Source organism: Bacillus cereus group sp. MYBK101-2 (assembly GCF_051918845.1).
Lineage (GTDB): Bacteria > Bacillota > Bacilli > Bacillales > Bacillaceae_G > Bacillus_A > Bacillus_A paranthracis.
On record NZ_JBQAIE010000002.1, the window covers coordinates 288,358 to 345,556 of the forward strand.

Sequence of the window (57,199 nt, forward strand, 5' to 3'; positions counted from 1 at the left end):
TTTCTTTATTTTGTATCTTTATATTCGTATGAAAAACTATACGTTGATAATTTAAAAGATTCATTAGTAATGGAAGGGAAGCGTCTTTCTGCGCAATATGATAAGCGCGAAGGAATATCAATTTTTGAAGAGAAAGTAAGAGCATTTGATCAAATATCTAGTTCAGACGTTCTTTTCGTATCGAACCCACGTGATTTAAGTGCATGTTTACCATTTGATGTGCACCATCATTCTCTTATAAGTGAAGGGGACAGGCAAGCATTATTAGATGGAAAAACTGTGACAAAGATAGGATACGAGGAACATTTTGACCGTAATATTATGGGGGTTGTCATCCCTGTTTTAGAAAATAAAAAATTAGTTGGTATTGTATATTCTTATATTCCTTTAAAAAGTATAAAAGACTTAATATATGATATGGGTCTTATTTTAGCACCGTTAGCACTTGCTATAACTTTACTGACAATATGGATTGGTAGAAAAATTATTATTGCTATTACGAAACCACTTTCGCAAATGGAACGAGTTGCCAATCATTTGGCTACGGGGGATTTTTCGGAACGAATTACAATTTCTTCTGAAGATGAAATTGGGCGATTAGGAAAAGCATTTAATAAAATGGCAAATTCTTTGGAGACAGAAGACGTAAAGCGTAAGGAGTTTTTAGCCAACGTTTCGCATGAACTAAGAACACCGCTTAGTTATATAAAAGGATATAGCGAGGCTATTTTAGACGGTGTAGCGAAGGGACCACAACAGGAAAAAGTAACACAGCTTATTCATAAAGAAGCAGATCGTATGCAGCGTCTCGTTCATGATTTATTAGATTTAGCACAATTAGAAGGTGAACATTTTCCGTTAAAGAAACAACCTATCGTTTTTTCACAACTCATTGAAGATGTGTTAGATACGTATGAGATTAAGTTTATAGAAAAGAAAATTCGTATTTCAACAAATTTAAATCCAGAAATCATTGTAATGATTGATGAGGATCGTATGCAACAAGTGCTTCATAACGTGTTAGATAATGCGATACGGTATACAAATCAAAACGGGGATATTATGGTAACGCTCAGACAGATAGATGATTACTGTGAATTGAACATAAAAGATACGGGGATCGGTATTGATACAGAGCATTTGGAAAACCTTGGCGAGCGTTTTTACCGAGTTGATAAAGCGAGAAGTCGTCAACATGGTGGAACAGGTTTAGGCCTGGCAATTGTAAGACAAATTGTTCATATACATGACGGACAGTGGCGAATTGAAAGTGAAAAAGGGAACGGTACGACGGTTAGTATTAAATTGAAAGTACAGGATGAGGAGAGCATGTTCTAATTTTTAGAGCATGCTCTTTATATGGAAGACAATAATTATACGTAAGATATAAATTAATATGTAATAAATATCGGAATTTTGACGATTTTATGAACAAAACATTTGTACTTCTTACCAATTCGTTCTAAAATAGTTATGATGCAAAGTTCTTATAAATCGTTTCAATTGTTGTTTGGAAGATACTGAGGTGATTTAACTGGAGTACAAATCTATTAAACCGAAAAAGATTTACGAAGAAGTATCTGAAGCTATTTTAACAATGATTAAAAATGGTACGTTAAAACCTGGTGACAAACTACTTCCTGTACATCAATTAGCTGAGCAGTTTCAAGTTGGTAGATCTGCTGTTCGTGAAGCGCTAAGTGCGCTAAGAGCAATGGGCTTAATTGAGATGAAACAAGGAGAAGGTACATATGTGAAGAACTTCGATTCTTCTTCATTAACAAAATCATTAAACAATAGATTATTGATGAAGAAAGAAGATATTTTGAATTTATTAGAAGTACGAAAGGTGCTTGAAGTGGGGGCAGTTCGAGCAGCTGCGGCAAAACGTACGGAAGATAATTTACAAAATATGAAGCATTGGTTAGATGAAATGGCAAAGAGCGTTGGAGATGAAAAAGCTGGTGAAAAAGCAGATTTTCAGTTCCATATGGGAATTGCAGAGTCTTCGCATAACAACATTTTGCTTGAACTTATGAATCATGTTTCAGAGATGATTGCTGAAACAATTGGTGAATCAAGACGCATTATTTTATATGGTGAACAAACAACATCAGAACGACTTATAGAAGAGCATCAAGTTATATATGATGCAGTGTTAAAGCAAGATGTAGAATTAGCGCAGCAAGCAATGCTAGATCATTTAACAAATGTAGAACATATTGTCACAGGTAGAAACGATATAAATTCTTAATTTAATCTTTTAAAAATCTAATTTTCTGATAAAATAGAGAGAGATTAAGTAAGCGTTTTCTTTAGAAGAGGGAGAGGATAGGCCATGGTTGAGCCTATTTCTTCTCTCCTTAGTCATCTGATGACCATATGTTTGTTGGTGGAGTTGTAAAAAGGGGGAGTAATAATTATGAAAGTTACTTTATTTGTTACTTGTTTAGTCGATATGTTTGAAACAAATGTCGGCAAAGCAACAGTTGAGGTGTTGGAGCGTTTAGGTTGTGAAATTGAATTTCCAGAAGCACAAGTTTGTTGCGGTCAGCCTGCTTATAATAGCGGCCATGTAGAAGCTGCAAAAGAAGCGATGAAACATATGATTGAAACTTTTGAAGATGCAGAATATATCGTTACGCCATCTGGTTCTTGTGCGACAATGTTTCATGAGTATCCGCATGTTTTTAAAGATGATCCGAAGTGGGCTAAACGTGCACAAAAAGTTGCTGATAAAACATATGAATTTACACAATTTATTGTAGACGTTTTAAAGGTTACTGATGTTGGTGCAAGTTTACCAGGGATTGCTACTATTCATAAATCATGTCATATGACACGTATGCTTGGAGTAACAGAGGCACCAGGAATTTTATTATCAAATGTAAAAGGGTTAACTGTGAGAGAGTTACCAAATGTGCAAAATTGTTGCGGGTTTGGGGGAACGTTTTCAGTGAAGATGACTCCAATTTCTGAGCAAATGGTAGATGAAAAGGTAGATAGTGCAATGGAAACAGGCGCTGATTATTTAATCGGTGCAGATTGTGGGTGTTTGTTAAACATTGGCGGACGTATTGAGCGTTTAGGAAAAGAAATAAAAGTAATGCATATTGCTGAGGTACTGAATAGTCGCTCATGAAGGGGGAACATAAGCTATGTCTATGAAAATCAGTGAGAAAAAATTTAATGATCGCGTTGGCGATGGAATTCAAGATTCGTTTATGCGCGGAGCAGTATCTTCTGCACAAACACGCTTATATACGAATCGTTTAAAAGCAGCAGATGAATTAGGAAACTGGGAAGAATGGCGTGAACTCGGTGAAGAAATTCGTCAACATACGTTAGAAAATCTTGATTATTACTTAATGCAGTTAAGTGAAAATGTATCCAAAAGAGGCGGACATGTGTACTTTGCGAAAACGAAAGAGGAAGCAGCAAAGTATATTCAAGACGTTGCAAAAAAGAAGCAGGCAAAAAAGGTAGTAAAATCAAAGTCAATGGTAACAGAAGAAATTAGTATGAACCATGCGCTTGAAGAAATCGGTTGTGAAGTGTTAGAAAGTGATCTAGGAGAGTATATTCTGCAAGTAGATAACGATCCACCTTCACATATTATTGCGCCTGCTCTTCATAAAAATAGAACGCAAATTCGTGACGTATTTAAAGAAAAGCTTGGCTATGAAAATTCTGATGATCCATACGAAATGACAAAGTTTGTTCGTAAACAACTTCGTGAAAAATTTATGGGTGCTGAAATTGGTGTGACAGGTTGTAACTTCGCTGTTGCAAATACTGGCTCTCTTTGTTTAGTAACAAATGAAGGTAATGCCGACCTTGTTATGTCGATTCCAAAAACACAAATTGCGGTTATGGGTATGGAACGTATGGTTCCGACAATGGAAGAATTAGATGTTTTAGTTGGTTTACTATGTCGTAGTGCAGTAGGTCAAAAGTTAACAAGTTATGTAACGGTAGCGGGACCAATTCAAGAAGAGGAAGTAGATGGCCCAGAAGAATTCCACTTAGTTGTGGTTGATAATGGTCGTTCTCAAATTCTCGGATCTGAATTCCGTCAAGTGTTGCAATGTATTCGTTGTGCTGCTTGTGTGAACGTATGCCCTGTATATCGACATGTTGGTGGACATTCATACGGCTCTATATACTCAGGACCAATTGGGGCGGTATTAACACCACTTTTAGGTGGATATGATGATTACAAAGAGCTTCCTTATGCTTCTAGTTTATGCGGAGCGTGTACAGAAGCTTGTCCAGTAAAAATTCCATTGCATGATTTATTATTAAAACATCGTCAAGTTATCGTTGAGCAAGAAGGGCGTGCTCCACTTGCAGAAAAATTAGCAATGAAAATGTTTAGTATGGGTGCATCTTCAGCAGCTTTATATAAAATGGGATCAAAGATGGCGCCAGCAGCAATGAGTCCATTTACATCTGGTAACCGTGTATCAAAAGGTGTTGGGCCACTTAAAAACTGGACAGATATTCGTGAATTCCCGGCTCCAAGTAAAGAACGATTCCGTGATTGGTATAAAGATCATAAGAAAGGCGGGGACAAATAATGACAGGATTAATTCAAAACCGTGAGTCCTTTCTAGAAAATATTGCAAAAGAACTTGGACGCGCGCGTAAAACGGATGGTGTAAAACGTCCAGTATGGAAAAACAATGTGAATAAAGAAACGTTAAAAAATTATTCACAAGAAGAATTGTTAGAAGTATTTAAAAATCAATGTACAAACATTCATACAACTGTTGTGGAAACGACAAATGACCGTTTACGTGAGGATATTCAAAAAGTAATCGTTGAAAACGGCGGGGGACCTATTATGTTATCGGCAGATGAACGTTTTGATTCTTATGGGTTGACTTCTTTATTTAAAGAAGAACTTCCAAAGCAAAATGTTGAAGTGAACGTATGGGATCCTGAGAAAAAAGAAGAGAATATGCGTATCGCGGAAAGAGCAAATATTGGAATTGCATTTAGTGATTATACTTTAGCCGAATCTGGTACGATCGTTGTACAAAGTCATAAAGGCCAAGGCCGTTCTTTACACTTTTTACCGACTGTATACTTTGCTATTATTCCACGTGAAACTCTTGTACCTCGTATTACACAAGCAGTTGAGGATATGAACAAGCGTGTAGAAAATGGCGAGACAGTGGCATCTTGTATTAACTTTATTACAGGACCTAGTAACTCGGCAGATATAGAAATGAATCTTGTTGTCGGAGTACATGGACCATTAAAAGCAGTATATTTCATCGTATAAAATAGGGGAAAGCAGGCCAGAAAATGGCCTGCTTTTTTTATAGAATAGAGATAATATGAAGTAGAAGTTCTCTCCTTTTTTTGCTATGTTCTTTTGGAAAGGAGAGGAAGGGATGTTCACTTATGTATATGCATTGTTAGCGGGGATGGTGTTTGGTTCTTTTTTTATGTTAATTGCGATGAGAGTTCCGCTAGGGGAGTCTATCATAACCCCGCGTTCATATTGTTATTATTGTAAGTATGTGCTAAAGCCAAAAGAATTGATTCCAATCATTTCTTTTTGTATGCAAAGAGGGCGTTGTACGAATTGTAAGAGGAAAATTTCAATTTTGTACGTAGTATTTGAACTTGTAACTGGAATGATATGTCTTCTTACTGTATATATGATTGGGGTGGAACGAGAGCTTATTATCGTTTTATCACTTTTTTCGTTACTTCTTATTATTTCAGTTACAGATTACATATATATGTTAATTCCAAATCGTATTTTAGCTTGGTTTGCTTGTTTACTCATTTTAGAATGTGCTTTTATACCGTTAGTCACTTGGATAGATAGTATAGTTGGTAGTTGCGTTATATTCATTTTGTTATACTGCATGCAAAAGATATATCCAGAAGGGCTTGGGGGAGGGGATATAAAATTACTTTCGTTACTTGGATTTATAGTGGGACTGAAAGGGATTTTTATCGTTTTATTTTTAGCATCTTGCTTTAGTCTTTGTTTCTTTGGAGCTGGTCTCGTATTAAAACGTATGAAAATGAGGACTCAAATACCGTTTGGTCCTTTTATTAGTCTTGGGGCAATATGTTATATGTTGGTCACGTATGCAAGATAGAGAGGGGATAGAAAATGAATGTATATATGGATGATCAAAGAAGTTGTCCGTACGGTTACGTGCTCGCAACTACAGTAGAATGTGCTTTGCAAATGGTACAAGATTATGAGGTGAATGTTCTTTCCCTTGATTTCAATATGGGATGGGGAGAAAAAAGTGGATTAGATTTTGTCGAAGCTTTTTGTAAAGAGGGTTTATATGTAAATGAAATACACTTTCATACGAATGATGTCATCGGTATGCATAAGATGAAACAGAGAATGAATAAGGGAAAGGAAGAAGGAGAGATTAATCCTAATCTTGTTGTTAAATATGTGGGGAGCTAAAAACTCCAAAGTAAAACTTTGGAGTTTTTAATGTTTCATATGCGCTTGCAACGGAATGATTTCTTCTTGTTGAGCTGCTCCTAATTCAGTTTCTTCTTGTTTCACGTCAGGTACTTTCTTTGTTAAGTAATGGTATACCATACCGACAAATACAGACCCACCAATAATGTTACCGATTGTAACTGGAATTAAGTTATGAATAGCACCTGCAAAAGAAATTGTCTCAGGATGCGGTGAAACTAAAGATAAAGCAAACAGTGATAAGTTTGCGATGCTATGCTCGTAACCAGATAAGAAGAATGTGAAAACGAGCATCATCATCATAATAATTTTTGCTGTATCACCTTTAACTTGAGAAGGTAAGAAACAAGCAAGACATACAAGCCAGTTACATAAAATTGCTTTAAAGAATAGTTGCATTGTAGGTGTATTCATTTTTCCTTCTACTACTTTATTCATGAAATGACCGTGATCAATTGCTTCAAAAATGCCAGTTGCGTAAAATAGTAAGGCAAAGAATAAAGCACCAGCTAAATTGCCTGCATAACAAGCAAACCAGTTACGAAGTGTATCAGCAATTGTTGTTTCTTTTCTTAAAGTTGCTACAGTGAAGTACATTGTGTTTCCAGTAAACAATTCAGCACCACCATATATAATAAGTATGAGGGCAATTCCGAAAAACATAGAAGCAGCTAAATAAGTTGCTGGTGAATCTGCAATGTGAAAAAAGTTACCTAATTTAAAACATAGTACAATAATAAAACCGATATAAATACCCGCAAGTGCGGCACGAATGAAATATTGCATCGGGTTTGTATCTAACATTTGTTTTTTGCTCTTAGCCAGTTTGACAACATAATCTAATCCTTGTTCTAGCATGAGTAATACGCTCCTTTAGTACATCATCTATAAAGTGAAACTTTAATCAGTGGGGTTTTCTTCATCCCCCATTGATTATCAGCCCTCACCAATCGGACTTTAATGGGCAGCCCGACCCCCACCGAACTTCTTTGCTTTGACTGAATTTCGAGGTGGAGGTCTTACTGCCCATTAAAGTGGGATAAATGCTCCTTATATGAATAAAGTACATCGATTCTGTCATAGTTTCAATGAGTTTGTGCAATATTTCACAAAAAGGACATACATAGACAGAGAAAGCGCTTACAAATAATAGTATAATATAATTTTTCTGGACATAGAGAGGGGACAAGGAAAAAAGAAAAAGCACTGTAATTACAGCGCTTTTTCGTCTAAATTCTTTTCTACTTTTGTTTCTACTTCTTTTGAGAAGAACCAACCACCAGCTGCGATTCCAACTAATACAATCCAGAATGTAAGCTTCCATGGTGTAGATTCTGGGAATGAGTGCGGAATTACATTTAATGCAGGGTGTGCTAACGTATAAACTGCTAGTTTCACACCAACCCAACCTACAATTAAGAATGCCGCAGTTTCAAGTCCTGGTTTACGTTTTAAAATTTGTACGAAAGCAGTTGCCGCAAATCGCATAATGATTAATCCGATAAGTCCACCTACAAAGATAACAACGAATTGTCCAGTATCAAGACTACCAATTGTACCTAATCCTGTTTTTGGTAAAGTCATTGCTAATGCAACAGCAGCTAAAATAGAATCAACTGCGAAGGCGATATCTGCAACTTCAACTTTAAATACAGTCCACCAAAAGTTCTCTTGTTTTTTCTTTGCTTCTTTTTCTTCTGTTTCTTCATCTGTATTCTTTTTAACATACGTTTTAAATAAGTGATTACCAGCGATAAACATAAGGTAAATGGCACCGATTGCTTGCACTTGCCATACGTCGACTAGGAACGAAATCATAAATAACGATCCGAAACGGAAAACAAATGCCCCTGCTAATCCATAAAATAGTGCTTTCTTTCTTTTTTCTTCTGGTAAATGTTTTACCATAATTGCAAGAACAAGAGCGTTGTCAGCCGCTAAAATCCCCTCTAGTGCAATTAGGATGAGTAATACCCAACCATACTCCAATAATAATGATACATCCATGTACATTCTCCTCTCATTTCTATAAGTACTAAATAAGTGAAGAATTTCCCCACTATTTAGTTTCCCCATACTCCTGCCTATTAACTTTGGAAGAATTTGGTAATGAATGCAAAAAAGACCTCTGCCGTTAATAGGCAAAGGTCTTGCTAGACATATGTAATGAAAATGCCAACAAAGCCGGAAGAACTAAGTTCTACGTAATGACGACTTTGTTTCCAAGAAATATTCTTGGACGCTACTCCCCTTTGGAGATATGCTATTGTACTCTCATTATATGGATAATTTATACGGTTGTCAACCTGTTAAAATGTCTTCATTCGGATATTTTATTTTCCGGTTCTTTTTACGTGCAAATGAAAAAGCAAGTGTTAAAGGCCCCATCTTTCCAAAAAACATCATAAAGATAATAATAGCTTTTCCAATCATCGTTAAGTGTGGTGTGAAATTCATACTGAGACCGACAGTCCCAAATGCTGAAAATACTTCGAAAGCACTCATCAATAGAGGAACTCGCTCAGTAATGCTTAAAATTAAAATAGCCAAAAAAATAAATGAAATAGAAATAATAGCGATGGTTAATGATTTGACAATGAGAGTATCTTTAATAGATTTTTTAAACACGACAATATCATCTTGTTCTTGTAAAAATTTAAATACCCCAAAAAACATGATTAAAAAGGTTGTTAATTTAATCCCACCGCCAGTTGAAGCACTACCGGCTCCGATAAACATTAGAAGCATCATTAATAAAAGGGAAGGCTTTGATAATGCGGAAATATCAACTGTATTAAACCCGGCAGTACGCGTTGAAATAGCTTGGAAATAAGCAGCCATGCCTTCTTCAAATGGGGTAAAGCCTCTCATAGAAAGAGAATTGTGAAACTCGAATATAAAAATAAAAACAGTCGCAATAATATTGATGATTAGAGTAGAAGAGAGCATAAGTTTTGAGTGTAATGTAAGGTTTTTAAAATTTTTCTTTCTTTTTATATCTACGATTACTGTAAAACCAATCCCACCTAAAATAATGAGGGAGGAAATGACGAGATTGACAAGAATGCTGTGAGAGTGGGACATTAAATTATCGCTCCAAACAGAAAAACCTGCATTGTTAAAAGCAGAGATGGAATGAAAAAAGCTATAATAGATCCCTTTAGCAATCCCATATTTCGGTACCCATTCAAAAGAAAGAATGAAAGCAGCGATACATTCGACTGTAAAAGAGAATAAAAATAATGCTTTGGCAAGACGAATGACACCGCCTATATTCGTTTGATTTAATGCTTGTTGCAGTAAAATTCGGTTTTGAAGGCCAATTTTTCTGCCAAGCATAATCGCAATTAAAACGGCAAAGCTCATAATGCCAAGTCCGCCCACTTGTATAAGTGTTAAAATGACACATTGGCCAAATAAGGTAAATACTTTCCCAGTGTCCACAACACCAAGCCCTGTAACCGTACAAGCAGAAACGGTTGTAAATAAAGCATCGAGCCATGAAATAGACGTCGTTGTAGCAATTGGCAATTTTAATAAGCATGTACCGATAATTGATAACATAATAAAAGACAAAGTAAGAACACGGGGAGGACTCATGTGAATGTTAATCCGTTTCATGTTACATATCGTTCCTTTCAGTTTGCTTTTACTAGTATGTGAAAAAGCACCATTATGTATGTTAGAAATAGAAAGAGGCAGAGAATATCTGCCTCTAAGCCATATGTTATATTGTGTTATCCACGTAATTGTTGTTGAGCTAAAGAAACAAGACGTTTTGTTACTTCACCGCCAACTGATCCGTTAGAACGTGATGCAGTATTAGACCCTAAGCTTACGCCGAATTCTTGTGCAATTTCATATTTAAATTGATCAAGTGCTTGTTCAGCACCTGGAACTAGTAATTTGTTTGTTTTTGCCATGATGATACACATCCTTATGAGTAATCCAGTTCAGCTAAGTATGTATCTGAACTGGTACCGTTATTTTATGTGGAACCGGCGTGCTCATACGCGGAAGTAATCGGTGTGATTAGAAGTTATTGGATAGAAAAAAGAGTAGCAATTTTTGCTACTCTTTTTTTAGTATTGTCGCTGTACCTTCCACGACAATATCATCCGATTGATTATATATATTTGTTTGCAACGTAATGATTTTTTTATCGTCACGTTTTTTGATGACCTCTGCCACAACGCGAAGTGTATCGCCGATTTTGACAGGAGCGCGGAATGAAACGTTTTGAGATAAATAAATCGTATTTTTACCCGGGAGTTTCGTTCCAAGGATGGTAGAAATAAAACTTGAAACGAGCATACCATGAGCAATACGTTCTTTAAACATTGTCGTTTTTGCAAAAGAATCTAAAATATGAATAGGATTCACATCTCCAGTCAATTTTGCAAAATTGATAACGTCCTCATCCGTAATCGTTTTTGTAAGTGATGCTTGATCACCGACTTGAATCTCATCATAACGAAGCTCCGGGACGGTTTGTGCTTCTTGAAATGGATTCATTTTGTCCTCCTTATTTTCCATATCGAAAAATGCTAGCCATCTTGATGTAGTAGGAGGAAGAAAGAGTTTTGTTTGTGCTGCAGTTAGCTCCCACATTTTTCTTACTTGATGGAAGTAAATAGATTTTTTGAGTTTTCCTCGAACTTTTTTGCGAGTTCCAACTGTTTTGTCTTGAAATCTTCCAAAAAACCTTCTAACTGTTTTTGAGCCTCTTCACGTTGTAATTGTTGTTGTTCAATAAATTGCTTCGTTGTTTCTTCAAATTGACCGCTTGTTTGAGTAAGGATAGACAAAGATGTTTTTGTAGGAGAAACAGTTAGCTGTTGCATATGAGCAGAAAACTCTTTCCATTTGTCTTGCCACTCATTAATTTGATCATTTAAGGAGTTTCCAGTTAATTGCTTCACGTAATCTGTATACTGATTATTGAATTGAGTAGTAAATTGTTGCAGTTCTTTTTCTAGTTCATCTACTCCTGATGTTAATTTATGCAAAGCATCTTGTTGTTGTTTTAATGTTTCTAAAGTAAGTTGCTCTAATTGTTTCCCAGCTGAAGAGAAAAGGGAAAGTGATTGAGACCAGTTTTTCCAAAATGCATCGACTAATTCGTATGGTTTAGTTTCCATTGTTTGACCCCCAAATGTTTTTTTACATATTGTGAACGCAGATTACTCTGCTGTATCACCAGGTGAAGATGAAGAATCTTTTTCATCCTTTTCTGGAGAAGTAGAAAATGGAAAGAATGCATTGGTGTATAGCGTGAAAAACGTCCGCAACATATTTTGATAATGCTCAAAAGAAGTCGCACATGTTGTTAAATATTGCTCTCCATATTCAGTTAAAGAATAAATTCTTTTTGCTGGCCCTCCGTCGCTTGTATCCCAAGTAGAAGAAATAAGGTTTTCTTTTTCTAATTTGCGTAGTGTTCTGTACACATTACCTTGGTCAACAGAAGAAAAGCCGATATCCATTAGCATTTGAATAAGTTTGTAACCATGAAGACTCCAGTCTTTAAGACAGAGAAGTAAGAAGGGAACTAAGAAGTTTTTTGGCATGGAGTTTGGTTGTTTTGCTTGGTTGTTCTCCAAACTTTCGCGTTGTTCTGGTTCATTATGTAGCATGATTGTGCATCACCTCATGAATCAGTTAGATGGAATTTTTTGCTTATAAGTGCAATTTACACCTATCTGTTTTTAAAGTCAATACATTTGTTAGAAAATAGAAAAAAATAAAATATAGACTTGAAGTTTTATTCAGAATATTAGAAAATAATGAATAGGTTGAATTGTTTCAAAAACGAAAAAGGGAGTGTAGGTAAAGTGATTGATCAAAAATTCGATCCACTACAAGCATGGAAAAATGCTTATGAACAAACCGAAACATTTTGGGGAAAAGCGCTCAATGAAACAATTAAAACAGAAGAATATTCTGCTTGGATGGGCAGCGTTCTAGATTTGAATTTGTTTTATCAAAAAGCATTAAATGATACGACAAAAAATTATTTAGAGCAGGTGAATGTGCCTACGAAAGAGGATATCGCTAGAGTGGCTACGCTTGTTATTAACTTAGAAAATAAAGTAGATAACATTGAGGAGTTTCTAGAAGATAAGGTAGAGTCAGTAGGACAAGCTCCTACATTAAAGCGCGATGTTACGAAAGTAAAACAAGATATTCGCACATTAGAAACGAAAGTTGATCAAATTTTAGAATTGCTAGAAAAGCAAAATGCAGTACTAGCAAAACTACAAGAACCTGTAAAAGAAGAAGTAAAACCTACGAATAAGCCAGAAAATAAAAAGTGATAATAGCGCTTGTTTATAACATATGAAAGAGAAAGGGAGAATCTCTTTTCTATGTATAAACAGCGAAACATAATTATATAGGGACTCCATAGTATGAGTACCAAAATGATTCATAATAGTCGTTCACAAATTCATTTAAGGGGGAAAAGAAATGGTTCAATTAAATGGAAAAGTAGCAATCGTAACAGGTGGGGCAAAAGGGATTGGAAAAGCGATCACAGTAGCGTTAGCACAAGAGGGCGCAAAAGTTGTTATTAACTATAACAGCAGTAAAGAAGCAGCTGAAAACTTAGTAAATGAACTAGGAAAAGAAGGACATGACGTTTATGCAGTTCAAGCAGATGTTTCTAAAGTAGAAGACGCAAACCGACTTGTAGAAGAAGCAGTGAATCATTTTGGTAAAGTTGATATTCTTGTTAATAATGCTGGTATTACAAGAGATCGTACATTCAAAAAGTTAAATCGTGAAGATTGGGAACGCGTAATTGACGTGAACTTAAGCAGTGTGTTTAATACGACAAGCGCGGTACTTCCATACATAACGGAAGCAGAAGAAGGTAGAATTATTAGCATTTCTTCTATTATTGGTCAAGCCGGTGGATTTGGACAAACAAACTACTCAGCAGCAAAAGCAGGTATGCTAGGATTTACAAAATCATTAGCATTAGAGCTTGCAAAAACAAATGTAACTGTAAACGCTATTTGCCCAGGATTTATTGATACTGAAATGGTAGCAGAAGTACCAGAAGAAGTACGCCAAAAAATCGTTGCGAAAATCCCGAAAAAACGTTTTGGTCAAGCTGATGAAATTGCAAAAGGTGTAGTATATCTATGCCGTGACGGTGCTTATATCACAGGTCAGCAATTAAACATTAACGGCGGATTATATATGTAATGAAGTAAGAAAAAAGTGCATATCCATAGCAGGAATGCACTTCTTTTTTTAGAAGGAAATTGACCAAAAAGGAGATAGAAAAATGACTACATTCGCAACAGAATGGGAAAAGCAATTAGAGCTATACCCAGAAGAATACCGAAAAGCGTACCGCCGTGTGAAAAGGGCGAGTGAAATTTTATTACGTGAACCAGAGCCACAAGTAGGATTAACGCCGAAAGAGGTTATTTGGACGAAGAATAAGACGAAGCTTTATCGCTACATTCCAAAACAAGAAAAAACACAAAGAGTTCCAATTCTATTAATATATGCTCTTATTAATAAACCATATATTATGGATTTAACTCCTGGAAATAGTTTAGTGGAATATTTAGTGGACCGTGGTTTTGATGTGTATATGCTTGATTGGGGCACATTTGGTTTAGAAGATAGTCATTTGAAATTTGATGATTTTGTGTTTGATTATATTGCAAAAGCAGTGAAAAAAGTAATGCGAACTGCAAAATCGGACGAGATTTCTTTACTTGGTTATTGCATGGGGGGAACGCTAACTTCTATTTATGCGGCACTTCATCCGCACATGCCAATTCGTAACCTAATCTTTATGACAAGTCCTTTTGATTTCTCTGAAACAGGATTATATGGTCCTTTATTAGATGAGAAATACTTCAATTTAGATAAAGCGGTTGATACATTTGGAAATATTCCGCCAGAAATGATTGATTTCGGAAACAAAATGTTAAAACCAATTACGAACTTTGTTGGTCCATATGTTGCTTTAGTAGATCGTTCAGAGAATGAGCGCTTCGTTGAAAGCTGGAGGTTAGTTCAAAAGTGGGTTGGCGATGGTATTCCGTTCCCAGGTGAATCATACAGACAGTGGATTCGTGATTTTTATCAAAACAATAAATTGGTTAAGGGTGAACTTGTGATTCGCGGACAAAAAGTAGACCTTGCAAATATTAAGGCGAATGTCTTAAATATTTCCGGGAAACGTGATCATATCGCTTTGCCATGTCAAGTAGAAGCATTACTAGACCATATTTCTAGCACAGATAAACAATATGTATGTTTACCGACAGGGCATATGTCTATCGTTTACGGTGGAACAGCTGTAAAACAAACATATCCGACGATTGGAGACTGGCTTGACGAGCGCTCTAAGTAAAAATAAAAAATCCAACTAGCATATGTTAGTTGGATTTTTTTATGTAAAATAACAAAACATAGAAAGGAGACATTTATATTTTAGGAGTATAATTATGAAACTTATGACTGGTAAGTTGTTTTGGGATACAGGAGCTTCTATGCCTTGTTATCCATCGTTAGAAAATGATATGATATGTGATGTGCTTGTAGTTGGAAGTGGCGAAGCGGGTGCTCAAATAGCGTATTCGTTAGCGAAAATGGGAATGCGCGTTACACTTATTGAAAAAAATATGATTTCATGTGGCAGTACAGCTGCTAATACAGGGTTATTACAATTTCTTCATGATAAATCGTTAACCTCACTTATCCATACATTTGGGGAAGAAAAAGGGGTGCGAGCATATAAACTTTGTTACGAAGCGTTACGAACAATGGAGAAAGTTGTACCGACTCTCGATATCAATCCCCAGTTTATTCCGCGAAACAGTTTATATTATGCAAGTAAAAGTGAAGATGTCTCATTTTTACAAGAGGAATACAAAACGTTACAGAATTATGGGTTTCCAGTTGAGTATTTTACAGCATCTGATATTAAGGAACGGTATCCTTTTACAAGACAAGCGGCATTATATACACACGGTGATGCTGAGGTAAATCCGTATTTATTAGCGCATAGCCTTTTGCATAAAGCAAATCAAATGGGTGCTACTATATATGAACATACAGAGGCCATACATATAAAAAAACGTCAAAATGATCTAATTTGTTATACGAAAACAGGAAATCAAATTGTAGCAAAGAATATTATTATGGCGACGGGTTATGAAGCACTTTTCGGAAAGAAAGAAAAAAATACAACAGTGGAAACATCATATGCAGTTGTGACAAATAAGGTGGATTCATTTGAAGAATGGCATGAGCAATCATTAATTTGGGAAACAGCAAGGCCTTACTTATATTTTAGGACGTATGAAAATCGTATTATTGTAGGTGGATTGGATGAAGCAATGAAAATTCAAACAATCGGTGATACGAAATTATTGCATAAGCGTGATGTCCTTATTAACTTTATAAAAGAGATGTTCCCGCAGTATAAAGATATACAGGCGGAGTATTATTGGGCGGCAGCATTTGGCGGTAGTCATGATGGTCTCCCTATTTTAAAAGAAGATAATAAGATACATAATTTATTTTATGCATTGCCATATGGAGGTAATGGAACTGTGTATGGAATGGTATTTGCTAAAATATTTGAGCAGTTATTTACAAATAAAGAAAGTGAAGATTTTTCTTTATTTAATCGATAGAAAAAAGGTAGCGAAGTGATGGAATGAGAGATATAAAAAAGTTTTTACAAAAATTGCGTCCTGTACAACTCATTGTTTTGTTTTATTTATTAGCAGTAGTTGTATCGGTAATATTACTTAGTTTACCGTTTGTTACAAAGGCTGATGTGAAATGGACATTTATCGATGCCCTCTTTACATCTGTTAGTGCGGTAAGTGTTACGGGACTGTCTGTTGTTACGATTTCAGATACATTTACTACGGCAGGAATTATTATTTTAGCCCTTATTTTACAATTGGGCGGCTTAGGAATTATGGCGTTAGGTACATTCGTTTGGATTATAACAGGAAAAAAGATTGGTTTGCAGAGAAGAAGACTCATTATGGCAGACCATAATCAAGGGAATTTATCAGGTCTTGTAGAATTGATGCGTTCTATTTTAATTGTAATTATTTCAATAGAGCTTATTGGAGCAATATTATTAGGTACAAGATTCTTACTTTACTTTCCAACTTGGCAAGAAGCTTATTTTCACGGTTTTTTTGCAGCTGTTAGTGCAACTACGAACGGCGGATTTGATTTAACAGGACAATCGCTAATTCCGTATAAAAAAGATTACATTGTTCAAATGATTCATATGTTACTTATTATTTTAGGAGCAATCGGCTTCCCTGTATTAATGGAAGTGAAACAATTCCTTAGTAAAAGGAGACAGCAACTATTTCGTTTTTCGCTATTTACAAAATTGACGACAACAACATTTTTTGCGCTCGTGGTCGTTGGAACGATTATGATTTTTTTACTAGAACGAAATCATTTTTTAGCAGGAAAGTCATGGCATGAAACAGTTTTCTATACACTATTCCAATCTGTGACGACGCGAAGCGGGGGACTTGCTACAATGGATATACTTGAATTGTCACAACCGACGCTTTTATTTATGAGTATATTAATGTTTATAGGAGCATCTCCAAGTTCGGTTGGGGGCGGGATACGTACAACAACATTTGCTGTTAGTATATTGTCACTATACACTTTTGCAAGAGGCGGGAGAACGGTCAGAGTCTTCAAACGTCAGCTACATGAAGAGGACGTGCTGAAAGCATCTGTCGTTATGACAATGGGGATTTTATTATGTGCCACAGCACTATTTATTTTATCTATTACGGAAAATGTACCGCTTATGAGTTTAATTGTTGAAGTCTGTTCTGCTTTCGGGACGACAGGACTATCGACAGGTATTACGCCAGATTTAACAACTGTTGGTAAACTTGTACTCATTGTACTTATGTTTATCGGGCGTGTCGGTATTTTAACATTTATACTAGCTAGTGGCGGAAGAGAACAGCCACCTCGCTATAAATATCCGAAAGAGAGAATTATTATTGGATAGTATGAAACCATTCTACCTATGTTAGGTAGAATGGTTTTTTAGTCATTAATGCCAAATTGCGGATGCATAAAAGTATCCTTCTTATTATCTCCTTCTTTTTTTAGTAACTCTTGATTTTCTTCTGAAATCCACCCAATATCATTTGTAGGATGGATCCATTCTTCTCCAGCCATAATGGCAGGATCTACATCATCACTCCAATTGTGAAGTGGACTGTTCTCGGAATCATATTTACTGTCTCCGATTACGACGTCATATTGATTGATGAAAGGTTGTTGCATTTTCTTTCCTGTTCCTTTAAAAGATGGGAAATTCATTTGATGCGGGAGCGTTTCATCTAAAATGGGTGACTGGATTTTATCTTTCTTCTTCAAAATAAGAGCTCCTTTTTATTATGATTTCTTCATATGTAGTATTTCCATCTAGCAGTTCTTATGTACTTGTTAACACTTGCCAGTAATAATTATTTTAGCTTGCTTCAAACTAGAGTAGAAAGTGAATTTTTGAGAGCAGGTGAATGTATTGGTAAAAAGAAAAGTGAAACAAAATGCGGCAATCAACAATAATAAAACTCCGAAAGAAAGCTTACCAGATGCAGAATTTGCATTAGAGTATGAAGGAGAAAATAGCGCGAAGTATGCAAATCGTAATTCAAAAAAAGGTAAACAAAAGTGAGGCGTTTTTTACAAACGCCTCATTTTTTTGTGGGATTATAAAGGTTTTTTTAATTATTTGTAAATTTAGTGTTCATTATTAGCAGAAAAATGCGAAAAAACATAGAAGTAGCAACGTATTACACAAAAACAAACAACAAACAAAAGATTAATGTTGGTTTAATACTGCTTTTACACTAGTTGTTTATATTTGAGTTGTACATAAGATTTGTAAAAGGAGAGAGAGACAGTGAAAAAAACAATCTTTAAAGCTGTAGCAACTGGAATGGTATTTTCGTTATTAATGGGGTGTGGTGCAAAGAAAGAAGAAAGTGCTGGGGCAAAAGTAAAAGATGATAAATTATCTGGATCATTAACTGTTTACACAGCAATTGAAGAAGAACTTGTACCAATTTATCTTGATTCTTTTAAAAAGAAATATCCAGATGTGAAGCTGAATATTGTTCGTGATTCAACTGGAGTTATTACAGCAAAATTGCTAGCTGAAGGGAAAAATACACAAGCAGATGTTGTATGGGGAACTGCAGCTTCAAGTCTATTAGCTTTAGATAAAAAAGATATGTTAAAAGGATACTCTCCAAAAGGAGCGGATCGCGTTTTACCGCAATTTAAAGATGATAAACAACCAGAAAAATGGGTAGGAAATACTGCATTTATGACGGGGATTGCTATAAATAAAGAAGAATTAAAGAAGAAAAATTTACTGATGCCAGAATCATACGAAGACTTAACGAAACCAGAGTATAAAGGAACGCTTGTTATGCCACATCCAGCATCTTCTGGAACAGGATTTTTAACAGTTTCTGCATGGTTACAAATTATGGGTGAAGATAAAGGCTGGGATTACATGAAGAAACTTCATGATAATATGGCAACTTATACTCATTCAGGTTCAAAACCAGCGAAATTAGCGGGTGCGGGTGAATATCCAGTTGGTGTATCGATGGTTTATAGTGCTTTGAAAGAGAAACAAAAAGGTGCACCAGTTGAAGTTGTATTGCCAAAAGAAGGATTAGGTTGGGAAGTAGAAGCGAACGCACTTATTAAAAAAGATAATGAGAAAAATGAAAAATTAGCGCAAGCATTTTTAGATTGGGCAATTACTGATGATGTAATGAAGTTATACTTCGAGAAAAATGGATTTGCGACAATTAAAAATGATTATAAACTTCCAGACGGATTCCCTAAAGATGTGACGGAAAAGTTATACAAAAAGAACGACTTTAAGTGGGCAGCAGAAAATCGAGACAAAATTTTAGAAAAATGGGAAAAAGAGTTTGGTCAAAAAGCAGAACCGAAAAAGTAAGTGAGTGGGAGAGAGAAAAAATGAGCGAATATTTATCAATTCAACACATTCAAAAACAGTTTGATGCATTTACAGCGTTAAAAGATATTTCTTTTACTGTGAAAAAAAATGAGTTTGTATGTTTATTAGGCCCAAGTGGTTGTGGGAAAACAACATTGCTTCGAATTTTAGCAGGGCTAGAAGAGGCGACAACAGGTAGTATAGCTGTGAATGGAAAAGATATTACAGCATTACCTCCTGGAAAGAGGAATTTCGGAATGGTGTTTCAATCCTATGCGTTATTTCCGAATTTAACAGCACTTGAAAACATTGAATACGGCTTAAAGACAAAAAAGTATGGAAAAGCAGAAGTAAAAGAGAAGGCGCTATCGGCGTTAGAACTAGTTGATTTACTGAATGTAAAAGATAAATATCCTGCTCAAATGTCTGGTGGACAACAGCAGCGAGTAGCACTTGCACGTGCACTCGCTCTGTCTCCGGATATTTTGTTACTCGATGAGCCGTTATCTGCTTTAGATGCAAAAGTACGTGAAAAGTTACGTAGAGAAATGCGTGATTTGCAAGAAAAAGTAGGAGTGACAACTATTATGGTCACGCATGATCAAGAAGAGGCATTAACGATGGCTGATAAAATTGTTGTAATGAATCATGCGGAAATTATGCAGATTGGCACACCAGAGGAGATTTACCAAAGACCAGCCAATCCGTTTGTGGCAGATTTTATTGGTTCTATTAATTTCTTTTCGAAAAATAACGAAGAACATGCAATTCGTCCGGAACATGTAACAGTCGTACAAAATAATGGTATGAAAACAATTGTAGAAAGCATGGAGTTTCGCGGATCTGTATACCGGACAGAAGTGCGCGTTATAGATGAGAAAACGCATCTATATAATGAGAAAATCGTTGTAGATATATTGGCATCAGAAGTAGAAAAAACAGCTATTAGGAAAGGAAAGCCGATTCAAATCTCTTTCTCAGAAAATCATATGTTGTCATATGGAAAGAAGGTTGTTGTATAGATGGAGATGTTAGAAAATTTAAAGGTAGAAAGTACGAAAAAAAAGATTAAGAGACGTATCGGTAAAGAAGAATGGATACAAAGACTATTAATTATTGGTATGATTCTTGCTTTTTTGATTATGCTTGTATTACCACTATTACAATTGTTTACACAAGCTTTTTATGATAAAGATGGAGCTTTCATTGGTGTTGCGAATTTCAGTAAATATTTCACAACCCCAACATTAGTTCAATCATTACAAAATACGATATGGATTTCGGGCGCGACAACAATTATTGCAGTGACACTTGCTTTCGCTTACGCCTATGCGATCGCTCGTACGAATGTATTTGGAAAGCGTGTATTTCAATATGTCGCGTTGTTACCATTATTCGCACCAACGATGATGCATGGTATCGCACTTACATATTTATTTGGTAATCAAGGATTAGTAACGAAAGGGATGTTTGGTTTATTTGAAGGTATACAAATCCCTTTATATGGACCAGTAGGAATTGTAATGGCTGAAGTCATGTATACATTTCCGCAAGCATTTCTTATATTATTAATTGCTTTCCAAGGTTCTGATTATCGTTTATACGAAGCTTCTAATATGTTGGGAGCGAGTAAAACAAAGCAATTTCTCACTGTTACTTTACCTAGTGTAAAGTATGGATTAATTAGTGCGATGTTTGTTGTGTTTACACTTAGTTTTACTGATTTTGGCGCACCAAAAATTGTTGGTGGGCAATATAATGTACTTGCTACTGATGTATACAAACAAGTAATTGGACAACAAAATATGCCGATGGGTGCAACTGTCGGAATGATTTTATTAATTCCAGCTATATTTGCATTTGCAGTTGATCGCATTACGCAAAGAAAGCAGGCGAATTTCTTATCTTCCAAAGCAGTGCCATATAGAATAACGGCTAATAAGAAAAGAGATGTAGTCTCATTCATATATTGTAGTGTGATTACATTTATGATTATTCTTTTATTTGTGGCGGTTGGTATTGCTGCAAGTGTGAAAGTATGGCCATATAATATGAGTTTTACATTTGAGCATTTTAATTTTTCGAGTTTAACAGGAGATGGACTTGAAGCATTTAAAAATAGTGTGATTGTCTCAGCAGTTACAGCAGTTATTGGGGCAATTTTAACATTTATGTTCGCATATGCGATTGAGAAAATAGATCAGCTAAAGTTTTTCCGAAAAACAGGCTACTTTTTCTCGATTGTCCCTTTAGCAATCCCAGGTTTAGTACTTGGATTGGGATACGTCTTTTTCTTTAGTCAACCAACGATTCAAATACTTGGACTTTCAGTAACGAATCCGTTTCATTCTTTATACGGAACAATTGCTGTGCTAGTACTAGTAAACATCATTCATTTTTATTCGGTAACATTCGTTACCGCAACGACTGCTTTAAAGAAATTAGACCGAGAGTTTGAGCTTGTTTCGCAGTCGATGGGAATTCCGTTTTATAAAACATTCTTTAGAGTAACAGTACCGATGTGTTTACCAGCAATTTTAGAAATGGTGATGTACTATTTCGTCAATTCGATGGTAACTGTGTCAGCGGTTGTATTCTTATACGCAGCTGATTTTAAACTAGCTGCCGTATCAATCGTAAATATGGATGATGCAGGAAATGTAGCGCCAGCAGCTGCAATGAGTGTACTTATTGTTGTTACAAATATTGTAGTGAGAGTTGTATATGAATGGGGAACGAAAGCACTTCGTAACCGAACTTCACAATGGCAAAAAAGATAAGTGAGAAGGGTGATGGATTGTATGAAAATAGAAGCAGTTATTTTTGATTGGGCAGGTACGACAGTTGATTACGGATGTTTTGCACCACTGGAAGTATTCATAAAAATTTTTCGTAAACGTGGTGTTAAAATTACAGATGAAGAAGCCCGTAAACCGATGGGATTATTAAAGATCGATCATGTAAGGGCACTAACAGAAATGCCTCGTATTGCGAATGAGTGGGAGCGTGTTTTCGGACATTTACCAACAGAAGCAGACATTCACGAGATGTATGAAGAGTTTGAAGAAATACTCTTTACTATTTTGCCACACTATGCCACGCCAATTGATGGGGTGAAAGAAGTGGTTGCTTCATTACGTAAAAGAGGCCTTAAAATTGGCTCAACAACTGGTTATACGAGAGAAATGATGGACATCGTTGCAAAAGAAGCAGAAATACAAGGATATAAACCTGATGTTCTTGTGACGCCAGATGATGTTTCAGCAGGCCGTCCATACCCTTGGATGTGTTATAAAAATGCGATGGAACTTGGTGTGTATCCGATGAATCATATGATAAAAGTCGGGGACACAGTGTCAGATATGAAAGAGGGCAGAAATGCTGGTATGTGGACTGTGGGTGTAATTCTCGGTAGTAGTGAGCTCGGCTTAAGTGAGTGGGCAGCTGAAACTATGGATCCGGTAGAACTTCGTGAAAAAATGGAAGTAGTTCGAAAGCGTTTCGTTGAAAACGGGGCTCATTTTACAATTGAAACGATGCAGGGACTCGAAAACGTAATTGAACAGATCGAGAAACAAGAATTTATTATTTCATAAAAGGGGAAGAGGATCATGACTGAAAATCACTACTTATTATTAACGCCAGGACCATTAACGACAACAAAAACAGTAAAAGAAGTTATGCTATACGATTGGTGTACGTGGGATGTTGAATATAACACGATGGTGCAACAGGTAAGAGCTAAACTTGTATCGTTAGCAACGAAGGAAGAAGAGAGATATACAACAGTATTAATGCAAGGAAGCGGTACGTTTTCAGTTGAAGCAGTAATCGGTTCTGTCATTCCAAAAAACGGAAAGCTGCTTGTTTGTACAAATGGTGCGTATGGTAAGCGAATTGTACAAATGGCAGAGATGTTACATATAGATGTGGTGGTCAGTCAAACAGAAGAGTGGGAGCCTACTAATATTGTAGAAGTAGAAAAGATATTACAACAAGATAAAGAGATTACACATATTGCAGTTGTTCATTGTGAAACAACAACAGGTATTATCAATCCAATTGTAGATGTATGTAAATTAGGGAAGCAATACGGAAAAGTAACACTAGTTGATGCAATGAGTAGTTTTGGTGGTATTGAAATAGATATCGCTGAGTTGCAAATTGACTTTCTAATTAGTAGTGCGAATAAATGTATTCAAGGGGTTCCAGGGTTCGGATTTGTTATTGCAAAGCGCGATGAATTGTTGAAATGTAAAGGGCAGGCACGTTCATTATCTTTAGATTTATACGATCAATGGGAAACGATGGAAAATCAAAATGGAAAATGGCGTTTTACATCACCTACACATGTTGTACACGCTTTTTATCAAGCACTACTTGAATTAGAAAAAGAGGGCGGAGTAAAAGCACGTTACAATCGATATGATAACAATCAAAAACTATTAGTGAATCGAATGAGAGAAATCGGATTTAAGCCACTAGTAGATGAAAAATATCAATCGCCTATTATTACATCTTTCATTTATCCAGAAGAATGGTTTGATTTTGAGCGATTATACAATGAATTAAAGCGTGATGGATTTGTTATATATCCAGGTAAAATTTCAAAAGTAGATACATTCCGCATTGGAAATATCGGTGATGTACATGAGGCAGATATTCATCGCTTAGTTGATAGTATCGCTAAAGGAGTTGTTATAGGTTGAAAGTATTTTGCTTAGGTGGAGCAGGTAAAATTTGTCGTGAAGCAATTTTAGATTTAGTGCGATTTTCATCTTTTGAGACGATTACAGTAGCAGATTTTAACGAAGAAGAGGGGCTTAAAGTAGTAGAATGGCTCAACGATCCTCGCGTTGATTTTGTGAAAGTAGATGTAACGAATCATGAGGATACGGTTGCAAAAATGAAGGGCTATGACATTGTAATGGATGGTACAACAATTAAGTTAAATGGGTTATCTACTCGATGTATTGCAGAAGCAGGTTGTCACGGTGTGAATTTAAATGGATTTGGTGAAGAAAATGATTCGCATTCTATATTTGTTCAAAACGGAAAAACATGTTTACCTGGGTTTGGTATGACGCCAGGTGTAACGCAAATGATGGCGATGCATGCAGCAAATCAGTTACATACTGTAGAGTCAGTTCGTGTAAGTCATGGTTCGTATCGTCCCATTGCTTTTTCTGCATCCATTACAGAAACAACGACATATGAATATGATCCACATTTGCCATCGCGTACAGTGTATGAAGATGGTGAGTTTAAGCAAGTGCCTCCGTTTGCGCGTCCAAGAGAAATTGAATTACCGGCGCCTTATGGTAAGACAACGCAGTATATCATACCGCATTCTGAAACGATTACGTTAGCAAAAGCATTAGAAAATAAAGGCGTTAAACTAATAGAGACGAGAGGAACTTGGCCAAAGCAAAATATGCAGCTCGTACGTGCATTGTATGATTACGGTATATTGCGTAATGATCCAGTTGAAATAAATGGAAAAGAAATCGGCATTATGGATTGTATTTCGAAGTATTTATTGCAATCGAAAGAAGGACAAGAAACAGAGATTTACGGTTATGCACTTCATGTAGAAGTAATAGGTATGAAAAATAATGAGAAACAAAGACGTGTATTATATCATACACACCCGTTATCTGATGGATCTGTTGTAGGATGGGAAAAATTAAGAGCTTATACGAGAAACGTCGGTATTCCATTTGGGATTGCTACAGAGCTAATCGCAAATGGGAATGTAAATAAAGTTGGTGTTGTGACACCCGAGGAAGCTTTTGTCAAACCACAAATTATTTTTGATGAACTAAAAAAGCGTGGTATTCATATTCACGAGGAAGTTTTCGTTGAAAAGGAAAGTTATAACTTTGTATAAGTAAGGCAGTGTATGAGGTAGAAATCAATGGGGTGAGGTTATGTCTGTAGTAGGTGAAGAAAGAAAGCGAACCATTCTTGAGAAGGTAGAGTTTAAAGGGAAGGTAAAAGTTTCAGAATTAGCGAGAGAGTTTGCTGTATCAACAGAGACGATTCGTCGTTATTTAGAAGAATTGGATCGTGAAAAGAAGTTGAAGAAAGTGTATGGTGGAGCCGTCCAACTTCCGGGAGCTGGAATAGAGGCACCAATGTTAGAACGAGAGATGCTACATATAGAAGAGAAGAAGCGAATTGGGTATAAAGCAGCAACATTTGTAGAAGATGGAGATGTTATTGCGATTGATGACGGAAGTACACCACTTCAAATGGTACCATATCTTGTACATCGCAAAAATTTAACGATTGTAACAAGTTCATTTCCAGTAGCAACACAATTAATTTCTTCTATTAATAAAAAGATGTTTCACGGTGAAGTTTTATTTATTGGTGGAAAAGTATCTCCAAAACATTCACGCGTATCAGGATCTATTTCGCAGCAAGTTATCCAGCAATTTCATTTTCATAAAGCATTTGTTTCGATTGATGGATTATTACCTGGTTTTGGAGTTTCTAGTTTTGAATTAGAAAAGGCTAAACTGTCAGAAGCGATGATGAAATTAGCAGAGAAAACATATATTTTATGTGATCATACAAAGGTAGGCGTAAAAGGAAATTACCGAATAGCAGCGTTTTCGCGCATTCAACATGTAATTTGTGATAAGAAAATGCCCTATAGTTTTGAAGAGGAAGTTAAAAGGCATAATATTCAATGGACAATTTGTTAAATACGTAGAACTCCCACCTGATTGTGAGGTGGGAGTTTTACTGCCTGCAAATAGCGGGATAAAAGATTTGTATTTATGCAAAAAAAGTGGACACATTTTCCCATCTCTTTCATATAATTTACCAATACAAAAAAAGTTGGTCGAAGGAAAGAAGGGGAAGTATGTCAGAACGGATATATAATAAACTTGTATTGTATGCAAATATTTTGCAAAAAATTGGTGTCATCAATGAGAAGGAGAAAAATGAAATTCTTCATACGATAGGTAAAAAAGCTCTTTGAATAAAGGGCTTTTATATTTTTTGCCTTTAAAAATATAAATTTAATGTAATATTCTCGTTGACATCGATAATGATATTCATTATCATTTATTTATGAGTAATTGATAATGTTTATCAATTATAAAGATTATATATGATAGGGGATATTATTTTGAAAAAAAATTATATGAAGGCGCTAGTAGTAGCGACAACATTAGCAATTCCATTTGCTGCATACTCTACTCCAGCGTTAGCAGCAATAAAAATTGAAGCAAACCAATCGGTAGCGGCAGCTAGTGAACGTACATACGATACTGAGATTAAAATATATAAGGATCAAAAAGACGAGCCATCTATGGTTTCTCAATATATAAAAAATCCTAAAGTAACGATTGCGGATGGGAAAAAAATTGTAACTGTAACAATGCAAGATAGCGATTATTTTCAATACCTTAGAATAGAGGATAAAAACCAACCTGGCGTATTTCATGATGTAAAAGTTTTGTCAGAAGATAAGAGGAAGAATGGAACGAAAGTAGTTCAATTTGAAATTGGCGAGTTTGAGAAGAAGCACAATATGCAAATGCATATACTTATTCCGGCTATTGGATATGATCACAAATATCAAGTTCAATTTGAAATTAAAGATCCAACTGTAGGTGACAAAGAAACAGAGAAACCAGATGATAACTCTAATTCAGGCAATATGGAGACGGATCATCCAGTTGATAATCAAAATATGATAACAGATAATAAATTAAGAGAGCTTGTTAATAAAAAGGTATTTAATAGAAAAGATTTAAATACACCAATCACGAAAGAAGAGTTATTACAAGTAAAGGACTTGTTTTTAAATACGAATGAGATACTGGATTATAGTGCATTAAAATATATGCCAAATTTAAAATCTTTAACAGTTGCGAATGCGAAGATAAAAGATCCATCATTCTTTACGAGCTTAAAACAATTGAAACATTTAGCTTTACGTGGTAATGAATTTTCAGATGTAACACCACTTGTTAAGATGGATAATTTAGATTCTCTTGATTTAAGTAATAATAAAATTACGAACGTTGCACCACTAATTGAAATGAAAAATGTAAAAAGTTTATATTTATCAGGTAACCAAATAGAAGATGTAACATCATTAGCGAAAATGGAACAACTAGATTACTTGAATTTAGCAAATAATAAAATTACGAATGTTGCGCCATTAAGCGCGTTGAAAAATGTAACATATTTAACTTTAGCAGGTAATCAAATTGAAGATATTAAACCGTTATATTCATTACCTTTAAAAGACTTAGTATTAACACGTAATAAAGTAAAAGATTTATCCGGTATTGAGCAAATGAAGCAATTAGAAGAATTGTGGATCGGGAAAAATGAAATAAAAGATGTTACTCCTCTAAGTAAGATGACACAGTTAAAACAATTACACTTACCTAACAATGAGTTAAAGGATATTACTCCATTATCAAGTCTAGTAAACTTACAAAAGCTTGATTTAGAAGCGAATTATATTTCAGACTTAACACCAGCTAGCAATTTGAAAAAGTTAGTATTCTTAAGTTTTGTTGCAAATGAAATTCGTGATGTTCGACCAGTTATAGAACTAAGTAAAACAGCCTATATCAATGTTCAAAATCAAAAAGTATTTTTAGAGGAAACAGAAGTAAGTAAAGAAGTAAAAGTACCTATATACGAGAAAGATGGTAAAATCTCTACAAAAATTCGTTTAAAGAGCGAAGGTGGTACGTATAGTAATGATGCAGTTAAGTGGAGTACACCGGGTGAGAAAGTATATGAATTTGGTGTAAAAGATCCATTTGCGGATACAGGAATCTTCTTCACAGGATCTGTGATTCAAAATGTGGTAGAAAGTAAAGAAGATAACACTTCTAAAGAAGACAATAATTCTAAAGAAGATGAAAAAGTAGGAGTAGTAGAATTTAAAGATGTACCAAAAGGACATTGGTCAGAGGAAGCAATTCATTATTTAGCGAAAGAAAATATTTTTAAGGGATATGGAAATGGACAATTTGGATTTGGGGATCGTATTACTCGTGGACAAGTTGCGTCTTTAGTACAAAGGTATTTGAAATTAGAAAATAAAGTAGAGCAGAAAGAGAGATTTACAGATACGAAGGGACATATGTTTGAGCAAGATATTGCTACAGTTGCGCAAGCTGGAATTATGCAAGGAGATGGTACTGGGGAGTTTCGTCCAGATGGAGTATTAACTCGATACGAAATGTCTGTAGTATTATATAAAGTATTTCAGCTAAAAGAAGATGAAAATAATAAAGTGAACTTTAATGATGTACCAACTGGTCATTGGGCAGAAGAATATGTGAAAGCGTTAGCGGACAATAACATATCAAAAGGTGATGGAAAAGGAAACTTTTTAGGTGATGATTTTGTAACACGTGAACAATATGCACAGTTCTTATATAATGCAATGACGAAATAAAAGATGAGAAAATACGTTATTCTTTGATTGAAAAAGAATAACGTATTTTTTATGTATAAAATGAAATAGTCAATATACAGGAGTATAGACATATGAATAGCCCTTTTTAAAGAAGAGACGTGAAACTATATTGACAAAAAGGCGTTCTCATGTGATAATTCAATTAAATTTTTAGAATAATCAAAAAATACTCCTTTTACATAGAAAGGATTCGAACATTATATGAATATTACGCCGGGGGTGACGAAATGTTATTTTTTCTAAAGAAATGGAATGAATTAAAAGATGTGAAATCTGAACTAGCACTTCGTGATTGGTTTTATGGTACAAAAATTAGCTTATCACTTTGTACGTCAAAAGAGCCGTTAACTTTTTTAGTAAACGTTGAAGGAAGAGATAAAGGGTTATTTTCAGAAGAAGATTTTATTGTTGTGAACTGTATGTGTGAACCAGTATTTGAAAATGAAGAAAAACCAGCTGCGGAATCATTTATGCATGCAGATATTTATAAAAAAAGTAGTGCAGAATGTATTTTACAAGTCCAGACTGTAGATAGTCATTTAATATCAGAGTTGTATGGAGAAAAAGGGGAAGTAACATTCGATAAACGTAGCGTGGAACGTGTTTTTGGAAAAGAAGGTATAACAGAAATGACAATTCCCATTGTAGAAGATGAGAAAAAATTCGCAGATTTATTAGAGAATAATGTGCCGAATTTTATTGAAGGTGGAGGAGTAGTTCTCGTTCATAATTATGGCATGATTGTGTGGGGAAGAACTCCAGAATACGCGAAAAAATGGTTGGAGGGTATAGAATATTTAATGAACTACCATGTAAAATTGTTAATGATAAAAGGTGCAAAGAGCTCTGTTATATGAAATGTTTGTGATGTCGTTACAAGTCAATAAGTAAATGAAAGCGTTTTAAAAATAATTTTACTCATAAAATATAGGACTCCTTATTATATATAGATTACATGTTGACATGTAAGGAGGAACATATTTTGCGAGTTAAATATCATTTTCTGCCAAAACAGCAAGTAACATTTTGCAAAATGAACGATTCAGGTAAGAAGGCTCTGCAAATTATGAATGAAACGGGATTTCGAGCAATCCCTGTATTAGCAGAAGATGAAAAGAAATTCATGGGGATTATTTATAAAGTGGATCTTTTAGAAAAGAAGTGTAATGGTGGATTAGAGGAATTAAGTACGGAACATATGCTGGAAGATTCCACTGCATTTATTTTTGAAAAGGACTCTTTTTTCAGAGCATTTTATGTTATTCGTCGTTTGCCGTTTTTAGCTGTATTAAATGATTATAATGAATTTGTTGGCATCTTAACTCATTCCAATATATTTGATGTTATTGAGGATTCATTTGGTATGCGGACGGGTGGTTATATATTAACGATTGCAACACAAGATTGTAAGGGAACGATTAAAGAACTTGGGACATTGTTGAAAGCATTTCATATCGGTGGACTATTTACGCTAGATAACGGCGATCAATATATTCGCCGCGTTATTGTCAATATAACAGATGAGTTAAATGAAAAAAGATTAAAGCAATTAATCGAAAAAATAGAGAAAAAAGGATTCAGGGTGAGTCATGTAGATTATATTTAAGATGAAAAGGAAAGGGAGCAATTTGCTATATGCAGATTGCTCTCTTTTTTAGTTTGAGTCATGAATCTTATTTTGAAACAGGAGGCGGAGATAATGCTAAATCGGATAAAAAAATAAAATCTGCATGTTCACGAATTTTAGGAATAGAGGTTTCTATAACACGTGATGTAATTTCACCTGGAGGCCCAACATGTCCGATAGCTACCATAATCGGTTTTTCTTGAAGTTTTTTTATGAGTAATTGGGCTTGTTTTGAAATATGTGCCGCTGTGTACACGTCATCAAAAAACAATTGATTTTCAATAATTGGTACTCCTAATTCTTTCCCGATTTTTGGGACGACACTCTTAGGATTTGTTTTGCTATCTAAATAAAATAAACCGTGTTTTTTACAAGCTGCGAGTATAAGTCGTACAATTCTTTCGTCTGCAGTCACCTTTGATCCCATATGATTATTCATCCCAATTGCATGTGGTACTTCTTGAATCGCTTGTTCGAGTCGATTATTTATTTCTTCGTCGCTTAAATCAGTTGTAATTGCTTTTGGTCCAAGCCATTCTTTTTTACCTTTAAGCGGTTCCATTGGCATATGTATAATAACTTCGTGTCCTTTCTTATGAGCCGCTATCGCATCTTCCTTTGTGGAAGGAAGAAAAGGCATAACAGCAACAGTTAGTGGAATAGGAAGTGATAACATTTTATCAGTTCCTTTCATATTATTGCCGAAGTCATCAATGACAATAGCTACTTTATTTGTATGGGCCTTGGCCTCAACAGGAAACAAGAAGGATGGTAAAAACATAGTCAAAATAAGCAATGCAATCGTATATTTGTGCATATAAATAGTTCCTTTCTATATTATCAATTACCATTATGGTTTGCGTTTTTATATAAATTAAACAAAAAATGTCGAAGAAAAGTATATGGAAAATAGGGAATCCGCTATTTAATTGGTGTTTGTAAAAAAAGGAGATAAAAAAATTGTCTATTATTGCGAATGTATTTACAAAGATAGAATAATTTGTAATAATTCTCAAAGTGAAGGTAAAGATTTGTAAATTACAGGGAGAAAATGTTAAATTTTCTGATTCTTCAAATTCAAATATGATAAGCAGTTAAAAGTTCAATGGAGAAGTGAAGTAGAGAGCATGGAAGTATAATAAGGGGGATATGAATGTTTACTGTAAAAAGGAAGTACACATTAGAAAAGCTTTCACGTGATATTCATATGAAACGTGAAGAGATGATTCAATTAGGTTTAACGAGTGGGTTAAATAGTACGGAGACGATTCAAGTTAGTCAAGAATTGGACAAGCTTATTTTACAGTACCAGTGTTATAAAGAAAAACAAACACCAAAATGGTTATCAATTATAAAGGTACCTATTTTTCAAATTGGGTATGAAGGGAAATCAAGTAATTTTTGGCGAATGCTTGTGGCTGGTTTTATGAAATAAGTATAATTACCCTTTAGGGATAAGGATAATTATACTATGTGTAACGGAATTTCGATATGAACTGTCGTTCCTTCGTTTTCTATACTGTTAATAAAAATATGCCCGTTGTACATCTCTATAATTCGTTTACATATGACAAGTCCAAGACCTGTTCCAGTATCTTTATTAGTAAAGAACGGATGAAAGAGGTGTTTTTGAATATGTTTTGGAATCCCTTTTCCAGTATCTATAATTTGCAATTGTGCGTGTGTTTCATTGTTTGTTACGAAAATAGTTAGTGTATCGCCAGAAGTCATAGCTTCAATTGCATTTTTTGTAATGTTTAAAACCACTTGTTTCATATGGTCTTTTGAGCACCGGATATGAACAGGACGGTCTGGCAAATGTAAATGGAATACAATATTATGTAGATTCGCCTCAGATTGAATAATTAATGCTACCTCATTTAGAATGGTTCTCACATCATATGTTTGTTCAATGATTGCAGTTGGCTTTCCAAGAATAAGAAATTCACTTACAATTTCATTAATTCGTTCTATTTCTTGTTCGATGATGGAAAAATAGAACTGATCTTGTTCATCTTTATATTTCTCTTTTAATAGAGCGACGAGCCCTTTAATTCCGGTAAGTGGATTACGGATTTCGTGGGCGGTACTAGCTGCAAAAGTTCCAACTAATTCAATTTTTTGTAGTTCATTTTGTTGTCTTTCTAGTTTTGTTTGTCGTTTTAACAACATATATTGAGCGAGTAAAAATAAAATTGACATTAAAAATAAAGTAGCTATACATTCTACGGCAACCCACTGGTTTAAAGTTTTTTGATGAATAGGTAACGGAGAAACAGAGACCTTCCAATCTAATCTTTGGAGTGGAGTAGTAAGCATATTAGAATGTGCATCACTTGTTTCGTTATTATCATCGGTTAGAAAAACTACATCATACTTATCAGTTACTTCAAAATGGTATTGTGGCTTAATGGCATTTAAAGATGATGAAATGTAGTCAAAGCGTAAACTTGCTAACAATAAGCCTGAGAGCTCCTTCTGTTTATTAAAAATGGGGGAAGCAATCATAATAGCTTGATGGCCAAGAACACGATCTGTAATGACGGATGATACAGTTGTTTTCTTAGTTTGTAATGCGTTTTGAATATATTTACGATCTGAGACATCAACAGGTGGTCGGTCACCTTCCGATGCGATTGTAATGATACCTTCTGGTGTAGCGTAATATAGACCAGAAAAACGTGCATCGTTTCCATCTGTATCATGTACAATTTCTTTCATCCCATTCATATTTCCAGTCTCGGTTCCTACGACCTTTGCGAGCATTTCTAGGGCAGAAATTGCTTCGCCAAGGTGGTGATCTAAATAGTCTCTATATAAAAAGAGGACCGTATGGGCAACTTGTTTATTTTCTTGTTTCATTTTATACGAATGATATGAATAAAATGTAGCACCAATCCCTGTTGTTGGTAGGATAACAAGCAATATATATAAAACTATGCTGTGGAATTTGAACTTCAAATTTGGTACTCCTTCTTTTTTATTATCATTATATATAAACTATGTTAAAATTGTCATGTTTTTATTCAAGAATCATTCATAATATATTTGGGGAGAGATAATGAATGAGTGAATACTCATTCGGAATTTATATGAAGTACTATTTTGTTCTTTTTATTATTGAGAATTTAAGTGAAGGGTTGAAAGTTGTATGACATCAAATAATGAACGAGAAGATATTTCTCAATCTTTAAAAGTATTTATTGCATTATCTCGTGTACATCGTTCTGTTATGGATACGACAAATAAGTCTATACAAAGTAACGGTTTAAATCCAACTGAGTTTGCTGTATTAGAACTGCTATATCATAAAGGCGGTCAACCACTTCAGCAAATTGGTGAGCGTATTTTAATAGCTAGTGGTAGCATTACATATGTTGTAGATAAGTTAGAGAAAAAGGGACTAGTAAAGAGAATTCCATGCCCGAATGACCGACGTGTTATTTATGCACAATTAACTGAATCTGGAGAGAACTTTATTTCTTCTATTTTTCCAGGGCATGAGCAAGTTATTCATCAGTCTTTTGAAATGTTAACGAAAGAGGAAAAGGAAGAATTACTGGATCTATTAAAAAAGATTGGAAAGTATGAAAAGTAATAATATGTTCCAAAGGAGCTTTGGATAAAGAAATCCAAAGCTTTTTTGTTTACATGTAATGATGGCAGTATATGCCGTATTTTGTTGAAGAATAAGAGGAGATTTGGAAGTAAGTATTGAATTATAGTAAAGGATGCATTTAATGGAGAGGAGGCTCGTTCATGTCATTTAAAGACTATGAATATAAAAGGCCAAATATTGAAGAATTAAAAGAGAAATTTACAGCTGCTTTAGAGAGGTTTGATAACGCAAAAACTGTAGAGGAACAAAAACAAGTCATTCATTCAATTAACGAAATTCGTAACGATTTTGGTACAATGGGGAATCTTTGTTACATTCGTCATTCTGTTGATACAACAGATGCTTTTTATAAGAAAGAGCAAGATTTCTTTGATGAATTCTCTCCAGTTGTACAAGGATATGGTACAAAGTATTATAATGCGTTAATTCATTCTCCATTCCGTGAAGAATTAGAAGCGTATTATGGGAAGCAATTATTTGCTCTTGCGGAGTGTGATTTAAAAACATATTCTGATGAAGTCGTGAAGGATTTACAATTAGAGAATAAATTATCTTCACAATATACACAATTATTAGCATCTGCAAAAATTAATTTTGCAGGAGAAGAAAGAACGTTATCACAGCTTATTCCATTTATGCAAGGGAAAGAAAGAAGTGAACGTAAAGCAGCAAGTGAGGCGTATTACGGATTTTTAGCTGAGAATGAAGAAGAGTTAGATCGTATTTATGACGAGCTTGTTAAAGTAAGAACAAAAATCGCCAAATCTTTAGGTTTCAAAAACTTTGTTGAACTTGGATATGCAAGAATGTACCGTACAGATTATAATGCGGAAATGGTAGCGAATTATCGTCAGCAAGTGCTAGATTATATCGTTCCCGTCACAACGGAATTAAGAAAACGCCAACAAGCACGTATCGGTGTAGAGAAGTTAGCGTATTACGACGAAAACTTTGAATTTCCTACAGGTAATCCAACTCCAAAAGGAGATGCGGATTGGATTGTTAATCATGGGAAAACGATGTATAAAGAGTTATCGGCTGAAACAGATGAATTTTTCAATTTCATGTTAGATAATGATTTATTAGATTTAGTTGCAAAAAAAGGAAAAGCTGGCGGTGGATATTGTACATATATTGAGAATTATAAAGCGCCGTTTATCTTCTCAAACTTTAACGGAACATCTGGTGATATTGATGTATTAACACATGAGGCAGGCCATGCTTTCCAAGTATATGAAAGTCGTAAATTTGAAATTCCAGAATATAATTGGCCAACATATGAAGCGTGTGAAATTCACTCTATGAGTATGGAATTCTTCACATGGCCATGGATGAAGTTATTCTTTGAAGAAGATGCAGATAAATATTACTTCTCTCACTTAAGTTCAGCACTTCTGTTTTTACCGTATGGTGTATCTGTTGATGAATATCAACATTATGTATATGAAAATCCTGAAGCATCACCAGAAGAGCGTAAGACAGCATGGCGTAATATAGAGAAAAAGTATTTACCGCATCGTGATTATGAAGATAATGATTATTTAGAGCGCGGTGGATTCTGGCAACGTCAAGGACATATTTATAGCTCGCCGTTCTACTATATTGACTACACGTTAGCACAAATTTGTGCACTGCAATTTTGGAAACGTGCAAGAGATAATAGACAAGAGGCATGGGAAGATTATGTGAATCTGTGCCAACAAGGTGGAAGTAAATCATTCTTGGAATTAGTAGAAGTTGCAAATTTAACATCACCATTTGCTGAAGGTTGTGTGAAAAGTGTTATTACAGAAATTGAAGCATGGCTACAAGCAATTGACGACACAAAATTGTAAAAAACATGCGCTTTTTTTCACATGTTTAACATCGACATAATGAGAAAATGATGAGATAATAAAAGAAAATTCAGAATACTAAAGAGGTGTTTCTAATAAGGGGCACCTCTTTTCACCAACAAAAGGGGGGAAAGAAGTATGCTTCAATCTAATATGGATGTGAGTTTAGAAAGTTTGGTGAGCTCATTACAGTCTACCCGAAGCACGCTATTGTCAGAAATTGAAATGTTAAATGATACAGAAGTGAATGTAAAGCCACGTCGTGATAAATGGAGTATTATTCAAATTTTGCATCACTTGCATTTAGTTGAACAATCTGTCACGTCTGCCCTTGTATATGCCTTACAAAAAAATGAAAGAAACACGACTCCATTTAAAGACCTCCAACTTACGCTGGATCGCACACATAAACGAGAAGCTCCTCAGCAAATGAAACCAACAGAAACGCTAATGAAAAAACAGCAAGGAATCCAATTACTAGAACATTCACGACAAGAACTATTACATGCGCTTCATAGCGTTATAGATGAAAAAGACCTATTTGAAAATGGATTAAAGCATCCTGTTTTTAATGATTTGAATTTGTATCAGTGGGTTCAATTTCTTGATTTGCATGAACAAAGACATCTTACGCAGTTAAAAGAAGCGAAACACGCAATTTTACAGCGATAATTAGGAAGAAGTGGGAGACCACTTCTTTTTCATATGTGCATAGTTTTTCTTCTTATTTTGGAATACTACAGAGAGAAAGAAAAGAAGGAGTTGAAAAGTATGTCCAAGAAAAAGAAAGAAGAAGAGCGCGCTTGGAAAGCACGTAAAGAAAATCAAAAACCACATGGAAAAGTGAAAGCTTTTGCTGAATTAGTTGAAGGAACAGAAAAAACGTGATGAGTATTTCATCACGTTTTTTGTATGAGTGGAAAAGTTAATAAGAAAGTTGTACCAGTACCTTTTTCGCTTATAATATCAATTTTTCCATTCATAGCTTGCACAACGCTGAATACGACCATCATTCCAAGACCAGTACCTTTTTCTTTTGTTGAGTAGAAAGGGGATCCAAGACGTTTTACTTGTTCTTGATCCATACCAACTCCTGTATCTTTTATATATAATTGAATATGCTTATGATCAGGAACTAATGTGAAATAAAGATCACCGCCTTTTGGCATGGCCTCAATGCAGTTTTTTAAAATATTTAACAAACATTGATTTAGTTTTTGTTTTTCTCCCGCGATAAAAAAAGAAGTACTTTGTTTTATATAATGTGTACGCACATTTGTTAAATTAGCAAGCGGTGTAATTAACGATAATGCATGCAGTAGTTCTTCTTCTAACTGTAATGTTTGTTCTTTTTCAATACTTGGTTTTGCAAAGGTTAAATAATCTGTAAGAACGTGATTTGCTTGTTCGATTCCGTTGATGGCTATGTCAATATATAAATTTCGCTCCTCCTCAGTGCATGTATTTGATTGTAAAAGTTGCAAAAATCCTTTCGTTGAAGTTAATGGATTGCGAATCTCATGAGAGATGGACGCTGCCATTTCGCCAATTAAATGAAATTTTTCAGCATTCATAAGTTCGTTTTGGAGACGAACTTGAGTTTGTAATATGTGTAGTAAATATAAAATAAGAATCGTACCAAGTATCGTACATAACTCATACACAATAATATGTGGTATATAATCAGTCTTATTTGTAACCTTTGAAAGGAAGAAAGGTATCCAACTCAATCCGTATGTGAGACTGTATATAATAGCGAGTGTTATTTTTATACGATTAGAAGTTCGATTGAAAAATTTATATGTAAATAGTAGAACAATAAATAGAAGGATAGAACCGATAAGCGATGGGAAAACACCTATTCCTCCTAATAAGAAGCGATATATATTTAATACAACTAATATTGATCCACCAGCAATAGGACCTCCGGTTAATGTACCGACAACTAATACGATATGACGCATATCAAATTGAAATCCATAATTTGTTTTTGCTGCGAAAGTGATACATAGTATAGTAACGAGGCAGCATAATACAATAAATATAGCTGAATTTAATTTAGGAGAGCGTTTCCCTTTTTGATTCCAAAATAAATGGTATACGAGCATTGTAACAAGGATGAATAATATATTTAGAAAGAGATAAATAATAAAGGATTTCAGTGGGATGCCTCCTCTCTTCTTATAGTAAATTAATCATACTATAAAATGAAAGAAATGAAATGAGAAATAGCGGAAAAATCAGAAATTTTTTCTGGTAGTATACAATATGTTACAATAAGCTTTGTCAATGAAAGAAGGAATTCCGTGCAATGCGCGGGAGAGGTTCGCGAACTCCCTCTATAAAAAACTATGGAAACAACAATATCTTTAGGTATTGTTTTGTTTTTTTATTGTGACAGTTCAAGAACGTTCTTTCTTCTTATTCGTAGTAGAGAAGGAGAATGAGTGAAATGAAAAAAGAAAAGGCAGTTGTTGTTTTTAGTGGAGGACAAGATAGTACGACATGTTTATTTTGGGCAATAGAGCAGTTTGCAGAAGTAGAGGCTGTAACGTTTAATTACAATCAACGTCATAAGCTAGAAATTGATTGTGCAGCGGAAATTGCAAAAGAGCTAGGAATTAAACATACAGTACTAGATATGAGTCTATTAAATCAACTTGCTCCAAATGCGTTAACGAGAACGGATATGGAGATTACACATGAAGAAGGTGAATTACCATCGACGTTTGTAGATGGACGAAATTTACTGTTCTTATCATTTGCTGCTGTATTAGCAAAACAAGTTGGAGCACGTCATATTGTAACGGGTGTATGTGAAACTGATTTTAGTGGTTATCCAGATTGCCGTGACGTGTTTGTGAAATCGTTAAACGTTACTTTAAATTTATCTATGGATTATCCGTTTGTAATTCATACACCACTTATGTGGATTGATAAAGCGGAAACATGGAAATTATCAGATGAACTTGGAGCATTCGAGTTTGTTCGAGAAAAAACATTAACATGTTATAACAGAATCATTGGTGATGGTTGCGGTGAATGTCCAGCATGTCAACTTCGTAAAGCAGGATTAGATACGTACCTACAAGAACGCGAAGGAGCGAGCAACTAATGGATAATTTCTTTGGATTTCGCATCGTAGAAAATTTGCAAAAAATGGACAAGGATATTCAGCGTAAACAGCTCAAATATCATAATAAAAGAGTAATGGTCAGCAAGGAATTTACATTTGATGCAGCACACCATTTACACTGTTATGAAGGGAAATGTAAAAACTTACATGGTCACACATATAAAGTTGTATTTGGGATTAGTGGATATGTAAATGAAATAGGTCTTGCAATTGACTTTGGAGATATAAAAGAAATTTGGAAGAATGAAATAGAAATTTATTTAGATCATCGTTATTTAAACGAAACGTTACCAGCGATGAATACAACTGCTGAAAATATGGTCGTTTGGATTTATGAAAAGATGGCAGAGGCGTTAACAAAAGATAATCGTGCGAACGAATACAAAGGAGCTCGTGTTGAATTTGTTCGTCTGTTTGAGACGCCAACTAGTTATGCGGAAGTAAGACGGGAGTGGATGCTCGATGAGTAAAATTCCGGTCTTAGAAATATTTGGTCCGACTATTCAAGGTGAAGGAATGGTTGTAGGACAAAAGACGATGTTTATCCGTACAGCTGGCTGTGATTATAGCTGTGCTTGGTGTGATTCTGCTTTTACGTGGGATGGATCGGCTAAAGATCAAATTAGACAGATGACAGCAGAAGACGTTTGGAATGAGCTTGTAGAAATTGGTGGCGAAAATTTTTCTCATGTTACGATTTCAGGTGGAAATCCGGCATTGCTGAAAAATATTGAGTTTCTTCTTTCTATATTAAAAGAGAATGGAATGCGAACGGCAATCGAAACGCAAGGGAGCAAATGGCAAGATTGGTTACTTGAAATTGATGAAATAACGATTTCTCCAAAACCACCGAGTTCGACGATGAATACTGATTTTCAGAAGTTAGATGATGTGATTCAGAAGCTAGCAGGAAAAGATATTAGCTTAAAGGTAGTAGTATTTGACGATTATGATTTTGAGTATGCAGTTAAGATGCACGAACGTTATCCAGATGTACCATTTTTCTTACAAGTAGGGAATGATGATACAAAAACTGTGGATGATACGATGTTGATTAAAAAGTTATTAGATAAGTATGAGTGGCTTATTGAAAAAGCGGTTAACCGTAAAGAAATGAATAATGCAAAAGTATTGCCGCAGCTTCATGCGTTAGTATGGGGAAATAAACGCGGAGTATAGTGAGAAGGGATGTTTAAAATGGCAGGAAGATTAGATGAAGATTTAAAAGATGTAACATTATTAGGAAATCAAAATACAAAATATTTATTTGAATATAGCCCAGAAATTTTAGAGGTTTTTGATAATAATCATCCAAACCGTGATTATTTTGTAAAATTCAATTGTCCTGAATTTACAAGCTTATGTCCGAAAACAGGCCAACCAGATTTTGCGACAATTTATATTAGCTACATTCCAGAACAAAGAATGGTAGAGAGTAAATCTTTAAAACTATATTTATTTAGTTTCCGCAATCATGGTGACTTCCACGAAGATTGTATGAACGTTATTATGAATGACTTAATTAAATTAATGGATCCACGTTACATCGAGGTATGGGGTAAATTCACACCACGTGGAGGGATTTCAATTGATCCTTACTGTAACTACGGTCGCCCAGGAACGAAGTATGAAAAAATGGCAGACTACCGCATGATGAACCATGATCTATATCCAGAAACAATTGATAATCGTTAATATATAATAGAAAGAAAGGATCTGTATGTTATACAGATCCTTTCTTTCTATTATATTATGCATTTTGATTAATGACAGTATAGTTTTTATGACTAACAACTGTAAGAGGTTCCATATCTAGTTCTCTAAAATTCTCCATAATTGTTATATCCACAATAACAGAGTTTTGATTTACTTTTTGAACACGGCCTTGCATTCCACCTTTAAATTCAATGATATCTCCAGTTTCTGCGATCTGCATAAGCAACTCTCCTTGTTACAGTTTTTCCAAAAAAGAATAATTTGGGATTTTTTATTTTCCTTTATTTTGAACTATGTTTCCTGTTTTGTAAATGTTTTCAAAGTAAAAATTCGAAAAATATTCACTTTTTGTAAGAAAATATGCAAATATGTCACGTTATTAGAAAAAAAGAAAGGTTTAAATGCAGACATCTTTATATAGGGGTATAATAAAAATATACAACAACCTACTAAAGTGGGAGAAATTAGAGGCGGTAAAATGATGTTTGAATTTGTGGGGAGTGTTATAGTATTAACTTTATTTGTATTTTCTTATATAAATTTAAAAAAGATTCGTCATCATGAAACGACTACATATTTTGATGGGATGGATGGGATACATGCTGGGGTCACACATGAGAGTGGGGGGGATATGTAAAGTTGTATAACTTTCTTTTTTTGCGTGGTATGATATGTAAAAATAGTACATAATAGAGTTCGTAAGTGATGAATGGAGAGTGGAAAGAATGAAGATTTCTTTTATTCGTCATGGTCGCTTAAATCGTACTATAGAACCAATGACGGTTACATCCTTTCATGAATGGATGAAAGGATATGACTTACATACTATAACAGAAAAAGCACCTATACCAATGGAAACAAGAGAAGCGGTTGAGGCAGCAAAATTGATTGTATCAAGTGATCAACGGTGTGCTGTACAGTCAGCAGCTGAATTAATGGATTCTTTATCGTTTATACAAAATCCTCTCTTTAGAGAAGCTGCAGTTCCCACGAGCTTTTATGCTCCGAAGTGGATAAAATGCAAGCCTAACGTATGGATGTTTATCGGACGAACATTATGGATACTTGGTTACCATAAAGATGTTGAGTCCTACAAGGAAGTAAGAGAGAGGGCAAGACAAGCGGCCTACTTATTACATGATTACGCTCTCGTACATGGAAGTATTGCTCTTGTAGGTCATAATTATGTGAATGGAATGATTGGTGCCGAACTGAGAGCGATGGGATGGTCTGGTTCTCCTATTTTGCACAGAGAGCCATGGGGATGTACAACATATACGTTTCATGAGGCGATGAATGGAAATGTATTAAATACGAATTTAACATAAAAGCACACGATTTATATAAATCGTGTGCTTTTTTTAAGATATAGAAATTTTGATGTTCAATCGTTTTACGAGATGTGCATAAGGTTCGCCTACAAGCATAACGATCTGATCTTTTTTATAACCTAGTTTTTCGTATAGTGAATAGGCACGTTTGTTTTCTAAATTAACAAGTAATGCGATTTTTTCATGCTCCTTTTCAGTTGCATGGATTTCAGCAGCTTCAATTAATTTAGAACCAATTCCTTTTCCGCCATGTGCACTTGAAACGGATAAAGTATCAATGTAATATTCATCAAGTTCAGCTTCTTTTTCTAACGTAATCGATTCATCTTTATGTAATTCTCTTAAGTGATGTACGATTGGTGCATCAAGCATTGTTGCTTCACTACCGTGATAAGCGACAATAACTCCAACTGCATCCCCGTCTTGCTCATATACAAAACAGTTTTCATAGCTCAGTCGATTTTTCTCTTTTGAGAACCATGTTTCAAGTCCTAGTAATACTTCTGTCTCAACTGTGCTACCTGTGATTTTTTCAGCAATTTCGTGCAGAGCGTTATACAATAAAGGTGCTACCAGTTTCGCATCTGTCTTTTTTGCTTTCCGAATCATAGTATCCCTCCTAGTTCTATTCATATATTGTAGCATAGCGGTGTGAAACTTTGCATAATTGAATGTCGAAATGTTTGATATAGAGAAGTAGCTATGTTAGTATATGATATTTAGTGGACATATACTAAAGAGATATCTTTTGAAAAATAATGAAAATGAAATGAAGGTATAGCATCTGGATAATTTTACAGTTGTTGACCTATAGAATATAAGATAAAATAAAATATTGCATAGAGGTGAAATACATGGATAAAGAATTAGCAAATACAATTTTGGATCAGCTGAAAAATGGTGAAATAAAGGAGTATGTTGTTACAAAAGATGTATTTTATACGTTCAGAGAAGTTTTAGTAAATCGAGAAGACTTTAAACATTTCATTGGTAACGCACAGCGCGGCGGACAGGTCATTTATACATATTCAGAAACGCCACGTTCGTAACTAAAAGAATATAGGGAGGAGACTTATGGGCGATTTTAAACAAGGCATATTACCGCATTGGGATTATATGTGGAAAGATAGAGCCGGAAATCGATTTATGGGGATGGTCATGTATCCAGAGAAACGAAAGTGTTCGACAAAAATGCTTCAGAAAATAAAAAGAGCATATGAAGAGGCTGTAGAAATTAAAGTAACTGTACAAGTTCAACATACATGTCAGTACGTTGAAGGAATGATTGTGTACTTTGATGAAGAAGCTCCTGTATGTACAATGATTGATAAAGATGAAAATCCACATCATATATTTGTAAAAGATATTTTGCGTATTGAGCACTCTGCATAATCTTTTCATAAATAACTTGAATTTCCATAATAATAATAATCTTTTTCTATAATAGTTATCTTTTAGTATGTAACGCGAATCGAAAGTATATGTATAATATTTAATAAAGTAAAGTTGATAAATGTAATCGTTTTTTAGAACAGATTATCGTTTCATGTCTGTTCTTTTTTGCGTGATGCTGGAGAAATATATTCCTCCAGCATTTGCCGTTTTATGACAAAATATATTGTTAACTTTTTTAAAAATAAGGTTAAATTCGTTGACAACTTTTTTGAAAAGCACTTTATTGACATGAGTTTTAGAATGTTGTTTCATAGTCATTGTATTGAAAAAAATCGACGGTCTTGTCGAAAAGTAAAAGTTAAAAAAAGAAAGAATTTATACATATATCTTGTGTCTTATTTTGAAACGTAATACAATATATAGAGAAATCAAGAAACAACATACAGAGAGTATAGATTGAAAAGGGAGGGTCGGAAATGTTAGTTGCATATGATTCTATGACAGGAAACGTGAAGCGTTTCATCCACAAATTAAATATGCCGGCCGTTCAAATTGGTGAAGGTCTAGTAATAGATGAAGATTTTATTTTAATTACGTATACAACAGGTTTTGGCAATGTACCAGAACGTGTTTTAGAATTTTTAGAGCGCAATAATGAAAAATTAAAAGGCGTATCTGCAAGCGGCAATCGTAACTGGGGAGACATGTTCGGTGCAAGTGCTGACAAAATTTCTGCTAAATATGAAGTGCCTATTGTATCAAAATTTGAGTTATCAGGAACAAATAACGATGTAGAATATTTTAAGGAAAGGGTGCGGGAGATTGCGACACATTGAACTGAATAATGAAATCACGCAAATGCAGGACGGTTTTTATCAGCTTCATAAAGATAAAGAGGCATTAGAAGTCTTTATGGAAGAAGCTAGAGAGAATACCGTTCATTTTAATAGCGTGGCAGAGCGAATGGAGTATATGAAAGAACATGATTACTATTACAACGTTCTGGACGAGTATAACTTGGAGGAAGTAGAAGAGGTATATAACATCGCTTATGGTGAAAACTTCGAGTTCCAATCTTATATGGCAGCATCTAAGTTTTACAAAGATTATGCGTTAAAAACAAATGATCAAAAACAATACTTAGAAAGCTATGAAGATCGTGTAGCAATTGTGTCATTATACTTAGGACGCGGTGATGTTGCGAAGGCAAAACAATTCGCAAGCATGATTGTCAAACAAAACTACCAACCAGCGACACCAACCTTTTTAAATGCGGGAAGAAGCAGAAGAGGAGAAATGGTGTCTTGTTTCTTGTTAGAGATGGATGATAGCTTAAATTCAATCGGCTTTAACATTAATACTGCAATGCAATTATCAAAAATCGGCGGAGGAGTAGCTTTAAACTTATCTAAGCTACGCGCACGCGGTGAGCAAATTAAAGGTATCGACAACGCTGCAAGTGGTGTAGTACCTGTTATGAAATTACTTGAAGATTCGTTTTCATATGCGAATCAACTTGGCCAACGAAAAGGTGCTGGCGCAGTATACTTAAACATTTTCCATTGGGATATTATTGAATTCCTTGATACGAAAAAAATAAATGCCGATGAGAAGAGCCGTATTCAGTCTCTATCAATCGGAATTATCGTTCCAAGTAAGTTCTTTGAGCTTGCTGAGAAAAACGAACCTTTCCATGTTTTCGCGCCTTATACGGTGTATAAAGAATACGGAAAGCATTTAGATGACATTGATATCGATGAAATGTACGATGAATTAATGAGCAATCCAAAAGTGAAGAAGAAGCCGCTAGATATTAGTGCACGTGATATGCTTATTAAAATTGCTATGATTCAGCTTGAGTCGGGTTATCCGTACTTAATGTTTAAATCAAATGCAAATAATCAACATCCACTGAAGGATATTGGAACTGTGAAGATGTCGAACTTGTGTTAAATATGTAGCACCTTCTAGTAGAAATGCTAGTCGAAAACTCCGTTAAACGGGGAAAGCCTCAAATTTGAGGTAACCTACCGTGCTAAATCTTATCTTAGAATGAAAATATAAAAGTTCAGAATGTATCTTATTATTTTGTATAGCAGAGTTATGGGACAACATAAAGTAATAAGAGACTTTCTGAAAGATTAAGATAAGTAAAAGCCTAACGACTATCCCTTATGGGAGTAGAGCGCAAGCGATTGGCGTTCGAAAAGCGGAGCACCTAATCAGGTAATGCTGTAGGTGATGATATAGTCTGTCCTGTATGGTGACATACAGCAGTTGCATGAGCAACGGACTGAGGAATAGCGAACTCGGTTGAACATTCGAGACAGAAATCTTCCAGCTACAAGAAACTTCTGAAATAAATGATTACGGTACAGATGACATTATCCGTCGTGATATTAACTGTAACTTAGGATCGTTAAATATCGTAAATGTAATGGAAAATAAAGAAATTCGTGAAGCAGTTCATGCGGGAATGGAAGCTTTAACAGCTGTTTCTGATATGACGATCATTCCGAATGCACCAACTGTGAAAAAAGCAAATGATGAGCTTCATTCAGTTGGGCTTGGCGCAATGAACTTACACGGATATTTAGCAAAAAATAAAATCGCTTATGAAAGTGCAGAAGCGAAAGAGTTCGCTCGTACATTCTTTATGATGTTAAATTACTACTCTATTGAGAAAAGTATGGAAATCGCTAAAGAAAAAGGCGAAACATTTAAAGACTTCGATAAATCTGATTATGCGAATGGGACATACTTTGAAAAGTATGAAACGACAGATTATAGTCCAGTAACTGAAAAAGTTCAGCAACTATTTGAAGGAATTCATATTCCGACAAAAGAAGATTGGACAAGTTTAAAAGAGCAAGTGCAGAAGAATGGTTTATACAACTCATATCGTCTTGCAATTGCTCCGACACAATCAATCAGTTACGTTCAAAATGCAACTTCAAGCGTAATGCCGATCGTAAGTCAAATCGAATCAAGAACGTATGCGAATGCGACAACATATTATCCAATGCCGTATTTATCAAAAGATACGTTCTGGTACTATAAATCTTCTTACGATATGAATCAGTTTAAATTAATTGATTTAATCGCAGAAATTCAAGAACATATTGACCAAGGGATTAGTACAATTCTTTACGTTAATAGTGATATTTCAACACGTGAATTAGCACGTTACTACATCTATGCACATAAAAAAGGCTTAAAGAGTCTGTATTATACGAGAACACGTAAATTAAGCGTGGAAGAGTGTGTGGCTTGTACTGTTTAATATAAAAATTAAGACATGATGAGCAGGGTTTTCTGAACCCTGCTCATGCTCAGTTATCAATTTTTCATGTTTATTTAGAGAAGGGGCGATTGAATGCGTGCGGTAAACTGGAACAAAAAAGAAGATGATTTTAGTTTAATGTTTTGGAAGCAAAACATCGCTCAGTTTTGGACAGAAGAAGAAATCGCGGTGTCTTCTGACAAAAATACTTGGGTGCAATTATCAAAAGAAGAGCAAATTGCTTATAAGCGTGTATTAGGTGGTTTAACACTTTTAGATACGAAACAAGGCGGCGAAGGGATGCCACTTGTACTTGTTCATCTTGAAAATTTACAAGCGAAGAGTGTATTAGCTTTCATGGGTGCAATGGAAGAAGTACATGCGAAGAGTTACAGTCATATCTTTACAACATTAGCTACTGAAGAAGAAATCGATGAGATTTTTGACTGGGTAGATACTCATCCGTTACTTGAGAAAAAGGCTGGTATTATTACGAGTTACTATCGTCGTTTATTAAAACCTGAAGTGACGAAAAAAGAGTTATACATGGCAATGGTAGCAAGTGTGTTCTTAGAAAGTTACTTATTCTATAGTGGATTCTTCTATCCGCTTTACTTAGCTGGTCAAGGAAAACTAACAGCAAGTGGTGAGATTATTAACTTAATAATTCGTGATGAGTCAATTCACGGCGTATTCGTCGGTATTTTAGCACAACAAATCTTCGCGGAACTTTCTGCAGAAGATCAACAAGAAGTGCAAAAAGAAACGCAAGAGTTATTAATGGAACTATATGAAATCGAAATGGCATACACAGAAGAAATTTACACTTCTATCGGTCTTGTAGAAGATGTAAATCGTTTCGTTCGTTACAATGCGAATAAAGGACTTATGAACTTAGGACTTGAGCCGAAGTTTGAAGAGGAAGAAATTAACCCAATCGTTTTAAATGGTTTACGTACAGATACGAAAAACCATGATTTCTTCTCTGTAAAAGGAAATGGTTACGTAAAAGCAACGAACGTTGAAAAGTTATCTGATGATGACTTCGTGTTTAATTTTTAATATATGATCATAAAGAAAAGCTGTCTTATTCATTGATAAGACAGCTTTTCTTTATGGTTTTGTTTACATAACACTATTATTTTCTTATAACGATTTCTGTTTGAAAAATTCTATCTAGCTAACGGATAGAATTTTTTTGTAAGTAAATGGGTATTTACAATCCTTTTGTATCAGTGTATTATTTAACTAGTACACCGATACAAAAGGAGGGAAGAAATGAAAATAGTGTTTTCTCCAAATACACCAATTTACATTCAGGTAATGGAATACATAAAAAAAGAAATCGTAACAGGACATTTATTGCCTGGTGATAAAATTCCTTCTGTACGTGAATTAGCGAGTGAATTACAAGTAAATCCAAATACGATTCAGCGTACATTTCAAGAGCTAGAACGAGATGGAGTTGTTGTAACGCGTAGAGGAATGGGACGATATGTAACGAATGAAGGGGAGAAAATTATGGAGCTGCGAAAAGAGATGGCGAAAGAATTACTTCACTCTTTTATAGATGGAATGGACAATTTAGGTTTTTCAGAAGAAGAAATTGTTACAATTCTTCGTTCTTCATTACATGAGAAAAGGGAGGAGAGCGAATGACAGAGTTATTAAAAATAGAAAACTTATGGAAGAGGTACGGATTGAAAGCTGTGATCCGTGAATTAAACATAGAGATTACTGAAGGGAAAATTATAGGGCTTGTTGGAGATAACGGGAGCGGGAAAACGACGTTATTGAAAATGATTGCTGGTCTGCAGCACCCTTCTGAAGGTAGCATTACAATCGCTGGTCAAAAGGTAGGATTAGAAACGAAAGAAATTGTTTCTTTTATGTCGGATAAACCAGTATTTGATGATTGGATGACGGTAAAAGATTTTTTATTTTTCTACCGAGATTTTTATAAAGACTTCGATATTCAAAAAGCGGTAGATACGGTTGCGGAATTTAAAATACCGTTAGAAGAAAAAATTACAGCTTTATCAAAAGGGATGGTTGAAAAGCTACAAATTATTTTAACGTTTTCTCGGAAAGCGAAGTTATATGTACTAGATGAACCACTAGGCGGAATTGATCTCATTTCTAGGGCACACGTACTGGAACTTATTTTACAGTTTTATCGCGAAGATTGTACGATACTAATTTCGACGCACTTAATAAATGAAGTTGAAAATATTTTTGATGAAGTGATCTTTTTAAAAGATGGAGAAATTGTATTGTATGAAAATGTAGAAGAGTTGCGTTTTCAGAGAGGAAAAGCTGTTACAGAGGTGTTTAAGGAGGTGTTTAGTAGATGAAGCCGAGCTTAATATATATGTACAATATAAATAAAAAGCAAATAATTATTTCTTTGTTATCATTTATATTCGTTGTCGCTGTAGCTTTCGTAAGTTTGGGAAATTATATTAAGCAAGAATCAGGAGAAGTAAGACAAACAATTATAGTTAGTTTCGTTATTCTAGTATATATAACTTTTTTAGCAATGATAGTTATTCAGGCGGTGTCTGCATTTGGAAAAATGACTGAAAGCACATTATTTCGGTTAACATCGATATCCGGTAAAAAGATTGTTTTAGCAATATTGTTATATGCTGTGATTTATTTACTTATTTTTGAATTAATAGGCTCTATTTTTTTATATGGTATTTCTATGAAAATAATAAAAGGTACAGAGCTCTATGAAGTATTATTTACACAAAGTGTATTCAATCCACTAAAGCACCTCTTTAGTACTATGTTATATGTATTTAATTTATCTAGCATATTGCTAGTATTACTTTTTTCAGTAGCAAGCGTTAAAGTGTTTTCTTTGAAAAAGAAGAAGTTAAAATATCCAATTATATTTTTCTTATTTTTACTAGTAACAAAATTATTAGGTACTATATATGGAATGTTGGGTGGTCTTGCACCTACTGCACCTTTAATAAAAAAATTAGTATATATAGATGAATCATCAGGGGCGGATGTGTTGCTCTATCCGGAAAAACTTATGAATTTATATAGCCTTAGTTTTTCTATAGGAATATTTATTCTACTTGTTTATATAACAGGTCGCATAATCGATAAAAAACTAGAAGTCTAAAGGAGGAATCGGCATTGGGAAACGTAGTAGTAAAGTTGGAGAATGTTCGAAAAAGGATTGGTGGAACGGAAATTATTCGCGGTTTATCATTTGAAGTTCGCGAAGGGGAAGTGTACGGGTTCCTTGGACCGAATGGTAGTGGTAAAACGACGACAATTCGTATGATGACAGGTCTTATTTCAATGACAGAGGGCGATATTACAATTTGTGGTCATAGTATTCGCACGGAGCGTGAAAAGGCACTAGAGCAAATTGGAGCAATTGTAGAAAATCCTGAACTATATGATTATATGACAGGAATGCAAAACTTAAAGCATTTTGCGAACATGGCCATTACACCAATTAGTAAAGAGCGCATTGCTGAGATTGTAAAGCTTGTTGAACTAGAGCATGCGATTCATAAAAAGGTGAAAACATATTCACTTGGTATGAAACAGCGTTTAGGAATTGCACAGGCATTACTTCATCAGCCGAAAATTTTAATTTTAGATGAACCGACAAATGGATTAGATCCAGCTGGTATTCGTCAAATTCGTGATTATTTACAACGTTTAGCGAAAGAAGAGAATATTGCTGTAATCGTATCAAGTCACTTATTAAGTGAAATTGAACTCATGTGTGATCGCGTCGTTATTATTAAGCAAGGTGAGTTTGTACAAGAGTACAACTTACATGAACAAGCAAAACATGATGAGACAGTAGTTGTAGCGTTTGAAGTAGATCAAGTACAGAAAGCAAATGAAATCGTTCAAGGTAAGGCGCAAGGAAATGTCATTGTAGTATCTGTAACGAAAGAAGAAATTCCACAACTTGTAAAGAAACTTGTGAATGACGATGTGCTTGTATACGGAGTTACTGTTCAAAATAAAACGTTAGAGGACGAGTTCTTAGCGATTACAGGGGGAGTGAAAGCGTAATGTTGAAATTAATTCAAAATGAATTTTTAAAGTTGCATGCGAAAAAAGGTATGTATATTTTAATTGGTGTTATTGCAGTATTGGAGATTTTGGGAGTTTTAGCGATGCTGAAATGGGGAGACGGAACTGAATTTAAAGGATCCTATTTAGATTTTGCAAGTTCAGAGATTGGTTTAATTACTTTGTTTGCAACAATTTTTGGAATTACGATTGCTTCTCGTATGATTACGGATGAGTTTCAAAAAGGTACAATTAAGCAGCTATTAATCCGTCCAAGAAAACGAATGACAGTTTTATTCTCTAAATATATTACAGTATTACTTACTATAGTATTTATCATATTTGCTAACATGATCATTTCAATGATTATCGGCGGAATCGTAATGGATGGTAGTAAAACAGAATTAACGTTAGGAATCGTAATGAAATCTACTGTATATCAAGTACTTTCACCGCTCTTCTTTGCGACACTTGCATTTTTCTTAGCGAACGTATTTAGAAAGTCTGTCTTACCATTAATTATTACGATGTTCCTCTTCTTCTTACAAGGAGCAATTAATATGATGTTAATGATGTTTGCAAAAGGTGTAGCGAAGTTTGTAGTGTTTTTCCATTTAAATTTAAGTGTGTACGATAGCAATAAATTAGTAAGCGGCGGAGCGGAACCTACATTTACAGAGTTTACATTTACAACTTCCTTATTACTTGTAGCTGTATACTTTGTTGTATTACTTGTAGCATCAGGTGCATTATTCCAGAAACGTGACGTATTATAATAAAAGAAATCCCCGCTTGTAAAAACGGGGATTTTTATTACATAACTTTCTTGTATATTTCAACTGGAAGAAAAGAATGATTACTATATATATTGTCCGAAAGTATTTGAGAAAAATAGGAAGAACTTCAACTATATTCATATTATAATTTAGTTATCACACCATTTACTTTTACTACCTTTGGAGGTGTTCTATGTGCACTATGCATTTTCACGTATAAGACTACGCAGCTTTTTTGGATGGATGATTATAGGATTGTTCCTTACGATGATCCCATTAAGTCTAGCCAATGTTTCTGAGAATACGATGGAGGTTATTTCACAAATAACTTTATTTTTTCTATTTCCGTTATTTTGGTTATACGTAAAAACAAATAAAAATAATATTGTATTTAATAGTTTTTTTGATAAACCAGGACGTTTACCGTGGGGATTAATTGTATTAGCAACGATAATGGGAATGATTTTTTCAGTTGGTATATCTCATATTCAATTTTACATATTAGCACATACGTTACCGAATTTCTTAGTTACTATGTTAGAAGACGGAACTGTTATTAATACGAGTAACATATATATGACGATATTTACTTTCGTTTCAGCATGTGTATTAGCACCAATTATGGAAGAGGTTATTTTTAGAGGCTTCTTTTTACAGCGAATGGCTTATAAATGGGGGATTAAAAAAGCTGTCATTATATCTTCCATTATTTTTGGCTTAGGACATTTTGATGTTATTGGTGCGTTCATGTTTGGTGTTGTTATGTGTCTTTTATACATAAAGACACAAAATATATGGACGAATATCGCTGTACACGCTTTAAATAATTTCATTGCAACAAGTATGCAATTTGTTGGCGGAGAAGAGAGTAGCGCAATTTCAATTCCTGAATTACAAGCGCAAAGTAATGTATGGATCGGTATCGGTCTTACAGTTGTTGGATTACTTTGGTTAATTCCTTACGTTTGGAAACAATGGCGTACGGTAAAAGAAGTGGGTGTGCCACCAGTGCGCTTCATAAATGAGGAAAAAGTAGTGAGTGCATCACAAGAAAATGAAGTGTATAGTCAAGTGATTGTAACAGATAGATTGATGGCTGTAGAGCTACCAGATGAGGCTGTAAATAAGCTCGGGTTAGAAGAAAATGATTATGTAACAGTATCTGTAGAAGACGATAAAATCGTTATAAAGAAAGCGCATGATAGATAAGTAAAAAGTAGCTCCTTGTGAGCTACTTTTTACTTTGTGATAATTTCCACACGAAAATTATTGCCGTTCTTTACATATTTAATATCTGTAACAGTGCGGACTGCTTTTAAAATCTCAACTTTTTCACCAATTCGAGGGATAGTCGGAACATTGTCCCAAATGCCAAGCAAGTCATCTAATTGTGCCGTTTTTTCATAAAACCAGATTTTCAATGTAAAGCCCCTTTCTCGAACTATATGTATTTTAATACATAATATATTATTTTTATTCTTATTGTAAGGGGTTTTTATATATTTTATGAATAAAAATTAATTAATCTTCTGGAAAGATATGTTCAATATCAGGAGTAAGAGATATTTCTGATAATACGATATGAGAAACAGTCGTTGCATATGAAGAAACATCATTAATAAATTCTTCAAGTTCAACGAGTGAAGGAACAGAAATTTTTACAATGTAGCATAAGCTTCCTGTTACGCGGTAACAAAAACTTGCAGATGGATAGGACTGAATAAACTGTTGCATACGTGTTGTATCACCGTTTTTTAAAGTGATTTCTAAAATACAGTCTAAAACAAGTCCTGCTTTTTTATAATCGATATCGATTGTGTATTTTTGGATCACGCCTTCACTTTCGAGTTTACGAACACGTTCTGCAGTAGACGGAGCAGATAAGTTTACTCGTTTCGCCAATTCACGCATGGAAAGGCGACTATCATTATATAATTCATTTAAAATTTTTCGATCAACACGGTCTAGTTGCATTTGTAAATATACCTCCAGTAAAATAATAATTTTTGTAAAGGAAAAATATAAATTAAGATTCATATGAAATGTAAAGTGAACTTTATTTATTTTACAATAAAATAGAAGGAAATAGGAGGGGAAATGATGGAGAGAATTTCATTATCAAATGTGGGAAATACAAAGTTTCAAAAGTTATTAGGGCATAATCCAGAGTTATTACATTCATGGAGTATGGTAGAGAATACATTGTATAGTAAAGGAACTCTCTCGGCAGAGTTGAAGGAGCAAGTAAGAAGAACATTAGCTTACGGGAATGAATGTCCGTACTGTATGGCAAAGGGAAGGCCTGATGATATGCAAAAAGTAGAGGAAATAAGTGTAGCCGTTACTTTTGCACATACGTTTGTTCATGATAAACAAGCGATAGATGACAATATGTTTCGTGTGTTGAAACAATACTGGACGGAAAAAGAAATTGTAGAGCTTTGCGCTTATATTTGTTTTATTACTGCGTCACAACAATTGGGTTTTCTGTTTCAATTGCAGCCGAAAGAAGGAGAAAATGATGAATAATCAAATAGCACTTATTATAATTGATGTACAAAAGGCATTTCAATTAGCATTAAAATTATTTTAAGAAAATAATTGCGAATTATGTAGAAAAAAATAAGAATATTTCGTATAATTTAAGTACAATTATTTTGAAAATAGGGGTGGCATCATATGGAGCAAATTCCGGTAAAGAGAATAGAAGAAGTACTTGTTGTAGCAGGGGATGACAAACAAAAGCAAAAGGAATTTTATGAATTGCTCTTATCTACTGAGTTTTATGTTGCTGGCTCACTAGAAGCAGAGGAAGGGGCAACAGAAGGGATACTTCGTTTGCGTCATTTCCAAGGAGAGGGTAGATGGATCGTTCCGTTCTTTACACAAATGGAATTTGTAAAAGACGTGTTGCCAGAAGGAACACCCCTTATTACGATACGTGGGAAAGAATTATTTAGTAGTATTGAGAAAGATGCTACAGCCGTATTAAATGTCGGTACTGATATAAGTAAAACATTTATTCCAGAAGAAATTGCAGATATCGCATCTGGACGAATTTTTAATTATTATAAATAAAAGGAAAAGCGTAATCGCTTTTCCTTTTTAATTTGAACACGGAGTGGCTATGCCAGAAGAAATAGAGAGTGTTTTATTATTTGTATTTATTGTCGCTGTAGCTCCAAGAGGGATTCCGATGTTTGGGCTTATATGTCCAATCGGTAAACCGAATAGGACAGGTATAGCATATGAAGTGAAATATTCATATAGTATTGTTTGCAATGATTGAGATGGTTTAGAAGGAGTGCAGTCATGACAACTTGTAAAAATAACACCACTACATTCATTAAACTTTCCAGATAAAAGTAGCTGATTTAACATACGATCAACGCGATACGGTTCTTCCCCAATGTCTTCAAGCAATAAAAGTTTATTGGCTGTATTTATCTCGTAGGAGGAGCCAATGATACTCGTTAACACCGCTAAATTGCCGCCAACTAACTGACCTGTAACTGTACGGGAAGAGCTAGGTACGATACATTCTGAAGCAGATAAGATAGTTGAATATGGGTGAAATAGTTGGTTGAAAGAAGATAAAGAAAGAGAATCTATACCTTTCCCTAATTCTTCAACCATTGGGCCATGAAAAGTAATAAGCTTTGCATAACGTGAAAAGGCAGTATGTAAAGCTGTAATATCGCTATATCCCCAAAAGATTTTAGGGTTTTGCCGAATGATTTCATATTGAATGTGGGGGAGGAGACGAGCACTTCCGTAACCACCTCGTGCACAGAAAACGGCCTTTACTTCATCATTTGAAAATGCTTCATGTATATCATCGAGCCGGACTTGATCCCTTCCAGCTAAATATCCGTATTTCTCATAAACACTCTTCCCGATTACTACAGATAAACCCATTTCTTGTAGTACGTTTACCCCTTTTAATACATTTTCAATTGTTGGTGGGCCGGACGGTGCAATAATCATTACTGTATCACCTTGTTGTAATGCATTTGGATATATCATTGTTTTCAGCCTCCTTCACTTTCAATATATTCGCTTCATAGGAAGTTCAATCCTTGTAAAAGAAGGGGAAAGTTTGTCAAATAAAGAAGATATAAAGGGAATAGGAGGAGAAATGATGTTTACAAGTCGAGTTATAGATACATTACAAATTAAGTATCCCATCATTCAAGCGGGTATGGCAGGTGCAATTACGACGCCTGAGCTTGTTGCAGCTGTAAGTAATAGCGGAGGATTAGGAACGCTTGGAGCAGGCTATATGAGCCCTGAACAAATTCGTGATGCAATTTATAAAATAAGGGAACGAACGGATAAGCCTTTCGGTGTGAATTTACTGCTAACGAAAGAGATACAAATAGAAGAAGAGAAGATAAATTTGGCCAAGGGATTACTTAGCGGAGTGAATAGAGAATTCGGTATAGAGGAAGAAGAGCAGTTAAAGCTTCCAAAAAGTTATAAAGAACAATTACAAGTGTTAGTAGAAGAAAACGTGCCAGTCGTTAGCTTTGCATTTCAAACGTTAGAAAAAGAAGAAATAGATGAATTGAAAAGAAGAGGAATTAAAGTCATCGGAACAGCTACTCATGTGGCAGAGGCGAAAGTACTTGCTGAATTAGGAGTAGACATTATTGTCGGTCAAGGTAGCGAGGCGGGGGGGCATAGAGGAACGTTTATCGGGAAAGAACAGGACGCTATGATTGGGACGTTCGCATTAATTCCGCAGTTAGTAGCAGCTGTCCCTCATATCCCGATTGTTGCAGCAGGTGGTGTAATGAACGGACAAGGGCTTGTTGCGGCATTTACACTGGGGGCAGAAGCTGTTCAAATGGGATCAGCCTTTTTAACGAGTGAAGAAAGTATTACGCATGATGTATATAAACAAGCGGTTTTACGTAGTACAGATACGAGTACAACTGTGACTCGTGCGTTTTCCGGGAAATATGCACGGGGTATTCGTAATGAATTTATAGAGAAGCATGAAGGGAAAGAAGAAGGGCTTCCGATGTATCCAGTGCAAAATGTATTAACCTCTAAAATACGCCAAGAAGCAGCAAAACGTAATAAAGGAGAATATATGTCGCTTTGGGCAGGACAAGCGTCATCATTAGCACGAATGGAATCAGCTCAGCATGTAGTGGAGCGAGTGATGAAAGAAGCAGATAACGTAATCGAACAATTGCAAAATGTATATAGAAAAAGACCACTTGAATAATTCAAGCGGTCTTTTCTTTAGTTTGCTTTATAAAATTGTTGGATGGCTTCATCGATATAAACCCAGCCTTTCCAACCTAAGTGCATGTGATCTTTTAAGAAGTACTTATCATACTCATGATTTGAGAAGTCGGCAATTGGATAGCCAGCTTTCTCAATTTGCTCATGAACTTTCTTATAGTACAATTCTCGGCGTTCTTTCGGGAAGCCAGCGTAATCGTACCAAGGACC

At 34.9% G+C, this 57,199-nt stretch carries 65 protein-coding genes, 1 pseudogene and 2 riboswitches (2 of these 68 running past the window's edge); of the genes and pseudogenes, 49 read left to right on the top strand and 17 right to left on the bottom strand.

From position 1 onward, the window contains the following. From ACTFSI_RS06750 to ACTFSI_RS06780, 7 genes are all read left to right on the top strand, one after another. Positions 1–1,338, top strand: partial view of a sensor histidine kinase gene (locus ACTFSI_RS06750; protein ID WP_000494834.1) — the 3' portion only. It extends 63 nt beyond the left edge of the window; the window shows 1,338 of its 1,401 coding nt (coding positions 64–1,401); its start codon lies beyond the left edge, outside the window; the stop codon is at positions 1,336–1,338. 226 nt (positions 1,339–1,564) lie between these two features. Continuing rightward, positions 1,565–2,254: a FadR/GntR family transcriptional regulator gene (locus ACTFSI_RS06755; RefSeq protein ID WP_254912616.1), complete on the top strand. Its 690-nt coding sequence runs from the start codon at positions 1,565–1,567 to the stop codon at positions 2,252–2,254. 168 nt (positions 2,255–2,422) lie between these two features. Beyond that, positions 2,423–3,142 (top strand): (Fe-S)-binding protein, encoded by a 720-nt coding sequence (locus tag ACTFSI_RS06760; RefSeq protein WP_000869149.1) that lies wholly within the window; start codon positions 2,423–2,425, stop codon positions 3,140–3,142. Between the two features lie 16 nt (positions 3,143–3,158). Then, positions 3,159–4,580: a LutB/LldF family L-lactate oxidation iron-sulfur protein gene (locus tag ACTFSI_RS06765; RefSeq protein WP_000061916.1), complete on the top strand. Its 1,422-nt coding sequence runs from the start codon at positions 3,159–3,161 to the stop codon at positions 4,578–4,580. Then, positions 4,580–5,290, top strand: a complete 711-nt coding sequence (locus tag ACTFSI_RS06770) for a LutC/YkgG family protein (RefSeq protein WP_044792797.1) — start codon at positions 4,580–4,582, stop codon at positions 5,288–5,290. Before ACTFSI_RS06765 ends, ACTFSI_RS06770 begins: the two co-directional genes overlap by 1 nt. 112 nt (positions 5,291–5,402) lie before the next feature. Beyond that, positions 5,403–6,125, top strand: coding sequence for a prepilin peptidase (locus ACTFSI_RS06775; RefSeq protein WP_138322285.1), 723 nt, complete (start codon positions 5,403–5,405; stop codon positions 6,123–6,125). 14 nt (positions 6,126–6,139) lie between these two features. Continuing rightward, complete coding sequence (locus tag ACTFSI_RS06780) at positions 6,140–6,451, top strand: cyclic-phosphate processing receiver domain-containing protein (RefSeq protein ID WP_138322284.1); 312 nt, start codon at positions 6,140–6,142, stop codon at positions 6,449–6,451. Positions 6,452–6,478: 27 nt separating this feature from the next. On the opposite strand, the gene ACTFSI_RS06785 is transcribed toward ACTFSI_RS06780, so the two are convergent. The 7 genes from ACTFSI_RS06785 to phaQ form a co-directional block, all read right to left on the bottom strand. Then, positions 6,479–7,330, bottom strand: a complete 852-nt coding sequence (locus ACTFSI_RS06785) for a formate/nitrite transporter family protein (protein WP_000893042.1) — start codon at positions 7,328–7,330, stop codon at positions 6,479–6,481. Between the two features lie 354 nt (positions 7,331–7,684). Continuing rightward, positions 7,685–8,479: a TerC family protein gene (locus tag ACTFSI_RS06790; protein ID WP_000383322.1), complete on the bottom strand. Its 795-nt coding sequence runs from the start codon at positions 8,477–8,479 to the stop codon at positions 7,685–7,687. Positions 8,480–8,569: 90 nt separating this feature from the next. Further along, a riboswitch (yybP-ykoY riboswitch) is annotated at positions 8,570–8,735 on the bottom strand. Between the two features lie 38 nt (positions 8,736–8,773). Then, a complete protein-coding gene (locus tag ACTFSI_RS06795; RefSeq protein WP_000822321.1) occupies positions 8,774–10,093 on the bottom strand; it encodes a TrkH family potassium uptake protein in 1,320 nt (439 codons plus the stop codon). A 116-nt stretch (positions 10,094–10,209) separates the two neighbouring features. Continuing rightward, positions 10,210–10,395 carry an alpha/beta-type small acid-soluble spore protein gene (locus ACTFSI_RS06800; protein WP_001140707.1) on the bottom strand — a complete coding sequence of 62 codons (186 nt, stop codon included), beginning with the start codon at positions 10,393–10,395 and terminating at the stop codon, positions 10,210–10,212. A gap of 148 nt (positions 10,396–10,543) precedes the next feature. After that, positions 10,544–10,987: a MaoC family dehydratase gene (locus tag ACTFSI_RS06805; RefSeq protein WP_001067916.1), complete on the bottom strand. Its 444-nt coding sequence runs from the start codon at positions 10,985–10,987 to the stop codon at positions 10,544–10,546. 101 nt (positions 10,988–11,088) lie between these two features. Then, complete coding sequence (gene phaP, locus ACTFSI_RS06810; protein WP_000448588.1) at positions 11,089–11,613, bottom strand: polyhydroxyalkanoic acid inclusion protein PhaP; 525 nt, start codon at positions 11,611–11,613, stop codon at positions 11,089–11,091. 42 nt (positions 11,614–11,655) lie between these two features. Then, on the bottom strand, positions 11,656–12,108 hold the full coding sequence (phaQ, locus tag ACTFSI_RS06815) for a poly-beta-hydroxybutyrate-responsive repressor (protein ID WP_000903020.1): 453 nt from the start codon (positions 12,106–12,108) through the stop codon (positions 11,656–11,658). A gap of 198 nt (positions 12,109–12,306) precedes the next feature. Between phaQ and phaR the strand changes: the two genes are divergently transcribed. From phaR to ACTFSI_RS06840, 5 genes are all read left to right on the top strand, one after another. Beyond that, the gene (phaR, locus tag ACTFSI_RS06820; protein WP_000566940.1) at positions 12,307–12,789 is read left to right on the top strand and encodes a polyhydroxyalkanoic acid synthase subunit PhaR; all 483 of its coding nucleotides are present in this window, start codon (positions 12,307–12,309) and stop codon (positions 12,787–12,789) included. A gap of 151 nt (positions 12,790–12,940) precedes the next feature. Continuing rightward, positions 12,941–13,684 (top strand): acetoacetyl-CoA reductase, encoded by a 744-nt coding sequence (locus ACTFSI_RS06825; RefSeq protein WP_000250412.1) that lies wholly within the window; start codon positions 12,941–12,943, stop codon positions 13,682–13,684. 82 nt (positions 13,685–13,766) lie between these two features. Continuing rightward, positions 13,767–14,852, top strand: coding sequence for a class III poly(R)-hydroxyalkanoic acid synthase subunit PhaC (phaC, locus tag ACTFSI_RS06830; RefSeq protein WP_000206335.1), 1,086 nt, complete (start codon positions 13,767–13,769; stop codon positions 14,850–14,852). 94 nt (positions 14,853–14,946) lie between these two features. Continuing rightward, positions 14,947–16,140: an NAD(P)/FAD-dependent oxidoreductase gene (locus ACTFSI_RS06835; protein ID WP_044792803.1), complete on the top strand. Its 1,194-nt coding sequence runs from the start codon at positions 14,947–14,949 to the stop codon at positions 16,138–16,140. 23 nt (positions 16,141–16,163) lie between these two features. Continuing rightward, complete coding sequence (locus tag ACTFSI_RS06840; protein ID WP_001204696.1) at positions 16,164–17,513, top strand: TrkH family potassium uptake protein; 1,350 nt, start codon at positions 16,164–16,166, stop codon at positions 17,511–17,513. A gap of 38 nt (positions 17,514–17,551) precedes the next feature. Here the strand turns inward: ACTFSI_RS06840 and ACTFSI_RS06845 are convergent, their stop codons facing one another. Further along, positions 17,552–17,887, bottom strand: a complete 336-nt coding sequence (locus tag ACTFSI_RS06845) for a DUF3905 domain-containing protein (RefSeq protein ID WP_000725962.1) — start codon at positions 17,885–17,887, stop codon at positions 17,552–17,554. Positions 17,888–18,035: 148 nt separating this feature from the next. On the opposite strand from ACTFSI_RS06845, the gene ACTFSI_RS06850 reads away from it, so the two are divergent. From ACTFSI_RS06850 to cbpA, 11 genes are all read left to right on the top strand, one after another. Beyond that, positions 18,036–18,188: a hypothetical protein gene (locus ACTFSI_RS06850; RefSeq protein ID WP_000240799.1), complete on the top strand. Its 153-nt coding sequence runs from the start codon at positions 18,036–18,038 to the stop codon at positions 18,186–18,188. A gap of 228 nt (positions 18,189–18,416) precedes the next feature. Next, complete coding sequence (locus ACTFSI_RS06855) at positions 18,417–19,493, top strand: putative 2-aminoethylphosphonate ABC transporter substrate-binding protein (protein ID WP_138322283.1); 1,077 nt, start codon at positions 18,417–18,419, stop codon at positions 19,491–19,493. Positions 19,494–19,513: 20 nt separating this feature from the next. Continuing rightward, entirely contained in the window at positions 19,514–20,515 is a 1,002-nt protein-coding gene (locus tag ACTFSI_RS06860) for a putative 2-aminoethylphosphonate ABC transporter ATP-binding protein (protein WP_000006186.1), read from the top strand. Beyond that, entirely contained in the window at positions 20,516–22,273 is a 1,758-nt protein-coding gene (locus ACTFSI_RS06865; protein WP_000425510.1) for a putative 2-aminoethylphosphonate ABC transporter permease subunit, read from the top strand. Positions 22,274–22,294: 21 nt separating this feature from the next. Then, a complete protein-coding gene (phnX, locus tag ACTFSI_RS06870; RefSeq protein ID WP_000687359.1) occupies positions 22,295–23,089 on the top strand; it encodes a phosphonoacetaldehyde hydrolase in 795 nt (264 codons plus the stop codon). Positions 23,090–23,104: 15 nt separating this feature from the next. Beyond that, positions 23,105–24,202 (top strand): 2-aminoethylphosphonate--pyruvate transaminase, encoded by a 1,098-nt coding sequence (phnW, locus tag ACTFSI_RS06875; protein ID WP_044792807.1) that lies wholly within the window; start codon positions 23,105–23,107, stop codon positions 24,200–24,202. Next, positions 24,199–25,383 carry a saccharopine dehydrogenase family protein gene (locus ACTFSI_RS06880; protein WP_138322282.1) on the top strand — a complete coding sequence of 395 codons (1,185 nt, stop codon included), beginning with the start codon at positions 24,199–24,201 and terminating at the stop codon, positions 25,381–25,383. The genes phnW and ACTFSI_RS06880 overlap by 4 nt, the downstream gene beginning before the upstream one ends. A gap of 40 nt (positions 25,384–25,423) precedes the next feature. Continuing rightward, complete coding sequence (locus ACTFSI_RS06885) at positions 25,424–26,206, top strand: DeoR/GlpR family DNA-binding transcription regulator (protein ID WP_000117662.1); 783 nt, start codon at positions 25,424–25,426, stop codon at positions 26,204–26,206. 413 nt (positions 26,207–26,619) lie between these two features. Then, entirely contained in the window at positions 26,620–28,938 is a 2,319-nt protein-coding gene (locus tag ACTFSI_RS06890) for an NEAT domain-containing leucine-rich repeat protein (RefSeq protein WP_440045302.1), read from the top strand. 248 nt (positions 28,939–29,186) lie between these two features. Then, on the top strand, positions 29,187–29,816 hold the full coding sequence (locus ACTFSI_RS06895) for a class II aldolase/adducin family protein (RefSeq protein ID WP_000895996.1): 630 nt from the start codon (positions 29,187–29,189) through the stop codon (positions 29,814–29,816). A gap of 125 nt (positions 29,817–29,941) precedes the next feature. Continuing rightward, positions 29,942–30,565 (top strand): cyclic di-AMP binding protein CbpA, encoded by a 624-nt coding sequence (cbpA, locus tag ACTFSI_RS06900; protein WP_001264219.1) that lies wholly within the window; start codon positions 29,942–29,944, stop codon positions 30,563–30,565. Between the two features lie 67 nt (positions 30,566–30,632). On the opposite strand, the gene ACTFSI_RS06905 is transcribed toward cbpA, so the two are convergent. After that, entirely contained in the window at positions 30,633–31,403 is a 771-nt protein-coding gene (locus ACTFSI_RS06905; protein ID WP_000549804.1) for a divergent polysaccharide deacetylase family protein, read from the bottom strand. 336 nt (positions 31,404–31,739) lie between these two features. On the opposite strand from ACTFSI_RS06905, the gene ACTFSI_RS06910 reads away from it, so the two are divergent. Beyond that, a complete protein-coding gene (locus ACTFSI_RS06910; protein WP_000495540.1) occupies positions 31,740–32,021 on the top strand; it encodes an aspartyl-phosphate phosphatase Spo0E family protein in 282 nt (93 codons plus the stop codon). Positions 32,022–32,050: 29 nt separating this feature from the next. Here the strand turns inward: ACTFSI_RS06910 and ACTFSI_RS06915 are convergent, their stop codons facing one another. Next, complete coding sequence (locus ACTFSI_RS06915) at positions 32,051–33,547, bottom strand: DUF3149 domain-containing protein (protein ID WP_000669148.1); 1,497 nt, start codon at positions 33,545–33,547, stop codon at positions 32,051–32,053. A 190-nt stretch (positions 33,548–33,737) separates the two neighbouring features. On the opposite strand from ACTFSI_RS06915, the gene ACTFSI_RS06920 reads away from it, so the two are divergent. The 4 genes from ACTFSI_RS06920 (at position 33,738) to ACTFSI_RS06935 (ending at position 36,928) form a co-directional block, all read left to right on the top strand. Beyond that, a complete protein-coding gene (locus tag ACTFSI_RS06920; RefSeq protein WP_000203342.1) occupies positions 33,738–34,184 on the top strand; it encodes a MarR family winged helix-turn-helix transcriptional regulator in 447 nt (148 codons plus the stop codon). A 161-nt stretch (positions 34,185–34,345) separates the two neighbouring features. Continuing rightward, positions 34,346–36,040, top strand: a complete 1,695-nt coding sequence (locus ACTFSI_RS06925; RefSeq protein WP_138322280.1) for a M3 family oligoendopeptidase — start codon at positions 34,346–34,348, stop codon at positions 36,038–36,040. Between the two features lie 138 nt (positions 36,041–36,178). Next, positions 36,179–36,712 carry a DinB family protein gene (locus ACTFSI_RS06930; protein ID WP_000941979.1) on the top strand — a complete coding sequence of 178 codons (534 nt, stop codon included), beginning with the start codon at positions 36,179–36,181 and terminating at the stop codon, positions 36,710–36,712. 99 nt (positions 36,713–36,811) lie between these two features. Beyond that, the gene (locus tag ACTFSI_RS06935; RefSeq protein WP_000038254.1) at positions 36,812–36,928 is read left to right on the top strand and encodes a DUF6254 family protein; all 117 of its coding nucleotides are present in this window, start codon (positions 36,812–36,814) and stop codon (positions 36,926–36,928) included. A gap of 11 nt (positions 36,929–36,939) precedes the next feature. On the opposite strand, the gene kinB is transcribed toward ACTFSI_RS06935, so the two are convergent. Then, positions 36,940–38,148, bottom strand: a complete 1,209-nt coding sequence (kinB, locus tag ACTFSI_RS06940; protein ID WP_138322279.1) for a sporulation sensor histidine kinase KinB — start codon at positions 38,146–38,148, stop codon at positions 36,940–36,942. Positions 38,149–38,355: 207 nt separating this feature from the next. Beyond that, positions 38,356–38,399, top strand: a riboswitch (PreQ1 riboswitch). Between the two features lie 93 nt (positions 38,400–38,492). On the opposite strand from kinB, the gene queC reads away from it, so the two are divergent. From queC to queF, 4 genes are read left to right on the top strand one after another with little or no spacing between them, the layout of a single operon-like run. Beyond that, a complete protein-coding gene (queC, locus tag ACTFSI_RS06945) occupies positions 38,493–39,155 on the top strand; it encodes a 7-cyano-7-deazaguanine synthase QueC (protein ID WP_440045303.1) in 663 nt (220 codons plus the stop codon). Further along, entirely contained in the window at positions 39,155–39,646 is a 492-nt protein-coding gene (gene queD / locus ACTFSI_RS06950; protein ID WP_000368412.1) for a 6-carboxytetrahydropterin synthase QueD, read from the top strand. Before queC ends, queD begins: the two co-directional genes overlap by 1 nt. After that, positions 39,639–40,355, top strand: coding sequence for a 7-carboxy-7-deazaguanine synthase QueE (gene queE, locus ACTFSI_RS06955; protein WP_138322278.1), 717 nt, complete (start codon positions 39,639–39,641; stop codon positions 40,353–40,355). The genes queD and queE overlap by 8 nt, the downstream gene beginning before the upstream one ends. 18 nt (positions 40,356–40,373) lie before the next feature. Next, entirely contained in the window at positions 40,374–40,871 is a 498-nt protein-coding gene (gene queF / locus ACTFSI_RS06960; protein WP_064476718.1) for a preQ(1) synthase, read from the top strand. Between the two features lie 55 nt (positions 40,872–40,926). Here queF and ACTFSI_RS06965 read toward each other — a convergent pair whose 3' ends face one another. Beyond that, positions 40,927–41,112 carry a YkvS family protein gene (locus tag ACTFSI_RS06965; RefSeq protein ID WP_001165081.1) on the bottom strand — a complete coding sequence of 62 codons (186 nt, stop codon included), beginning with the start codon at positions 41,110–41,112 and terminating at the stop codon, positions 40,927–40,929. Positions 41,113–41,373: 261 nt separating this feature from the next. Here ACTFSI_RS06965 and ACTFSI_RS06970 point away from each other — a divergent pair, with 261 nt between their 5' ends. Both ACTFSI_RS06970 and ACTFSI_RS06975 read left to right on the top strand, forming a co-directional pair. Further along, positions 41,374–41,529 (top strand): hypothetical protein, encoded by a 156-nt coding sequence (locus tag ACTFSI_RS06970; RefSeq protein WP_070807279.1) that lies wholly within the window; start codon positions 41,374–41,376, stop codon positions 41,527–41,529. 88 nt (positions 41,530–41,617) lie between these two features. After that, complete coding sequence (locus ACTFSI_RS06975) at positions 41,618–42,220, top strand: hypothetical protein (RefSeq protein ID WP_000703125.1); 603 nt, start codon at positions 41,618–41,620, stop codon at positions 42,218–42,220. A gap of 33 nt (positions 42,221–42,253) precedes the next feature. On the opposite strand, the gene ACTFSI_RS06980 is transcribed toward ACTFSI_RS06975, so the two are convergent. Continuing rightward, the gene (locus ACTFSI_RS06980; protein ID WP_000619528.1) at positions 42,254–42,832 is read right to left on the bottom strand and encodes a GNAT family N-acetyltransferase; all 579 of its coding nucleotides are present in this window, start codon (positions 42,830–42,832) and stop codon (positions 42,254–42,256) included. Between the two features lie 245 nt (positions 42,833–43,077). Between ACTFSI_RS06980 and ACTFSI_RS06985 the strand changes: the two genes are divergently transcribed. The 12 genes and pseudogenes from ACTFSI_RS06985 to ACTFSI_RS07040 all read left to right on the top strand — a co-directional run bounded on the left by ACTFSI_RS06985 (position 43,078) and on the right by ACTFSI_RS07040 (position 52,942). Next, the gene (locus ACTFSI_RS06985) at positions 43,078–43,272 is read left to right on the top strand and encodes a hypothetical protein (RefSeq protein ID WP_000356683.1); all 195 of its coding nucleotides are present in this window, start codon (positions 43,078–43,080) and stop codon (positions 43,270–43,272) included. A gap of 25 nt (positions 43,273–43,297) precedes the next feature. Further along, a complete protein-coding gene (locus ACTFSI_RS06990) occupies positions 43,298–43,615 on the top strand; it encodes a hypothetical protein (protein WP_000502211.1) in 318 nt (105 codons plus the stop codon). Positions 43,616–44,094: 479 nt separating this feature from the next. Next, complete coding sequence (gene nrdI / locus ACTFSI_RS06995) at positions 44,095–44,454, top strand: class Ib ribonucleoside-diphosphate reductase assembly flavoprotein NrdI (protein WP_440045304.1); 360 nt, start codon at positions 44,095–44,097, stop codon at positions 44,452–44,454. Further along, positions 44,441–45,568: pseudogene (locus ACTFSI_RS07000) on the top strand (ribonucleotide reductase N-terminal alpha domain-containing protein); the annotation flags it as partial. The gene nrdI and the pseudogene ACTFSI_RS07000, both read left to right, overlap by 14 nt. Before the next feature lie 382 nt (positions 45,569–45,950). Beyond that, positions 45,951–46,901 (top strand): ribonucleotide reductase, encoded by a 951-nt coding sequence (locus tag ACTFSI_RS07005; RefSeq protein WP_074543497.1) that lies wholly within the window; start codon positions 45,951–45,953, stop codon positions 46,899–46,901. Positions 46,902–46,994: 93 nt separating this feature from the next. Further along, positions 46,995–47,963 carry a class 1b ribonucleoside-diphosphate reductase subunit beta gene (gene nrdF / locus ACTFSI_RS07010; protein ID WP_001203038.1) on the top strand — a complete coding sequence of 323 codons (969 nt, stop codon included), beginning with the start codon at positions 46,995–46,997 and terminating at the stop codon, positions 47,961–47,963. Between the two features lie 216 nt (positions 47,964–48,179). After that, complete coding sequence (locus ACTFSI_RS07015) at positions 48,180–48,560, top strand: GntR family transcriptional regulator (protein ID WP_000706234.1); 381 nt, start codon at positions 48,180–48,182, stop codon at positions 48,558–48,560. Next, positions 48,557–49,255, top strand: a complete 699-nt coding sequence (locus ACTFSI_RS07020) for an ABC transporter ATP-binding protein (protein ID WP_138322277.1) — start codon at positions 48,557–48,559, stop codon at positions 49,253–49,255. Before ACTFSI_RS07015 ends, ACTFSI_RS07020 begins: the two co-directional genes overlap by 4 nt. Further along, entirely contained in the window at positions 49,252–50,040 is a 789-nt protein-coding gene (locus ACTFSI_RS07025) for a hypothetical protein (RefSeq protein WP_000804803.1), read from the top strand. The genes ACTFSI_RS07020 and ACTFSI_RS07025 overlap by 4 nt, the downstream gene beginning before the upstream one ends. 14 nt (positions 50,041–50,054) lie before the next feature. After that, positions 50,055–50,957 carry an ABC transporter ATP-binding protein gene (locus tag ACTFSI_RS07030; RefSeq protein WP_000528824.1) on the top strand — a complete coding sequence of 301 codons (903 nt, stop codon included), beginning with the start codon at positions 50,055–50,057 and terminating at the stop codon, positions 50,955–50,957. Continuing rightward, positions 50,957–51,733 (top strand): ABC transporter permease, encoded by a 777-nt coding sequence (locus ACTFSI_RS07035; protein ID WP_138322276.1) that lies wholly within the window; start codon positions 50,957–50,959, stop codon positions 51,731–51,733. The genes ACTFSI_RS07030 and ACTFSI_RS07035 overlap by 1 nt, the downstream gene beginning before the upstream one ends. A 195-nt stretch (positions 51,734–51,928) precedes the next feature. Beyond that, positions 51,929–52,942 carry a CPBP family intramembrane glutamic endopeptidase gene (locus ACTFSI_RS07040; RefSeq protein ID WP_197225704.1) on the top strand — a complete coding sequence of 338 codons (1,014 nt, stop codon included), beginning with the start codon at positions 51,929–51,931 and terminating at the stop codon, positions 52,940–52,942. 29 nt (positions 52,943–52,971) lie between these two features. On the opposite strand, the gene ACTFSI_RS07045 is transcribed toward ACTFSI_RS07040, so the two are convergent. Together ACTFSI_RS07045 and ACTFSI_RS07050 are read right to left on the bottom strand one after the other, a co-directional pair. Continuing rightward, positions 52,972–53,154 carry a DUF3913 family protein gene (locus ACTFSI_RS07045; RefSeq protein ID WP_000707103.1) on the bottom strand — a complete coding sequence of 61 codons (183 nt, stop codon included), beginning with the start codon at positions 53,152–53,154 and terminating at the stop codon, positions 52,972–52,974. A gap of 100 nt (positions 53,155–53,254) precedes the next feature. Further along, positions 53,255–53,707, bottom strand: a complete 453-nt coding sequence (locus ACTFSI_RS07050; RefSeq protein WP_001175495.1) for an Lrp/AsnC family transcriptional regulator — start codon at positions 53,705–53,707, stop codon at positions 53,255–53,257. 126 nt (positions 53,708–53,833) lie between these two features. Between ACTFSI_RS07050 and ACTFSI_RS07055 the strand changes: the two genes are divergently transcribed. Beyond that, positions 53,834–54,262: a carboxymuconolactone decarboxylase family protein gene (locus ACTFSI_RS07055; RefSeq protein WP_000439766.1), complete on the top strand. Its 429-nt coding sequence runs from the start codon at positions 53,834–53,836 to the stop codon at positions 54,260–54,262. 150 nt (positions 54,263–54,412) lie between these two features. Next, on the top strand, positions 54,413–54,811 hold the full coding sequence (locus ACTFSI_RS07060; RefSeq protein WP_000435209.1) for an SseB family protein: 399 nt from the start codon (positions 54,413–54,415) through the stop codon (positions 54,809–54,811). 27 nt (positions 54,812–54,838) lie between these two features. On the opposite strand, the gene ACTFSI_RS07065 is transcribed toward ACTFSI_RS07060, so the two are convergent. Further along, positions 54,839–55,759, bottom strand: coding sequence for a S66 peptidase family protein (locus ACTFSI_RS07065; RefSeq protein WP_138322274.1), 921 nt, complete (start codon positions 55,757–55,759; stop codon positions 54,839–54,841). 115 nt (positions 55,760–55,874) lie between these two features. Between ACTFSI_RS07065 and ACTFSI_RS07070 the strand changes: the two genes are divergently transcribed. Further along, complete coding sequence (locus ACTFSI_RS07070) at positions 55,875–56,969, top strand: NAD(P)H-dependent flavin oxidoreductase (RefSeq protein WP_000495253.1); 1,095 nt, start codon at positions 55,875–55,877, stop codon at positions 56,967–56,969. A 17-nt stretch (positions 56,970–56,986) separates the two neighbouring features. Here ACTFSI_RS07070 and dltD read toward each other — a convergent pair whose 3' ends face one another. After that, a protein-coding gene (dltD, locus tag ACTFSI_RS07075) for a D-alanyl-lipoteichoic acid biosynthesis protein DltD (RefSeq protein WP_001030282.1) crosses the window boundary here: on the bottom strand, positions 56,987–57,199 show its 3' end. The gene runs 963 nt beyond the window's last position; the window shows 213 of its 1,176 coding nt (coding positions 964–1,176); the start codon falls outside the window, past its right edge; the stop codon is at positions 56,987–56,989.

Excerpts from the sequence above, each read along its gene's own strand:
- queD (WP_000368412.1), top strand. The coding sequence starts at position 39,155 with ATGGATAATTTCTTTGGATTTCGCATCGTAGAAAATTTGCAAAAAATG.
- ACTFSI_RS06990 (WP_000502211.1), top strand. The coding sequence starts at position 43,298 with ATGGGCGATTTTAAACAAGGCATATTACCGCATTGGGATTATATGTGG.
- ACTFSI_RS07015 (WP_000706234.1), top strand. The coding sequence starts at position 48,180 with ATGAAAATAGTGTTTTCTCCAAATACACCAATTTACATTCAGGTAATG.
- ACTFSI_RS07065 (WP_138322274.1), bottom strand. The coding sequence starts at position 55,759 with ATGATATATCCAAATGCATTACAACAAGGTGATACAGTAATGATTATT.
- ACTFSI_RS06885 (WP_000117662.1), top strand. The coding sequence starts at position 25,424 with ATGTCTGTAGTAGGTGAAGAAAGAAAGCGAACCATTCTTGAGAAGGTA.
- ACTFSI_RS06790 (WP_000383322.1), bottom strand. The coding sequence starts at position 8,479 with ATGGATGTATCATTATTATTGGAGTATGGTTGGGTATTACTCATCCTA.
- ACTFSI_RS06935 (WP_000038254.1), top strand. The coding sequence starts at position 36,812 with ATGTCCAAGAAAAAGAAAGAAGAAGAGCGCGCTTGGAAAGCACGTAAA.
- ACTFSI_RS06970 (WP_070807279.1), top strand. The coding sequence starts at position 41,374 with ATGTTTGAATTTGTGGGGAGTGTTATAGTATTAACTTTATTTGTATTT.
- ACTFSI_RS07060 (WP_000435209.1), top strand. The coding sequence starts at position 54,413 with ATGGAGCAAATTCCGGTAAAGAGAATAGAAGAAGTACTTGTTGTAGCA.
- ACTFSI_RS07070 (WP_000495253.1), top strand. The coding sequence starts at position 55,875 with ATGTTTACAAGTCGAGTTATAGATACATTACAAATTAAGTATCCCATC.
- ACTFSI_RS07035 (WP_138322276.1), top strand. The coding sequence starts at position 50,957 with ATGTTGAAATTAATTCAAAATGAATTTTTAAAGTTGCATGCGAAAAAA.
- phaP (WP_000448588.1), bottom strand. The coding sequence starts at position 11,613 with ATGGAAACTAAACCATACGAATTAGTCGATGCATTTTGGAAAAACTGG.
- ACTFSI_RS07055 (WP_000439766.1), top strand. The coding sequence starts at position 53,834 with ATGGAGAGAATTTCATTATCAAATGTGGGAAATACAAAGTTTCAAAAG.
- ACTFSI_RS06800 (WP_001140707.1), bottom strand. The coding sequence starts at position 10,395 with ATGGCAAAAACAAACAAATTACTAGTTCCAGGTGCTGAACAAGCACTT.
- ACTFSI_RS06905 (WP_000549804.1), bottom strand. The coding sequence starts at position 31,403 with ATGCACAAATATACGATTGCATTGCTTATTTTGACTATGTTTTTACCA.
- ACTFSI_RS06770 (WP_044792797.1), top strand. The coding sequence starts at position 4,580 with ATGACAGGATTAATTCAAAACCGTGAGTCCTTTCTAGAAAATATTGCA.
- nrdI (WP_440045304.1), top strand. The coding sequence starts at position 44,095 with ATGTTAGTTGCATATGATTCTATGACAGGAAACGTGAAGCGTTTCATC.
- ACTFSI_RS06765 (WP_000061916.1), top strand. The coding sequence starts at position 3,159 with ATGTCTATGAAAATCAGTGAGAAAAAATTTAATGATCGCGTTGGCGAT.
- ACTFSI_RS06860 (WP_000006186.1), top strand. The coding sequence starts at position 19,514 with ATGAGCGAATATTTATCAATTCAACACATTCAAAAACAGTTTGATGCA.
- ACTFSI_RS06785 (WP_000893042.1), bottom strand. The coding sequence starts at position 7,330 with ATGCTAGAACAAGGATTAGATTATGTTGTCAAACTGGCTAAGAGCAAA.
- ACTFSI_RS07050 (WP_001175495.1), bottom strand. The coding sequence starts at position 53,707 with ATGCAACTAGACCGTGTTGATCGAAAAATTTTAAATGAATTATATAAT.
- ACTFSI_RS06805 (WP_001067916.1), bottom strand. The coding sequence starts at position 10,987 with ATGAATCCATTTCAAGAAGCACAAACCGTCCCGGAGCTTCGTTATGAT.
- ACTFSI_RS06835 (WP_044792803.1), top strand. The coding sequence starts at position 14,947 with ATGAAACTTATGACTGGTAAGTTGTTTTGGGATACAGGAGCTTCTATG.
- ACTFSI_RS06925 (WP_138322280.1), top strand. The coding sequence starts at position 34,346 with ATGTCATTTAAAGACTATGAATATAAAAGGCCAAATATTGAAGAATTA.
- phaQ (WP_000903020.1), bottom strand. The coding sequence starts at position 12,108 with ATGCTACATAATGAACCAGAACAACGCGAAAGTTTGGAGAACAACCAA.
- ACTFSI_RS06760 (WP_000869149.1), top strand. The coding sequence starts at position 2,423 with ATGAAAGTTACTTTATTTGTTACTTGTTTAGTCGATATGTTTGAAACA.
- ACTFSI_RS06910 (WP_000495540.1), top strand. The coding sequence starts at position 31,740 with ATGTTTACTGTAAAAAGGAAGTACACATTAGAAAAGCTTTCACGTGAT.
- ACTFSI_RS06980 (WP_000619528.1), bottom strand. The coding sequence starts at position 42,832 with ATGATTCGGAAAGCAAAAAAGACAGATGCGAAACTGGTAGCACCTTTA.
- ACTFSI_RS07020 (WP_138322277.1), top strand. The coding sequence starts at position 48,557 with ATGACAGAGTTATTAAAAATAGAAAACTTATGGAAGAGGTACGGATTG.
- ACTFSI_RS06895 (WP_000895996.1), top strand. The coding sequence starts at position 29,187 with ATGTTATTTTTTCTAAAGAAATGGAATGAATTAAAAGATGTGAAATCT.
- phaC (WP_000206335.1), top strand. The coding sequence starts at position 13,767 with ATGACTACATTCGCAACAGAATGGGAAAAGCAATTAGAGCTATACCCA.
- ACTFSI_RS06865 (WP_000425510.1), top strand. The coding sequence starts at position 20,516 with ATGGAGATGTTAGAAAATTTAAAGGTAGAAAGTACGAAAAAAAAGATT.
- nrdF (WP_001203038.1), top strand. The coding sequence starts at position 46,995 with ATGCGTGCGGTAAACTGGAACAAAAAAGAAGATGATTTTAGTTTAATG.
- ACTFSI_RS06780 (WP_138322284.1), top strand. The coding sequence starts at position 6,140 with ATGAATGTATATATGGATGATCAAAGAAGTTGTCCGTACGGTTACGTG.
- ACTFSI_RS06840 (WP_001204696.1), top strand. The coding sequence starts at position 16,164 with ATGAGAGATATAAAAAAGTTTTTACAAAAATTGCGTCCTGTACAACTC.
- ACTFSI_RS06825 (WP_000250412.1), top strand. The coding sequence starts at position 12,941 with ATGGTTCAATTAAATGGAAAAGTAGCAATCGTAACAGGTGGGGCAAAA.
- queE (WP_138322278.1), top strand. The coding sequence starts at position 39,639 with ATGAGTAAAATTCCGGTCTTAGAAATATTTGGTCCGACTATTCAAGGT.
- ACTFSI_RS07025 (WP_000804803.1), top strand. The coding sequence starts at position 49,252 with ATGAAGCCGAGCTTAATATATATGTACAATATAAATAAAAAGCAAATA.
- ACTFSI_RS06975 (WP_000703125.1), top strand. The coding sequence starts at position 41,618 with ATGAAGATTTCTTTTATTCGTCATGGTCGCTTAAATCGTACTATAGAA.
- queF (WP_064476718.1), top strand. The coding sequence starts at position 40,374 with ATGGCAGGAAGATTAGATGAAGATTTAAAAGATGTAACATTATTAGGA.
- ACTFSI_RS06775 (WP_138322285.1), top strand. The coding sequence starts at position 5,403 with ATGTTCACTTATGTATATGCATTGTTAGCGGGGATGGTGTTTGGTTCT.
- ACTFSI_RS06985 (WP_000356683.1), top strand. The coding sequence starts at position 43,078 with ATGGATAAAGAATTAGCAAATACAATTTTGGATCAGCTGAAAAATGGT.
- ACTFSI_RS06920 (WP_000203342.1), top strand. The coding sequence starts at position 33,738 with ATGACATCAAATAATGAACGAGAAGATATTTCTCAATCTTTAAAAGTA.
- queC (WP_440045303.1), top strand. The coding sequence starts at position 38,493 with ATGAAAAAAGAAAAGGCAGTTGTTGTTTTTAGTGGAGGACAAGATAGT.
- phnW (WP_044792807.1), top strand. The coding sequence starts at position 23,105 with ATGACTGAAAATCACTACTTATTATTAACGCCAGGACCATTAACGACA.
- ACTFSI_RS06890 (WP_440045302.1), top strand. The coding sequence starts at position 26,620 with ATGATAGGGGATATTATTTTGAAAAAAAATTATATGAAGGCGCTAGTA.
- ACTFSI_RS06930 (WP_000941979.1), top strand. The coding sequence starts at position 36,179 with ATGCTTCAATCTAATATGGATGTGAGTTTAGAAAGTTTGGTGAGCTCA.
- phnX (WP_000687359.1), top strand. The coding sequence starts at position 22,295 with ATGAAAATAGAAGCAGTTATTTTTGATTGGGCAGGTACGACAGTTGAT.
- ACTFSI_RS06795 (WP_000822321.1), bottom strand. The coding sequence starts at position 10,093 with ATGAAACGGATTAACATTCACATGAGTCCTCCCCGTGTTCTTACTTTG.
- kinB (WP_138322279.1), bottom strand. The coding sequence starts at position 38,148 with ATGCTCGTATACCATTTATTTTGGAATCAAAAAGGGAAACGCTCTCCT.
- ACTFSI_RS06965 (WP_001165081.1), bottom strand. The coding sequence starts at position 41,112 with ATGCAGATCGCAGAAACTGGAGATATCATTGAATTTAAAGGTGGAATG.